The following is a 57,671-nucleotide window of genomic DNA, read 5'->3' on the forward strand; positions in this document are numbered from 1 at the left end:
GTATACGCTGTCTTCCCAATATGTCAATAGAACTTATCTCTTTCTCAATAAACCCGAGAAACAATCTCTTGCCCCTCTAAGCGGGTGCAAATATAACACCCTTTTTCATCTCTCACAATACTTGCGAGTTTTTTTTTGAATAAATTTTAAAAAAATACTTAATTGTTCTGATTGTCAATTAGTTAGATTTAAATATTTTTTAAAAGCAAGTATACTAAATCCTTTTTACCGCTATCACCCCACGCCCTAATCAACCTCAAAAAGTTTACAATCAGCCAAATGCAAATTTTGGGAAAGAAAAAAATAACAAAAAGGACTCACGAAAAGAAGTTCCATACCAAACCAAAACGTATCACGAAATCACGATATGGGTAGTTCGGAGCCGAGTAATAATTATATTCCTTGGAGAATATAGTATTAAAATGCTCCGCCTTAAGATAAACCCTTGTTTGCCTTATCTTGGCATTAATGAAAAAGTCCAGCAGAGGATAACCACCCAACTCATCCCTATTTTGAATATAGAATTCTCCTAAAACAGGGTTATATGCATCCATATTATAGGGAGTAAAGTACTTAAAAGTAACCCCCGTTTGCAAATACATTGCTTTTTTGAAAACATCATTAGAATAATACAATGTATTTCTTGTAACCAACTCCGGAACGTTGAGTACAGTGTTCGTCTGCGAAACATTTTGATACATCAAAGTATTATTCAGTGCAAACTTACCCAACCTAAATTCCTTCTTGTACTTTATTTTAATATAATCAATTGTACTATTCTCCTGAAAAGGTTTTATGAATGCTTTTTCTGAACCAGCATCAATCTCTTCGTCCGTTGCCAAGGAAGTAAAATATGTATAATTATCTATTTTAGAATATTTAGCAGCCAAATTTCCCCATAGACCAGATTCCAAGTTAAATTGCAAACTGTTTATTTTTTGTTTATTAAAACTTGAAGTATTCTGCCAATTATAGTTTAAATAGTCACTTTGATATAAAAGAAAATTATAATTGGGCATTTTTGAAGAAGAATGGATTGCTATTTTTATTTTATTCTTTTCATTGAACGTATAGCCCATGGAGGCGTTGATTATAGTTCCCGTTAAACTTCCCGTAACATTTTGCGTTATACTTCCATTCAAAGCAAATCCACCTATTTCCTTGGAATAATCCCCCCCAATAAGCATTTCTTCTCCTTTTAACTTATTTTCGATCTGAACACTGTCGGTTATTAAAATACTATTGAAAAAATAATTATAACTGTAATTCTCCAAACGACCTTTTAAGCTTCCCAATGTTTTATTTGAAAACAATATGTTCACTTGATTGTGCATCGTCTTTAAACTAGCCTTATCATTAATTGGGTTCAAAAAATACTCCCCATATATATGTAGCAACGATGTTTCTGGTTTATATTGGTATTGATAGTACTTGGTCTCATAATTAAATTGATGTCCAACTGCCAAAGAGGTTGAACCTGTACTAACGGAATCCTTTTTTTTCTTTAAAAAATTGTATTGATGATCCAGGAAATAGCGTTTTCCAAGAATTTTGTTCTGCCCATTTGAAAAAACAACATCTATTCTTGACCTATCCTTAAACTGCTCATCACCAGACTCAAATTGCAATTCCTTATCATTTAATCCTCCATTTTCTTGTCCTATTATATTCTGGGCAGCAATATGTGCCCTAAATTGATATTTTCCATTTTTAGTGACATAATTACTTGTAACAGTAAAATTTCCCGATTCCGCCTGCTCTCTTAAATATTTCCCCAAAGACCTAAACCCCTTATATCCCAATGAAAAATTAAGTCTTCTAGAAGTGTTAAAAGCAAGTAGGGCATCTAATGTTTGCCCTTGTTCAAAGGTTGTTTTGAAGAATAAATCAGACATGGGAGTGGGGACATTATAATACCTAATATCTTCTACCTCCCAATAATTTAAATTTTTGGCCCTTGCCCCAATCAACGGATAAAAAACCTTATTTTCAAAATTGACTCCTAATTTATTATAGGGTTGACCAACATTGGCAAAAGGCATCAATTCAAAATCGTCCTGTCTTAAATAATTGTATTTATATTCTTTATTGATAGTAAGTGAGGTATCCAGAAAAGTGGTATCCCTGGCAAAAGAGATTATTTTATAATCCTTAATAGTTATCCCTATCGTATCTTGAACTTTTTCTTTTGTTCTTCCTCTTTCGCTTTTCATTACAAAGGATGAGTCGAGCTTTTTTGTTGGGGGAATTGAATCTTCTTGGGAAAACAATGTTAGGCAACTAAAAGACAAAAATAATAAGAGGAAATACTTCATTCTAAAATGTTACAAAGGCAAAGTTACTTTTTTTGACCTTAATGAAATGTGAAAGTTTTCACAGAAATAAATACAAAACAAAGTATCACTTGAACAAAAAAAATTGATAATTCTTATAATATTCAGCATATTTACAAAAAAAACACAGAAATGATAAGAAAAGTACTACTAGTTTGCTTTTTTATTAGTTCTTTCTCCTATGCACAATTTAATGAGGGTGCTCCATGGATGAACGATCTTGAAAAAAATAAATCCACGGCATCTAAATCCAGTAAGCCATCCTATTCTATTTATGAAATATCAGAAGCTTTTCACAAATATTGGCTCGGAAAAGATTCTTCCAAAAAAGGAAGTGGCTACAAGCCCTATATGAGATGGGAAAATTACTGGATGAACTATGTTGACCAAGATGGGCACTTGCCTTCATCCGAACAGCTATGGAATGCCTGGAAGAGCAAAAGCAACAATATTGCTGGAAAAGCTGTCAACCCAACCAGTGATTGGTCAATCGTTGGTCCAGAATCCCATGGTTTTTTTCCTGGACAATTACCGGGACAAGGAAGGGTCAATGCAATCGCTGTAGACCCAAACGACGAAAATGTATGGTATGTAGGAGCTCCAGCGGGAGGAATATGGAAATCTACAGATGCAGGTAGTACATGGATCAGTTTGTTTGATAATTTTCTTCAAATAGGAGTTTCAGGGATTGCCATTGATCCAAATGATTCCAATATCATATATATCGCTACAGGAGATGATGATGCTTCTGATTCTTATAGCATTGGTGTATTTAAATCCATTGATGGTGGCGCAAGTTGGAATGAAACAGGGTTGAATCCATCCAACACAACAGTGAACACTTTAATGAACGAAATTGTTATTGACCCTTCCAATTCTGATATCTTATGGGTTGGAACTAATGGAGGGCTTCTAAAGTCTATTGATGGAGGAGATACTTGGGAAACAAAAAGAAATGGGAATATTAAAGATTTTAAATTGAAACCCGATAACAGTTCGGTAATCTATGCAGTATCTAACAGTAATTTTTATAGATCTGTAAATGGAGGTGATGATTTTACTGAAATTACGGATAACTTACCAAGTTCTTCTGGTCGTCTTGTTTTAGGGGTTTCCGCGGCCAACCCAGAAGTCGTATATATCCTAAGTGCTGATGTTTCATCAAATGATTTTGCTTATCAAGGCCTTTATAAATCTATAGATGGGGGAACCACATTTGTTGAAAGTCCAAACACCATTGATATTTTAGAATCTTCCCAAGCTTGGTTTGATCTAGCTTTGGAAGTATCTCCTACCAATGAAGATGAGTTGTATATAGGGTGCTTAAACATATGGAAAAGCACAAATGGGGGCAATTCCTTTTCTCAACTTAATGAATGGTTTTTAAATACGCCTTCTTATACCCATGCAGATATACATACCCTAAAAATATTCAATGGAAAACTTTATTGTGGAAGTGATGGGGGTATATATGTTTCAGAAGATAATGGTGCTACATTTACAGATTATACGGCTGGTATTGCCATAAGCCAATTATACCGCATTTCTGTCTCCCCCCAAGACTCCAACAAAATTATTGGTGGTTTTCAAGATAATGGAGGGCTTTTGTATAACAATGGCGAATGGAATTCGTACCATGGTGGAGATGGAATGGACAATGTCATAGATCCAGGAAATAATAAATTACTATACGGGTTTATGCAATTTGGTCAAAATCTGTTCATTTCCCTTAATTCAGGGCAATCTGTAACGTCAGTTTCGGCTCCCAATGATGCCAGTCAAGGAAACTGGATTACGCCATTGGCAATTGACAGTGAAGGCGATGTATTTGCCGGGTATGATGCTGTATACAAATTAGTAGGAAGTGGATGGGAAAAATGGTCCAATGGATTTAGCAATGGCAATATTGAAGATTTGGAAATAGACCCTAACAATCCCATGATTATGTATGCGGCAGATGATAATTTTATTTTCAGAAGTGATAATGGTGGAACTTCTTTCTCCTTTCTTCCTCAACTGGATTCCGAAATTTCGGATATCGCCATAAACAATAATGATAGTAATATTATTTACGTTGTTACCTCAAATAGAGTGGGAACACCCTTGGGGCAACAAACCACCCAACGAGGAGTGTTTAAGGTTACAGTTGATGGAAGTAATACAACTTTTGAAGACATTACCTTAAACCTTCCTACCGACCAGGCCTATTTTGCCATAGTTCATCAAGGCAGACATCCAGATAACCCCATTTACGTAGCTACTAGTTTAGGCGTTTATAGGCTGGACGATACCTTGACCGAATGGGAAGATTATTTTACGGGGTTACCCAATACTGCATATAGTGATTTAGAAATAAGCTTAGATGATGAACTTATTACCGCCTCTACATATGGTCGTGGAGTATGGCAGTCACCCATTCCCGTACAACTACCAGATGCTGATATTCGTTTACTTTCTGTTACTCCAACAGCAAATTCTGTTTTTTGTGGGCAAGTAAATTCAGAAATTTTGGTAGAAAACACGGGTCTTAATCCTGTCACAGAGATTGATATAACCTATAGTATCAATGAAGGAACAGATCAAGTTATGAATTGGACAGGGACTCTAAATGCCGAAGAAACAACTACTATTGATTTAGGTGTTTTAAATATTTCTGAGTTTGGAAAAATAGTTTTGAATGTTACTGCAAGTGCTCCCAACGATGCCTTTTCGGACAACAATACATTAAACACCTTATTTTTTAACAATGACTATGGATTGGGAGGCACCATAAATACTTTTGAAACTGCCAATGAAACCCTTATTGCTTATAATGAAGGAGATGAAGACAACAGTGTTTGGGAAAAGGGAATTCCTTCCGGTGCTATTTTAAATGAAGCTGGTTCCGGTACCAATGTATATGCCACTATATTGGATGGCAACCATCCAGATGCCACTAAAGGGATTTTAATGAGTAATTGTTATGAAATGGCCAACATTTTAGCACCTGTTCTTAAGTTCAATATGGCCTATGATTTAGAGGAAAATTGGGATATTGTTTATGTACAATATTCTATTGACGAAGGAAATACATGGAACGTTTTAGGCAATATAAACAGTCAACCTAATTGGTATACTAGTGATAGAACCAACATCAGTTCTGGTGATGATGATGATTGTCAAAATTGTCCAGGAGCACAATGGACAGGTACAAATGCAACAATAACAGAATACGCATATGATTTTACGGCCAATGCCAACAACGGCGAGGTGGATCTTACCAACGAACCCAATGTACTGTTTAGAATAGTATTTCATTCAGATGCCTTTGTAACTCAAGAAGGAGTCGTAATAGATGATTTTGTGATCGAAGGATTCCAAGACGATGATGACGATGACAATGATGGCGTTTTGGATGTGGACGATAATTGTCCATTGAGTAGCAATGCCAATCAATTGGATACTGATGGGGATGGAGATGGTGATGCCTGTGATACTGATGATGACGATGATGGTATTTTAGATGTTGAAGACATTTGTCCTTTAATTGCGAATCCCAATCAAGAAGATTTTGATGGAGATGGCATTGGCGATATTTGTGATGATGATATAGATAATGATGGGGTCCCAAATAATCTGGATTTGTGCCCAGACACACCTTCTAACTCAGTTGTGGATGTTAATGGCTGCATTGTATTTTCCTTACCTGTAACGAATTTCACAGTTCTCGCTATTGGAGAATCATGCATAAGCAGCAATAATGGAAGCATACAAATAGATGCTGTAGAAAACCTAAATTATACGGCAACTTTATCTGATGGCGTTTCTGATGTTGTGAATACATTTACAACAACAACTTTGTTCGAAAACTTAACAGCCGGAGCCTATACATTATGCTTAACCGTAGATGGCCAAACTGGCTATGAAAGTTGCAGGGATATCATTATCGGCCAACCAGATGCACTTTCAGTTTCATCTAAAGTGAGTTCATTAAAAAGCGAAGTAACCCTTAATTTAGAAGGTGGCAAGAGTTATACCATTAATTTGAACAATGAAATATACGCCACATCTGAAAGTGAAATTACTTTATCACTTTCCAAGGTAGAAAACACCCTTTCTGTAAAAACGGATCAGGACTGTCAAGGAATATACGAGGAAACCATTATTCTGGATTCAGGTGTATTTATCTATCCAAATCCTATTGAAAGTGGCAATATGACCATTTATTTAGGTGAGAGCAGTTGGAATGAAGTAGAATTGTCCTTATACACTGTACATGGCGCAACAATTTTTAGTAAAGCCCATAGTGTGATTGATAATAGAATAAAATTCAGTGTAGACGCCCTACCTCATGGAGTTTACCTGCTCAATTTGAAGACCGACAAAACATTAACAAACTATAAAATAATAAGAAAATGAAACATATATATAAAATAGGGTTTTTGGCAGTATTTTTCTTATTATCGTGTGGTGGAGGTGGTTCCGAAGGAGATGACACTCCACCTCCACCACCACCAGTACCGGACCCTTCCGCAGCAACTTTGGTATTTCCCCAAAATAATACGGAATGTAATGAAGGAACCATTCTTAATGATACTCAAAGTGAGGTGACTTTTGAATGGAATGCATCCCAAAACACAGATAGTTATGAAGTAAATATCACTAACCTTAACACCAGTAGTACGCAAAAGGTAACCGCAACTGGAACAGAAACAGCGGTGACAATTGCAAGAGGTACTCCCTATGAATGGTTTGTAGTTTCCAAAGCTAATGGTACAAATGTTACCGCCACTAGTTCTAATGCAAAATTCTATAATCAAGGGCCTGGCATAGAAAATTATGCGCCTTTTCCTGCCGATGTTGTAAATCCTGAAAGAGGAACAACATTGGCAACTACCACTAGTGTAGCATTGGAATGGATTGGTAGTGACGTGGATGATGATATTGAGGAATATGAAGTGCTTTTCGGAACAGATGAGACACCTACTGTATCCTTGGGAACAGTTACAGAAACAATTATTGATGCAAATGTTGCTTCAGGAGGAGTTTACTACTGGAGAGTCATTACCACAGATAGCCAAGGGAACACTTCTCAATCTGAGATTTTTGAGTTTAGAGTAAATTAATTCTTTAAAAATTACCATCTTGCTTACAATCTAATCAAGCACTTTGTGGGTTTAAAGAATTATTTGCATTTTTTTGATGAAGTCGGCACCGATGAGGCAGGTCGCGGTTGCTTGGCCGGACCTGTTACCGCAGCCGCGGTAATGTTACCTGAAAATTTTAAAAATGACATTCTAAACGATTCCAAACAATTGTCCGAAACAAAAAGAGATTTACTTAGGCCACTAATTGAATATGAATCTCTAAGTTTTGGAGTAGCGCACATTTTCCCTGAAAAGATTGATGAAATCAACATCCTGAATGCCTCCATTTTGGCCATGCACGGTGCCATTTCAAAAATTAATGGTCACCCTAAATTTATCATTGTGGACGGCAACAGGTTTAAACCTTTCAAAAATATTCCATTTGAATGCATTATAAAGGGAGATAGTAAATTCATGAGTATAGCCGCGGCGTCGGTTCTTGCAAAGACGTACAGGGACCAATATATGGAGAAAATTCATTTGGAATATCCCATGTACAATTGGAAAAAAAACAAAGGATACCCAACCAAAGAGCATAGACAGGCCATTCGGGAATATGGAATTACAAAATACCACCGAAAAAGTTTTAGACAATTGCCAGAACAATTAAAATTAGACATTTAAAATCCTAAATTTGTGGGAAAGCCATCCAAATGAAATTTAGAATACTGCTCATTTTTGTTATTGTCTTAGCCCTTGGCTGTAAAAAAGAAGAAAATAAGACCTCTTCTTTATTGCACTATATCCCTAAGGAAACAGCTGTTCTTATAAAAATAAATGACCATCAAGCTTTTAAAAGCGACCTTAAGAACAATGGCTTTCTCAAAGAATTGGAGGGAACTAAGGTTTATAGATCAATCCATGAGAAAATTAAAAATCTGGACAACATTTCTCCAAGTTCGGAAGGATTGTTAGGTTTTGTTGAAATAGGTAAAGAGAATTTTGAATACATCTATGTAACGGACTCCCATCCTAATTTCTTTCAGTTGGATAATGCACAAAATATATCTTCTGAAACGCTTACTTATGAAAACAGGAGTTATGACAAATATGTGTTGGATGACATCTCCTTTTTTAGTTTAGAGCAAGACAATAAAATAATCCTATGTTCCGCCCAGTTGGTATTGGAAAATTTAATCCGCACCCTAAAAGAAATAAAAACTCCCCAAACATTACAAAAATTATATGAGGTCTCAAGTGAAAATAAGCCAGCCACACTATTTATAAATTCTAAATATGGTGATGCTGTCATTACTTCAAAAGTTTTGGAAAAATCCAAAATAAAGATTTCCAATTTTTTTGATTGGATTTCTCTTGACCTTAATACAGGTCAAAATCACATGGGTTTTAATGGTATTAGCATAGCCAATGATTCATTAAACCAATTCATTAATTTATTTAAAAACACGAACCCTTTAACCCCAACAACTCCTCAACTAGCACCCTTAAATTCCACCGCTATACTATCCTATACTTTTGATGATTACAATGAGTTTGCCAAAAACCAACAAAAATACCTTGATCGTTCTTCACCGGTAGATACTATATTCAACACCGTTGAAGAAGTGGGCCATATTTTCTTGAACTCAAAAAAAGGGGTTGTTCTTAAAACATTTGGCTCAGAAAATTTGTATCAATTTTTGGATACTTATAAAAAAGAAAGTAAGGATTACCAGGGCAATCAAATAAACGGTTTAAGCTCTTCAGAGTTTTTAAATGAATTTTTTAATCCCTTGATCCAAGGGTTTTCTGCCAATTATTTTTCTATTATAGATAACACATTCCTATTTTCAGAAGATAGGGAAACCATGCAAACCATTATAAGTAACTATAAAAATGGAGCAACCTTTGAAAAAAGCCCAACATATCTAGCGGCCAAAACCGAATTGGCCGAGGAATCCACTATTCAGTTTATTTCTAGCTCCAAGGGTATAGAATATTTTCTTGAAGAAGATTTTTCAAAAGAATTTGTATTGGATATTAAAGAGTCCAATTTATCTAAATATGTGTTTGCGGGACAGCTGGTAACAGATAATTCCTTTTACCACACCTCTTTAATGGCGGAAAGGGTAGAGAAAGAAGTAGCGTCCAATACCACTTCTCCCCTTTTCACAGTCCAATTAGATGCAGATTTGGCAAATACCCCACAGTTTGTAACAAATCATAGGACCAACAAAAAAGAAATAGTGGTACAAGATGTGGACAACAATCTTTATTTAATTTCAACGGAGGGAAAAGTCCTTTGGAAAAAACAACTTGGGTCCAAAATTGTAGGTAGTATTAAACAGATTGATATTTATAAAAACGGAAGACTACAACTGGCATTTACAACAAATAATCAGTTTTTGGTTTTGGACAGAAATGGGAAAGAAGTGGAGCCTTTTAATAAAACCTACGAAGGAGGAAACCTAAACTCCTTGGCTGTCTTTGATTATGAAGACAAAAAGAACTATCGTTTTGTGGTAACCCAAGGCAGCAAGGTGTTTATGTACAACGGCAAGGGAGACATCGTGGATGGTTTTACCTATAAAAATAGCGGTTCTCAAATTACCAATTCGCCCAAGCATTTTAGAATTGGAAAAAAAGATTATTTGGCATTTATGCTAGAAAACAATTCCCTGAAAATATTAAGCAGAGTCGGTAAGGATAGAGTAACTGTTACAGATAAAATAGATTTTTCCAACAATGATATATATATCTATAAGAATAAATTTACGTTAACAGATAAGAAAGGTGTACTTCATCAAATTGATGAAAAGGGCGGTATTTCGAGGGCCAATTTTAACTTAAACCAAGACCATGGAATAGATGCAACAAGCAACACCCTGGTAATCATGAATGATAATATTCTGACCATAAAAGGAAAAAAAGTAGAATTAGAGCTTGGGGTCTATACAAAACCTAAAATATTCTATATCTATGACAAGATATATGTATCAGTGACTGATATCCAAAATCAAAAGATTTATCTTTTTGACAGTCAAGCGAAGCCAATACCAAATTTTCCAATCTATGGAAATTCAATTATTGATTTGGCCGATATTGACAATGATAGAAAGCTGGAATTGGTAGCAAAAGACCTGGAAAACTCAATCATTATCTACAAATTGAATTAATAGGGTCTTTTTTGTCAACAATACATTAAAGCCAACTACACATACATATTTTCCCACACGAACCTATCTATTTTTGTACTTTTCTGTTGAACTATTTTTTGTAATTTCAAAACCTTAGAGAACCTTATAATTACATGATTATGAAAACATTAAAGCAACCCTTTAAACTATTTTTGGGTTTTTTCTTTATGATATCTTTTTGCGGAAGTGTCAATGCGCAATTTCTAAAAAAACTTGGCAAAAAAGCACAAAAAGCAGCAGAAAGAACTATTGAGAGAAGGGTCGAAGAAGAGTCTTCAAAAACAACTGACAAAGCATTGGACAGTATTTTGGAACCTGGCTCTAAAGGGGAGCAAGGGCAGCAAGTCCCCAACCCAACGTCTGGCGGCTCCAATGAACCCTCATCCACATCAAGTCCTGGTAATGAAAATAATGAGTCGTCTTCACCCAACACATCAAAAGAACCCAAGTCCCTTACAGTTTATAGTAAGTTTGATTTTGTCCCAGGTGACAAGCCCATGTTTTTTGATGACTTTGGGAATGATTTTATTGGTGATTTCCCGTCTAAATGGAATACCAATGCAGGGGGAGAAGTTGTAACCTTAGGGGATTCTTCCCAAAAATGGTTCGAAATGAAATCAGGGTACAATATCTTTTTTATTCCCAACGTACCTCAACTTCCAGAAGAATATACTATTGAGTTTGATGTTGAAACGGTAGGTCTTAGCAAAAAGACTTCTTCAACAGCCCACCTAAGGGTAGACTTAAGTGATGATGACAAATTTAAAGAGGGTGCCAATTTTGTACAAGCACATATTCCTTTTTGTCAATATTCCCCTATTGGTATTACAGTTGAAAATAAAAAAAACAACAAAAGAGAAATATATAGTACAATTAAAGCGGACATTAGGGATGAAATATTGAACAAACCACACATTTCCATTGCCGTAAATAAAGAAAGGTATAGAGTATGGGTAAATGAGGTAAAGTATGCAGATGTTCCAAAAATGGTTCCTTCTGGAAGTATTCTACATACACTTAAGTTCCATATGAATAACTTTAAGGATGGTGAGGAACGAATTTTCATCAGTAATTTAAAAGTTGCCGAAGGTGGAGTAGACCTTAGAAGAAAGTTGATTGCTGAAGGAAAAATATCCACAAACGGAATTCTCTTTAATTCTGGATCTGCAAATCTTAAACCAGAATCCATGGGAATCATCCGCCAAATATACCAGGTGCTGCAACAAGATAGTGGTATAAATTTAAAAATAGTTGGACATACCGATTCTGATGGAGATGATGGTACCAACATGTCACTTTCCAAAAGCCGGGCAGAAGCTGTAAAAAAGGCACTGGTAGAGGTTTATGGTGTATCTGATAGCCGTTTACAAGCGGAAGGGAAAGGTGAATCCGAACCTGTGGCAGATAATGGCACGTCTGGTGGAAAAGCACAAAATAGAAGAGTAGAGTTTATAAAAATTTAAATACACCTTATGAAAATTAGAATAACACTATTAGTTTTTGGATTACTTTTTTCTTTTGGAGTTAAATCACAAGATAATTGTAGCACCTATTATCCCTTGGTCGAAGGTGCAACCTTCCAATACACCAATTACGGCAAAAAAGGAAAGGAAGAGGGCAAAATTAATTATGCAGTTACAAACGTAAGTTCCAATGGTTTTGAAACAAAAGCAACTATGAACATGAATCTTATGGATGAAAAAGGAAAAGAAATTTACACCACTGATTATGGGTTTACATGTTCCGATAACATAGTTAAGATTGATTACCACTCCCTAATTTCTGAACAGACCCTTACACAGTTCAAGGACATGGAAATGGAGGTAACAGGCACGGATATTGAGCTACCCAATAGTTTGGGTGTTGATCAAGAATTAGAAGATGCCAATGTAGCCATAAAGATAGATATGGGTGGCATTAATATGAACATGAATATTGACACGGTAAATAGAAAGGTGGAGAAAAAAGAATCGGTAACAACTCCTGCTGGCACCTTTGATTGTTATGTTATTTATAGCGAAAACAAGACGAAGATGACCATGATGAACAAAACTTTCCCTAATAGAGTTTGGCTGGCCGAAGGTGTGGGAATGGTAAAGCAAGAAAGCTACAATCAAAACGGAAAATTAATGAGTAGTTCTGTGCTAACTCAATTTAGTAAATAAAGAGAAGCAACATTAACTTAAAAGCCGAAGTCTAGACTTCGGCTTTTTCTTTTTTAATCTCAGCTTCAAACAAGTGTGAGAAGTGCTTCACTAATTTTTCTTTTACTTCATCCATGGAGATTGCTTTCACTCCCAATTCAACATTAAGAGATGTCACAGCCTTATCCTTAATTCCGCATGGAATCATTAAATCAAAATAACCTAAGTCCGTATTTATATTCAAAGCAAATCCATGCATGGTTACCCATCTACTTGCCCGTACGCCCATTGCGCAAATTTTCCGTGCAAACGGAGTTCCAATATCCAACCAAACTCCCGTTTCCCCAGATGAACGTTCAGCTTTTAAACCATACTCAGCTAGGGTAAGAATTACCATCTCTTCTAATAACCGGAGGTATTTATGAATATCGGTAAAAAAATTATCCAAATCCAAGATAGGGTATCCCACAATTTGTCCAGGACCGTGGTACGTAATATCCCCTCCTCTATTGATCTTGTAAAATGTAGCTCCCTTTTTGGCCAATTGATCCTCATTTGCCAAAAGATTGGTAATGTCACCACTTTTGCCCAAGGTATATACATGAGGGTGTTCCACAAACAAAAAATGGTTGGGAGTTGGAACATGGGCATCTTCCCTTCTATTTTTAATTTTTACATCAACCGTTTCCTTGAAAAGTTTTTCCTGATAGTCCCAACTCCTCTTGTAGTCCTTAAGACCTAAATCTTGTAAAACAACTTGCTTGTTCATAGGATACAAAGATACAAAGACCGCTTAAGTTTTAATACCTAAGCGGTCCGTGATGAATGTTATGGCCCTATTTAATCCTCTAACTCTACCTCTATGTTAAGAGCTTCAGGATTTTTCATATACTCCAAAAAACCAAGTTCATAAATAAGGGTTTTACCATCGGCACTAAAAGTGGCCTCTTCAACTGAAGAAGATTTTACACGTCTTGGAAAGTGATATTTTAATGTATAGGAAGAACTGGATAGAAACATTTCTGAACCTGCCAAACTATCCAAACTTTGTTGGTGCAGTTCTTCGTCTATTATCTTTGCTCTTCTAATAAAAACATTTTTCTTAAAAGAATAACTTACCTCTGTACTTTGGTTTTCATCTCCAAATGGACTTTGTTCACTAGGGCTTCCTGCGGCAGGATTTAATGAACTTGCATTTTGAAAGGTATTGAACATATCCCCAACCTCATCAATTTTCTTAAAATGGGAAAACATCTCGAACTTCATTTCTTTGGTTTCGGGATTCATTACCATATGCATATTAAAGGGCTCCAGTTTTTTAAGCTTATCTTGCTCTTCTTGGGGCAACGTAGCAATACTGTCCTTTTTCTCTTCCAAAAAGTCCTTAAAGGAAATAATGGAGTCTATTGCTTTTTCGCTGCTTTTTGAGAATTCATCTCCAGCCATTTCCATCAATTCGGATCCATCAAAATTTATAGATATTTTTCCGGAGCCATCTTCTTCAAAAAATATCTCCTCAGTAAAATTACAGGCAATAAAGAAGCACGCGAATATCATCACGGACAATAAATAAACTTTTTTCATCTTTGTTTTAGTTCGGGTTGTTCAGTATAACAAGCGCCCCAATAATTCCAGGCACCCATCCGCAAAAGGTTAAAAGTAGTACAATAAAAAATGACCCACAACCTTTTCCGATAACTGACAAGGGCGGAAACAAAATTGCCAATAATACTCTCCAGAAACTCATATTTTTGATTTTGATTGATGTACACAATATGTCGCCCATTAGTGCAATTTGTTACAAAAACCACTAAATTTATCTGTTCAATGCTTCCATTATTGTATATGAAAAGAATACTTCCCATATTTTTTCTTCTTGGTATAATCCAAACGTATGGGCAATATTCGTTTAGTGGTGAAATTGAAAGTTCTGAAAAAGATAAAACTGTATACCTCTCAATTATAGAGGACTATAGAAAACTTTCAAGGGTTTATATGGAGCAAATCATTAGAAAAACGTCAACGGATTCCTTGGGAAGATTTAATTTTCATGGGGAAAATCTTCTACAAGAAAATAGGATATACAGAATACATGTTGATGAGTGTACCGAGTTTGAGAAAAACAACAAGCATTTTCTGGGTCAGTGCAATAATAGTGAAAGCATTTTGTTTGTGGCCAATAACAATGATACCATTTTATTCCCTTCAACATCTGGTGGCCAAATACTATGTGATATTTCATCTACAAATCCAAAATCAGACGCTTTTCTTAAAATTGATGCTCTAAAAGAAGAAATGATTTATGATTTTATGGACTTTAGAAGTGAGGCAAGCAAAAAGTTAAACTCAAAAAAATGGTTTTCCACTTTTCAAGAGCATGCCAAAACACTGGACGAACCTTTAGCAGAATTATACATCTATGATTTTTTATCGGACAAAAGAAATGAAACCTACACTTATTATTTACAAGACTTTGCTAAGAACTCATATTATGATGGATTGTTAAACCGATTACAAGCCCAATACCCCAACACTGCTTTTACCCAATTGTATGAAACAGAAATTTCAACGGACAAACAATTACTGGCTTTTAAAAACCTTCCCAAATCCAGCATGGATTGGAAATGGCTCTTAGGTATTTTTTTAGGTATTTCCGTTTTATTAAATGTGTTTTTGTTAAGAAGAAGTAGTCTAGTGAAGACCAAAGAAAAGAACCAGACCTTAAAGAAATTGACTCAACAAGAACTAAAAGTAGTGGACCAAATTTTAGCGGATAAAACAAATAAAGAGATTGCCGCAGATATGTTTATTAGCCTTAGCACGGTAAAAACACATATCAATAATTTATATAAGAAATTAAATGTTTCCTCTAGAGAGGATATTAAACGAATTCTTTCCTAAAATTATATAAGAGAAAATCCACCTAGGGTCTAGTCTCTATTTCCACCCCGCGTAAGAGTGTTTTAAATCCATTATAGTTGAATTTTGAGACTATAACCTTAAAACTCTTTTATGAAATCAATTTATCTCTTCTTGTGTCTTTTATTATGCTCAACCCTTTCCATTTCTCAAAATATTAATCAAGAAATTGTGACCGATGGTGGCAAACAATTTTTGGTAGGCAAAATCAATGTAGAAGATGGACTAAAGTCTGGTCCCTACAAAACTTGGTATAATAAAAACCATGATTCTTATGACGTAAACAAAAAAATTGTTAGTGGATTTAAAACTAATCTCAGCAACTACAAAATTCTATTGTTTATGGGGACATGGTGTGGAGATAGCAAAAGAGAGGTGCCCAAGTTTATAAAAATTTTGGAAACGGCAAATTACCCCATGGAAAATTTAAAAATTGTTGCATTGGATGGAAGAAAAAGTCTTTATAAGACAAGTCCTACAGGTGAAGAATGGGGCTTGCAAATCAAAAGAATACCTACCTTTATTTTTATAAAGAATGGAAAAGAAGTTAACCGAATTGTTGAATCTCCCATAGAATCTTTAGAAAGGGATATACATACTATACTAACCAATAAGCCGTACACTCCAAACTATGCGAGTGCCATGAAATCAAAATAACAGCATCTTCTTCTTAAGGAAAACTGTTTCTCATTAGAGGAATTAAGCGCAAAAGTGTAATTTTGCGCTTTAATTTTTTTACTATGCAACTTTCCGAACAAGAGATTATAAGAAGGGAAAAACTAGATAAGCTAAGGGAATTGGGAATCAACCCATATCCAGCCGCCCTATACCCTGTGGATACTACATCCAAAAATATTAAGAAGCACTATGAAGAGGGAAAGAAAGTTGTAATTTCAGGAAGATTGATGTCCCGAAGAATACAGGGTAAGGCATCTTTTGCAGAGTTACAGGATAGTGATGGTCGTATCCAAGTATATTTTAATAGGGATGAAATCTGCCCTGGGGAAGATAAGACCCAATACAATGATGTGTATAAAAAACTTCTGGATATTGGTGATATCATTGGAATAGAAGGAGAATTATTTACTACCCAAGTAGGTGAAAAAACCGTAATGGTAAAGAAATTCTCTTTGTTGAGCAAGGCACTTAAGCCACTACCTCTTCCAAAAGTGGATGCAGATGGGAATGTTTTTGATGAATTTAACGACCCTGAACAACGCTATAGACAACGCTATGTTGATTTAGTGGTAAACCCATCCGTAAAAGAAACTTTTATCAAAAGAACTAAAATTACGAATAGCATTCGGCAATTTTTTAATGATAGAGATTACTTAGAAGTGGAAACACCTATCTTACAGCCCATTCCTGGTGGCGCCGCTGCAAGACCATTTATGACACATCATAACGCGCTAAATATCCCTCTCTATCTGCGTATTGCCAATGAATTATACCTAAAACGACTTATTGTAGGTGGTTTTGATGGGGTATATGAATTTGCCAAAGATTTTAGAAATGAAGGCATGGATCGAACCCACAATCCAGAATTCACGGTTATGGAGCTTTATGTGGCCTACAAGGATTATAACTGGATGATGGATACCACGGAACAATTGCTGGAAAAAGTGGCTATTGATGCAAATGGGACTTCAAAAGTCACTGTGGGCACTAATGAGATTGAATTTAAAGCCCCTTATCCAAGAGTCCCTATTTTGGAAGCCATAAAAACACATACAGGGGTTGATGTTGCCGGAATGCCGGAAGATGAATTGAGGGAAGTGGCCAAAAAACTTGGTCTGGAAGTTGATGAAACCATGGGTGTAGGTAAATTAATTGATGAAATTTTTGGAGAAAAATGTGAGCATTTTTATGTTCAACCCACATTCATCACAGATTATCCAAAGGAAATGAGTCCTTTGTGCAAAGAACATAGAAGTAACCCTGCCTTAACAGAACGTTTTGAATTGATGGTAAACGGCAAGGAATTAGCAAATGCCTATTCTGAGTTAAATGACCCCATTGACCAAAGAGAACGTTTTGAAGATCAATTAAAACTTTCGGAAAAAGGAGATGATGAGGCCATGTTTATTGACCAAGACTTCCTAAGAGCTTTAGAATATGGCATGCCCCCAACAAGTGGCATTGGTATTGGGATAGACCGTTTGGTGATGCTTATGACAAACAATGCCTCTATACAAGAAGTGTTGTTCTTTCCCCAAATGCGCCCAGAGAAAAAAACCATGGAACTCAGTGAAAATGAAAAATTAATTTTTGATATTCTCAAAAAACAAAAAAGCATGCCCTTGGGAGAATTAAAGGATGCTTCTGGACTTAGTAATAAAGGTTGGGACAAAGGAATAAAGGGATTGACAAAATTAGGCATTGCCAAAGTAATTAAAAATGGTGATTCCTTACTTTGTGAGCTTCAGGGCTAGGAGATTTATTTATCTTCAATATTAACACAAACAGTTGATTATGTGTGTTTTTACTACAATATAATACGGGTAAAAACGTTTACTAATAGTAGAACCCCAAATCTGCTATGTATGAAAAAAATCTACGCTGTATGCCTCGGCATATTTTTGTTGTATTCCTGTTCTAAAGGCGACACTATCCCAGAGACAGGAGATCCGGACACAGAATCCGAAACGGACCCAAAAACAGACCCTAAAATAGCATTGAAAGCCTGTTTTACTGTAAACCAAACCAATTTTGAGGTTGGAGAATCGCTAATTATTACCAGTTGTTCAGAAGGGACTATTAAAAGTTATCATTATGACATGGGCAATGGTAATGTGAGCCTAAAAGAAAATCCAGAATTTGTGTTGGAAGAGGAAGGTGATTTTAGCATCTTACTTACCATTACAGATGAAGAAGAGAAAACAGATACCTTTTCTAAATCTATTTCTGTATCCCAACCTGTTGAAGCAAATTATATATTCCCGGACATTGCAATGGGATTTAAAGGTTTTCCCTTAGAAACTGGTTTAACTCCAGATAATAAAATCTATTATATGGAACTAACTGAGGACCTTCTTGGAGTAGGTGGTTCCAAATTTAATTATAGGGAACTGGATGAAAGCTATAACATATCAACATCCCAATATATTTTGGACAAGCAATTTAACACACAAAGTGCGTTTGTAAATTTTCTGGCCAATGGCAACGTAAATATTCATTTATCCAGAACACTTCCAGATTTTTATGGAACCCATGAAATCACATTTGACAATGCGTGGAGTTTCATAAATGGATTAAACTCCTCATCAAAACATAGTTACGGATATGTGCCAGATGGTGCAGACTTCCTTTATTTTGGAACCCAAGTGGAGGACGGTATATATAAGACAGCTGTGGAAAGAAGAAATGGAAATGGAGATGCCTATGAAATTCATTTAAATAATTTTGGGAGCGCAGATGCCTTTATTGGTGATATGATCAAGACTAGTACTGGCTTTGCTGCTTTTGGAGGTGTATTTACCAAGAATGCTACCGCTCCACAAGTTACAGGATATAGACCACTACTGGTGTTTTTTGATACCGTGTTTAATGTTACATCCCATGTTGTTTTTGAAAATTCTGTCTTGGATACCAAAATAACATCCATTAATGATTTAAATGGCAATTACCACTTGGTTGAAATGAGTAATGGAAATATAGCCATGTATGGAAATGGTGAACTCACTATAACAAACTCTTCTGGAACAATGATTAGTTCTTCTTATTTCGAAGAAACAACAAATAATCAGGCGATGATTTCCTTAGGGGCTTCATTTATTATCTCTACAAATAATTTCCTAAGAAAGTTCGATGCGGATGGAAATCAGACGAAAGAGTTAAAATACAACGGAAACTACCTGCCCGAATTTGTTCAAAAAGACGGACAACTTTTCTTCATTGCTGGATTTGATGTCACTGAAAATAATATTGATTTAGTGAAATTATTTTATGCAAGCATGGGCAACGATTTAAATCTTGTTAACTTAAATGATTAAAAGTTGAAAACTATAATAAAAAGGGAGGCCATGGCCTCCCTTTTTATTTTTAAAACTTAAGTAAATAGTATAGTTTAGAGGCAACATAAACAAATTATGGACTTAAGTAAAAAAATAGGTCTTATTTTAGGACCGGTACTATTCTTCATTTTAATTAATCTTCCATTTTATTTAATTTCAGAAAAGGGAGATGTAGTGATAGCTGTTGCTTCATGGATGGTTATTTGGTGGATTACAGAAGCTGTTTCAATTTCGGTGGCCGCGCTTTTGCCACTTATTTTGTTTCCCTTGTTAAAAATAATGCCCATAGCAGACGTAGGCGCCAATTATGGAAGTCCAATCGTTTTCCTATTTTTTGGTGGTTTTGTTATGGCCTTAGCGTTGGAAAAAGTAAATCTCCATAAACGTATTGCACTTAATATTATTAAACTTACTGGCACAACTCCCAACAAAGTGGTTCTGGGTTTCATGATCGCAACAGGTGCTCTTAGCATGTGGATAAGCAATACCGCCAGTACCGTGGTAATGCTTCCGATTGCCATGTCCGTAATTGGACTTTTGATAAACGATGAGGACGGATTTACAAAAAGTGATCAAAATTTTGCCCTGAGCGTTATGCTGGGCATTGCTTTTTCCGCCAACGCTGGTGGCATTGCAACCGTTATTGGTACCCCACCAAATTCGGTTTTAATAGGGCTTTTGGAAAACGAGTACAATATTGAGATATCTTTTCTAAAATGGATGGTCATGGGGCTACCCTTTTCAATAATCATGATTGCCATAAGCTATTTGGTATTGGTAAAATGGATGTTTCCAAACAAACAATTAAAGTTTACTGCCTCCAAACAAGTCATAAATGACGAGCTAAAAAAGCTGGGACCAACTTCAGGGAAAGAAAAAATGGTTCTGGTCATTTTTGGCATTACCGTTTTTCTGTGGATATTTAGAACACTCATAAATAACCTATTCCCATCTTTAGGCTTAACGGATACTATTATCAGTATTATTGCGGCAGTTTCATTGTTTGCTATTCCTTTTAATATTAAAAAGGGGGACTTTATTATTCATTGGAAAGACACAGAAAAGTTGGCCTGGGGTATTTTAATCCTTTTTGGTGGTGGTTTGGCACTCGCAAAAGGAATGTCCGTTAGTGGTATAGTGGACCTAGTGGCAAATACTATTGCTACAAGTGAAATAAGTATCCTAATTACCGCCTCCCTACTTATTTTGTTAATGTTGTTTATGACAGAACTTATGAGTAATGTTGCCTTGGTAGCCGTTTTGGCCCCAGTTGTAGCCGGTATTGCCATTGGATTGAATATTCCCATCCTATATTTATTGATTCCCGTTACCATTGCCAGTAGTTGTGCCTTTATGCTCCCTATGGCAACTCCACCCAATGCCATTGTTTTTGCAAGTGGCTATATTAAAGTGCATCAAATGGCAAAAGTGGGAATAATTTTAAATCTTATAGCGGTAGCAATATTAATACTGGTATTCCAGTTTGTTGTTCCTTTTCTTTTTTAAAAGCTACATTTTATAAATTATAAAACCCCCATATCAATGGGGGTTTTAAAGCTAACTAACTCAAAAATTCATAAAATGAAAAATACATCTTATAACTTGGCCCTTGAGTATGGCCAATATTTTTATACAATCCCTTTGTATATCTATAAGACTATATAAAAACTAAAATGTTACAGCATTTTTGATTTGTTTAACAAAGTAATTCACTTAAAAACGTGTCTTTTATCGAAATTATCGACAAAAAGTGTAAAAAATAGGACGAAATGATTACTTTGCCTACATAATGGTAAGGGATACATTACAAACCACATTTTAATGAGGTTTAACAACATAAAATATTCCTTACGCATCATATAATTTTTTATTAAATAACTATGTAATTAATTTACTTTATTAAAACCCCCAAATCATGTCAAACAAAATCAAAAGCCTACTTTACTTTACCTGCTTTGTGGCAACTTGCATATTCTATTACCAAATGGAGCAAAAGAATGAAATAGAAAATCAAATAGTAAAAAAAGAGGTAAACGCCAGCAATTCTAAAGACATCGCAAAAGTAGCATCAGAAGATATGGCGGGCTTCAATTAAAAAATTAAATTAGAACTTATACCTATAAAAAAAGGGTGCAGACATATCTGCGCCCTTTTTTTATACCTGTTAAAAACCTCATAAAGTTTAGGCAGCATTTAAACCAAAGAAAAAAACTATGGTCAAATAACTAAATATTTAAAATTTTATAATATGAAAAAAGTATTGGTTACGCTATTAGTATTAGTGAGTGCCTCAACAATGGCTCAACATAGAGGACAAAGAGAAGGAAAAAAAATGGCCATGATGGATATGAATCCAGAACAAGTTGCAACATTGCAGACCAAAAGAATGATATTGACCTTAGAACTTACCAAGGAGCAGCAAGAGAAGGTACATTCCCTTAATCTCGAGAATGCCCAATTGTTAAAAGGAAAAATGGCGGAATGGAAAGCAAAAAAGGAAAATGGCGAAATAAAAAAGCCTACACTTGAAGAACGTTTTGCAATGCAAAACGAAAGACTGGACCGTCAAATTGCTCATCAAGAAAAAATGAAGCAAATTTTAGATGAAGACCAGTATTCCAAATGGAAACAAATGAGGCATAAAAAAGGCATGCATATTAAAAAGAAAATGCACAACAAAAGAAAAGCAAAATAAGTTTTAGTTAATTTTAAATTTAGGTGGCCACGTTTACAGCGTGGCCTTCTTATTTCTATCTACCCAAATTAAAAAACATTTTTCACAGCTTCAATGGTCTTATCCAGATCAGCATAGCTTATGGCATCATTTAAAAAATAACTTTCAAATGCACTAGGCGGCAAATACACTCCTTGACTTAACATACCGTGAAAATACTTTTTGAAGGTATCGTTATTCCCTCTAGCTGAAGAAGTAAAATCTATTACTGGCCCATCTGCAAAGTGTACAGAAATCATACTTCCAAATCTATTGATTTGATGTACAACACTTTTTCTAACCAAAACTTCAGAAATACCTTGATGTAGATATTCTGTTTTTTTTGCCAAACTTTCAAAAATTCCTGGATTGTTGTTCAATTCGGTTAACATGGCCAGTCCAGCACTCATGGCCAAAGGGTTGCCACTTAAGGTCCCTGCCTGATACACAGGTCCATCAGGAGCCAAATGATTCATTATTTCTTCTCTAGCGGCAAAGGCTCCCACTGGTAACCCGCCACCAATGACTTTTCCAAAGCATACAATATCGGCGCCAATGCCCAACGCTTCCTGTGCACCTCCCTTACCCAATCTAAAACCTGTCATAACTTCATCAAAAATGAGTAAGATCCCTTCAGAAGTACATAAATCCCTTAATCCTTGAATAAATTCATCTGTTGGAATAATGCAGCCCATATTACCGGCCACAGGTTCAATAATTATAGCGGCAATTTCATTCTTATTGCCATTTGTCAATTCTTTTACACTTTTCAAATCATTATAATTGGCCAACAAGGTGTCCTTTGCAGTTCCCTGAGTCACTCCTGGACTATTAGGGCTTCCAAATGTTACCGCACCACTCCCAGCCTGAATTAAAAAAGAATCCGAATGACCATGATAACAACCCGCAAACTTTATAATTTTGTCTTTTCCTGTATATCCGCGTGCCAAACGCACTGCACTCATACAAGCCTCGGTACCACTATTTACAAAACGAATTTTATCAATGTTTGGCACCATGGAAACGGCCAATTTTGCCAATTGGGTCTCAATTTCGGTGGGCATTCCAAAAGAAGTCCCTTTTTTGGCCTTCTCTATTACTGCATTGATAACAGGTTCATGGGCATGACCCAAAATAAGTGGCCCCCAAGAGGCTATATAATCTATATATTCGTTGCCGTCCTCATCATATAAATAAGCACCTCTAGCTTCTTTTACAAAAATTGGATCCCCGCCAACAGCTTTAAAAGCTCTAACAGGAGAGTTTACACCTCCTGGAATATATTGTTTGGCTTCAGAAAAAAGGGCACTGCTCCGCTTATAATTCATTCTACTTCTTGGCTTTTTCCGTTTTAACCCTTAGCTCCTGTCCAATGGACAAAAGACTGCTTGTCATTTTATTAAGCTTCATGATTTCTGGAACTGATATATAATACTTTCGAGAAATTGAATAAAGTGTATCTCCTTTCTCTACAACATGGGTAGTATAGTCATAGGTTTTAGGTGCTATCTGTACAATATCACCACTATCTATAGTTTTATTATCATACTTATATAACTGATACCTTTCGATTAAGGCAATTAATTTTTGCGGGTACCTTTTATCTGTAGCATATCCCGCCTCTCTTAAGCCCTTTGCCCATCTTTTATAATCGTCATTTTTAAATTCAAATAAAAAAGCATATCTGGACCTGGAAGATAAAAACTCCGAATGATCCCTAAAAGACAACATGGGATGGACATATTTTCTAAAACACTCTCCTGCCTCGTCATCGTCATGTAGTTCATATTCCCCGACCCAACCTTTGTGGCACTTTATTCCAAAATGATTGTTGGTCTTACGAGCCAATTCGCCCTTACCAGAACCACTTTCCAAAATCCCTTGTGCCAAAGTAATACTTGCCGGGATTCCATAGGCCCTCATCTCCGATTGAGCTAAGTCTGCAAATGTATTAATGTATTCTTCAACAGAAGAAATATTGAATTTTATAAACTTATCCCCAAAATCTGGCAATGGATTTTCTTCGTTGCTCTCTACTGAAACGGTTGTATTTTCATGTGTTTTGTGGTTGGTACGCAAATCATCACCATAAACAGATTTCTTTTTTGCCCCGCAGCTTGTTAGCAAAGCACCAAAAATTATAAAAGCAATTATTCTTTTTATCATACGTGTATCATTGGAAGGCCTTTACTTCCTAGAGTTAGATTTATTCCAGCTATTCCCTGCAAACCACCAGTATGGATGGCAAGAATTCGAGTGTTTTCTTTAAAATGTCCTTTTTGGACCCTATCTAAAATACCAAATAACATTTTTCCGGTATAAATTGGGTCCAAGGGTATTTGGGATTTTTCTTTAAACTCATTTATGAAGTGGACTAGCTCCTTATTTACTCTAGCATAACCCCCAAAATGATATCCATTTACTAACTCCCAGTTTTCTTTTGCCACAAATTTACAAATATCTTCTCTTATAAAGTCCCCCTTTAGGGCAGAGAACCCCAAAACCTGTTGTTCGGCCCTTGATGAGTTTATAATTCCTGACAAAGTTCCTCCCGTTCCCACACTGCAACAGACAACATCAAATTCTTTATCAGCATCTGTTAAAATTTCTTCACATCCTTTTATGGCCAGCTCGTTTGTCCCCCCTTCTGGTAGGAGATAAAATACTCCAAAATCATGTTGCAAACTTTTCAAAAAAGATGGGCATTCTTTCTCTCTATATTTTTCCCTTGACACAAAGAGAAATTCCATTCCATGTTTATGTGCCAATTTCAACGTAGGATTGTTTCTCCATTTATCTCTAAGTTCCTCTCCCCTTATTACGCCAATTGTTTTAAAACCATATTCCTTCCCTGCACATGCAGTTGCAGCAATATGATTAGAATAAGCCCCTCCAAATGTCAAAATACACTTTGAGCCATTGGCCTTTGCGGCAATAAGATTGTATTTAAGCTTTCGGTATTTGTTTCCAGAAATTAATGGGTGCAACTTATCTTCTCTTTTAATAAAAAGGGAGATGTTTTTCTGTTTTAAGATTGGTAGAAAGACCTGTTGATTTACAACTTTCACGATTGGGTATTATGAACGCCAAAGGTATTTAATAAAACTCAATGGTCTACGGGACTTAATATAGTCCAAATTGTGTTCATGTATATAGGCCTCCCTTTCAAAACTAATATTTTGATAAGCCTTATAAGTATCCAAATACCATATAATCCTAATAAGATATTCAGTGAAATAAAAAAAGTAAAAAGGTAAGATCAATAGTTCTGCTTGCTGAACCAAATGAATTTTTTCATGATTAATAAGCACCTCATCCTCTCTAAGTGATGGGTTCTTTAAAATAATGAAAGGCCATAGAGATAAACCCACATAATTCTTATAAAAAAAATGTTTGAAAACTAAAATCATAGAATAACTTCAGAACTTAATTATAAAGATACTAATGATAGTAGCTAAGAATATGCCAAACTAGTTTTCTTACCAACAAATCGGACAAAAGACTAATATTAGCGAAAAACGTTACAGATAAAGGCCAAAAGACTACTTACTGTTAAGTTATTAACTAAGAATGAGTTAATTTTATAATCATGAAAGAATTTATTCCCTTAGAGGAGGGCGATTTTTATTTATCCCCTGAAGGCTATAAAGTATTTACTGCTCAATATCATTTAAAAAGAGGATATTGCTGCGAAAGCAATTGCCGTCATTGCCCCTATGGATATTCTATTAAAACAAATTCCAGGTAAGTCTTTCACCTTTTGTTCGGCATGATTTTTGAGATTTATTAAATGGAAAATACATCCATGTTAACTAAAAATAAAATTGTTATGAAAAAATTTAAAGCACTGGTGTTGCCCATGATGGCAATACTTTTTTTAGGCTCTTGTGTAAGTGTGCGAGTAGCATCCGATTATGATAGGGAAGCAGATTTCAACTCATACAAAACTTATGCTTTTTACAAAACAGGAATTGACAAGGCCCAAATATCCGATTTGGACAAGAAAAGAATTTTAAAGGCCATTGATGCCGAAATGAGTTCTAGGGGATTTATAAAATCTGAAAATCCCGATATATTGGTAAGCATTTTTACCAAAGAGAAGGAACGTGTAGACATTTACAACAACTTTTGGGGCGGCAGATATGGATGGGGGTGGAACCCCTATTATTGGGGACCAAATTATTATGGAAATAATGTGAGTACCAGAACGGAAGGTTCTCTTTATATTGACCTAATCGACACTAAAAACAAAGAATTGGTCTGGCAAGGAAAAGGAGTTGGTACCTTGAGCAACAGCCGTAATATTGAAAAGAAAGAAGAGCGAATTAGAGAGTTTGTTTCTCAAATTTTACAGAAATACCCGCCAGAACTGGCCTCTAACTAACAAATGAATACCGCCTTTTACGGCGGTTTTTTTTATCCTAATTTTTAATTTCTATAAAATCGGATGCTTCCAAAATAGGATTATCATTATACACTAAAGTCCATTCCATAGAATTGGTCAACACATATAATTTGGAAAGCTCACTAAGCAGCCTGTTTTTCGCATTGGATTTTAGGCTAGAGGCCTCAACTTTTTTAAGTAAAGAAACGTTTACATTGTTCTTTATTTTATTATAATCAGAAGCTTCAAAAGGGTTTAAATAGTCAGCTGAAACATCATAGTATTCAAAATCTGGACTAATGTTAATTTCGGGTTCGGGAATATTTTTTATGATAAGTTTCTTGGACAATTCATCAATTTCATATTCAATTTTGGTTAAATCATAGGCAATGGTCACATCTGCATTGACAACAACCAATGCCTTTTTGTCCGCAGTGACCAAAGCACCAAACAATTCCTTAGAATCCCTGTAATTATATACCTCGGCAAAATGTCCTTCGTTTACAATCAATTTGGAAACATTTTCCATTTGCTGCTGAATGAGCATGGTATTCTCTTCCAGAATTGTTTTCTTGCTCCTATAATCAGAACATGATTTATAAATCAAAACCGCTACCAATGCCAAAACAATCCCTATTAATACTCTTTTCATACCTACAAATGAATTACCGGCCAATTAAAATTCCATAAATGGGTGGCTTTCTTTAAGATACGCAATTTTCCTTTGAATCGATTTTAAAAACTTTTGGTGCTCCTCTGATTCTGGATTAAAAGGCCTGTGCCGTAATCCTTTTTGAATTGTATCTACCTCATCCATTGTGGGATATAGCTTATCTAAAATCCAAACGTGTTTAAATTTTTCCCATATATAATCTATTGCCAATTCGTTGGGATGCACCATATCTTTGGCATAAAAACGATAATCACGGAGTTCATCCATCATAAGTTCGTAACTCTCAAAATAGTTAAGATTCCTATAATTTTCTGGAGGTAAATTTGATATCTCGTTCGTTATTTCGGCCACAGGAAGAAATCTCAAGGTATCCTTGGATTTCTCATTCATTTTACTTCTTCGAAATGATATTAGTTGATGCATTGCAGCAATTAAATGTGCTTTACTAAGCTGATTTTCAACAAAACCATCTTTTAAATGACGAACTGGGGAGATGGTAAAAATTAGTTGAGCTTGTGTATTACAAGTACTTATCAACTGAATCACTTGCTCCAAACTTTTAACAATCTCATTAATGGACAACAGTTCTTTTGAAAATTCTTTCTGAGGCACTTTATGGCAATTAGCAACTATTTTGCCAGAATCCCTTCTGCGATAGATCCAAGCTGTGCCCAATGTAATGACTATATGCGTGGCCTTGGTTATTTGTTCTTTTGTTTGCTTAAGTGCCCCATTTAAATTTAGGATTAGCTGTTCTTTCGAAGTTGCTGTCAAATTTGAATGCGCATCAAAACATAACCATTGACCCTTGTTTTTAAAAACTTCTTCTTTGGTATATTTCTTATTTTCAATAGCTCTTACAATAAGATTCTCAATCCCCATGGGGTGAAACAAAATTCCAAAAGGATTTTGAACCGACTGAAACTTAAAATAATCAAGTTTTTTTTCAATATTTTCTACAAAACAAGACCCCAAAAGAAGTAACTTACTATTATAATCTATTTGATTACTAGCTTTTTCTAACGGGATTGTGGTTTGGAGTTTCATTAGGAAATATAATCCTTCGCTTTTTCCAAGGCTTCAGCTATACCTGCAGGGTTTTTACCTCCAGCGGTTGCAAAAAAGGGTTGTCCACCTCCACCTCCTTGAATATACTTACCCAATTCCCGAACAATAGTCCCAGCATTCAGGTTTTTAGAAGCTACCAGCTCTTTGGAAATATAACAAGATAGTAATGCCTTTCCTCCTTGATCAGTAGCAAACAATAAAAAGAGATTGTCCTTATTACTGCCCATTTCAAATGATAGATCTTTTATCCCTGCTGCATCCAAATCCACTTTCTTTGCCAAAAATTGTATTCCATTGACTTCAGATACCTCATTCATTAAGTCACCTTTAAGGTTTTTTGTCTTATCCCTTAAAAGTACTTCTACCTGCTTTTTAAGCTTTATATTTTCTTCTTGTAAGGACTCTACTGCCTTCACTGGGTCTTGGGTATTGTTGAGCAAATCTTTAATTTCAAATAGGGCCCTATTATTTTTAAAGTAAAATTCTTTTACAGCATCAGAAGTTATGGCCTCTATTCTTCGAATCCCTGAAGCAACAGCTCCCTCTGAGGTAATTTTAAAATGCCAGATGTCCCCTGTATTTTTTACATGTGTTCCACCACATAGCTCAATAGATTGACCAAAACGAACGGTGCGTACCGCATCTCCATACTTTTCACCAAACAATGCCATGGCGCCTTGGGCCAATGCCTCCTTCACCGGAACATTTCTATTTTCTTCCAAGGGCAATTGACCTTCAATACGAGCGTTTACAAAACTTTCTACATCCCTAAGTTCTTCAGTCGTTAATTTAGAAAAATGGGAGAAGTCAAAACGTAAATATTTTGAGTGTACGGCAGACCCTTTTTGTTCTACATGGGTTCCCAATATTTCACGTAAGGCTTGGTGCAGTAAATGGGTAGCTGTATGGTTGCTTTCTGTTCGTTGCCTTTGTCTTTTATCAACCACCGCCCTTAGAACCATACTAAAATCTTTTGGCAAATTTTGAGTAAAATGGACAATCTCATTATTCTCCCTTTTGGTATCAATAATATACACCACATCTCCATTAGACGCCTCTAGATATCCTTTGTCACCCACTTGTCCTCCACCTTCAGGGTAAAAAGGAGTGATATTGAAAACCATTTGATATTGTTCCCCATCCTTTTTACTGGTCACCTTTCTATACTTCACCAATTTTACGCTTGCCTCTAACGTGTCATAACCAATAAATTCTTCTACTGGGTCATTGACCAAAATAGTCCAATCATCCTTGGAAATTTCCGAAGCAGTTCTAGACCTCTTCTTTTGCGCTTCCAAAGCATCATTAAAACCATTTTCATCTAATTGATATCCTTTTTCTTCAAGAATTAAAGCTGTTAAATCAATGGGGAAACCATATGTATCATAAAGTTCAAAGGCTTTTTGCCCATCTACCACATTTCCATTTGTAGATTTTATAACACTATCCAACAACACTAGTCCTTGTTCCAAAGTGTTTAAAAAAGAATGTTCTTCTTCTTTTATTACATTTTCTATTAATTGATATTGCTCTTTTATCTCTGGGAAAGCTTCACCCATATTTCTACTCAATACCTTTACCAGGCGATGAATGAACGGTTTTTTTGCACCCAAGAAAGTGAACCCATAACGAACAGCACGTCTTAAAATTCTCCTAATCACATATCCAGCACCCGTATTACTTGGCAACTGGCCATCTGCTATGGAAAAAGCAACAGCACGTACATGGTCTGCAATGACTCTTATGGAAATGTCTATCTCCTCATTTTTACCATATCTCTGATTTGTAATTGTTTCTATTTCCCTTATTAAAGGCATAAAAACATCCGTATCATAGTTAGATTTAACCCCTTGCAAGGCCATGCACAAACGTTCAAAACCCATACCGGTATCAACATGCTTTTCTGGTAAATTTTCCAATTCACCATTGGCTTTTCTATTGTATTGCATAAAGACCAAATTCCAAATTTCAACTACCTGTGGATGGTCTTGATTAACTAACGACGCCCCTGAAACTTTGGCTTTTTCTTCTTTAGAACGAATATCTATATGAATTTCGGAACAAGGACCACAAGGTCCTTGGTCTCCCATTTCCCAAAAATTATCCTTCTTGTTCCCCATTATAATCTTATCCTCTGGAACAATTGCTTTCCATAAATCATAAGCTTCCTTGTCCATTTCCAATTTATCGGCATCCTTGCTGCCCTCAAAAACAGATACGTACAACGAACCCTTGTCCAACCCATAAACTTCCGTCAACAGCTCCCAAGCCCATTGAATGGCTTCCTTCTTAAAATAATCCCCAAAACTCCAATTCCCCAACATCTCGAACATAGTATGGTGATAGGTATCTCTACCTACTTCCTCTAAATCGTTATGCTTTCCACTTACCCTAAGACATTTTTGGGTATCTGCAACTCTTTTGTTCTTTGAAATTGTATTTCCTAAGAAAAATTCCTTAAATTGATTCATACCCGCATTGGTGAACATTAGGGTTGGGTCATCTTTAATTACCATTGGGGCAGAAGCAACTATCTTGTGGCCCTTGGTTTTATAAAAATCTAAAAATTTTGATCGTACTTCTTGGGATTTCACGCCTTGGGGTTTTTCAATTATTTTTTAAGACAAAATATTAAATTAAGTCCTTTGTTTTGCTCTAAAAAGACAAGGTTTTGCTAAATTTTACGTTCTATACAAAACAATTTTTATATTTGTTTGTCCCGATAAAATGCAAGCACAAAAATAGAATAAAATACATTTATGTCTAAAGTAAAATATTATTACGACCCAGATACCCTCTCTTACAGAAAGATTGTACCCAAAAAGACCAAAAAATATAGAAACATTTTTTTGTTTTTAGTGGGCTCTTTTCTTTTTGGGCTTCTAGGTCTTACCCTTTTACTAAATACAAATCTTGTAAATACGCCAAGAGAGCTTTCGTTGCAAAGGGAAGCTAAAAATTATGAACTTCAGTTTGAGTTGCTCAATAAAAAAATGCAACAAATGGAACAGGTTTTGGCCAATGTTGAAGAACGGGACAACAACATTTATAGACTTTATTTTGAAGCCAATCCCATTCCTGAGGAACAACGCCGAGCTGGTTTTGGAGGTATAAACCGATATAAATCCTTGGAAGGTTTTAATAATTCTGACATGATTATTTCTACCACCAAGAGACTGGACATTATTCAAAAACAATTAGTGATACAATCCAAATCCTTGGATGAGATTACGGTTTTGGCAGAAGAAAAAGAAAAACTTTTGGCGGCAATTCCGGCAATACAACCTGTACGGAATGAAGACTTAAAAAGAATGGCATCTGGATATGGATGGCGTTCCGACCCTTTTACAAAGGCGCGAAAAATGCACTGGGGAATGGATTTTACGGCTCCTAGGGGAGTTCCGATCTATGCTACAGGTGACGGTAAAATTACACGCGCGGACAATAACTCATCTGGTTATGGCAAGCACATTAGGATAGACCATGGATATGGGTATATTAGTCTTTATGCACATATGAGCAAATACAATGTAAGAAAAGGGCAAAAAGTAAAACGCGGAGATCTTATTGGTTTTGTTGGAAGTACAGGACGATCAGAAGCCCCACATGTACACTATGAAATCTTTAAGGATGGTGAGCGCATAAACCCTATAAATTTCTATTACGGAAGTTTGTCCCCTCAAGAATTTGAGAATTTGTTGAAATATGCTTCACAAGAAAATCAATCATTGGATTAAATGTATATAGAACTTCCTGAAAAAAGATATTACGGTATTGGCGAAGTTGCCAAAGCCTTTGGCGTAAATACTTCTTTAATACGTTTTTGGGAAAAGGAATTTGATGTACTACAACCAAAAAAGAATGCCAAGGGCAATAGAAAGTTTACTCCACAAGATATAAAAAACCTACAATTGATATACCATCTTGTAAAGGAACGAGGATTTACATTGGAAGGTGCCAAAACACATTTAAAAGAGGAGAGAAAAAAAACCCTATCCAATTTCGAGGTCATTCAAAAGTTGGAAATGGTAAAAACAGAACTTCTTAAGATTAAGAATCAACTATAAATAAACACTAAATATACTAAAAATGAAAAAATGGCTAATTCCCTTAATTATTATTGCTGTCATTGCGTTTGGTCTTTACCAATGGGCAGTAGGATTTAACAATACTGCGGTTGAATATGAAGCCGATGCAAAAACAGCTTGGTCCAATGTAGAAAGTTCTTACCAACGTAGAAATGACCTTATTGGAAACTTGGTGAAAACGGTACAAGGTGCCGCAGATTTTGAGCGGGGTACATTGACCGATGTTATTGAAGCAAGAGCGAAAGCTACTTCTACAAATATAGATGCCAACAATTTAACTCCAGAAAATATGGCCGCCTTCCAACAGGCACAAAGTGGATTAACAGGAGCATTAAGCAAATTAATGGTGGTTGTAGAACGCTATCCAGATTTAAAGGCCAACCAAAACTTCTTGGAACTACAATCACAATTGGAAGGAACAGAAAACAGAATCAATGTCGCCCGAGATCGCTTTAATGAAAAAGTGAATATCTATGATATACATACAACCAAATTCCCAGGTAAACTTTTAGCGGGTTGGTTTGGGTTTGAAGAAATGGCACGTTACGAAGCTGCTCCTGGTTCGGAGAACGCACCCGATGTAAATTTTGATTTTGACTAGACCATGTCCAACAAGGTAGAAGATTTTTTAACTGCTGAAGAAGAGCAAGAGATTGTTAATGCCATTCTCAAAGCAGAAAGAAATACTTCCGGAGAGATACGGGTTCATATAGAAGCATCTTCCAAGATCGATCCATACATTAGGGCCCAAGAAGTGTTTCACAACCTTAAAATGGACAATACCAAAGAAGACAATGGCGTCCTGTTATATGTTGCCGTAAATGATAAAAAATTTGTTATTTACGGTGACAAGGGCATTGATAAAGTTGTACCCAAAAACTTTTGGGATGACACTAGAGACCTTATCCAATCCCAATTTGCTTTAGGGAATTTTAAACAGGGAATCGTTGAGGGTGTACTGGCAGTTGGAAATGAGCTAGAGGCACATTTTCCCTGGAATCACAATGACACAAACGAACTTAGCAATGAGGTATCTAAAGGCTAGTCTTCTTCTTTTTCTATGTTGTGTCTCTATGCAAGCACAATTTAAGATTCCTGAAAAGCCAACATTGCAGACTAGTGTCTATGACTATATTGGTCTTTTGTCGGCTTCACAAAAAAACTCTTTAGAACAAAAACTAATACGCTATTCTGACAGTACCTCAACCCAGATTGTAGTTGCAATAATTAATTCTACGGAGGGCGAAAACATCAATTACCTAGGCGCCCAATGGGGAGAGAAATGGGGTATTGGACAAGCAGATAAGGACAACGGTATTTTAGTCCTATTGGCAAAAGGTGATAGAAGGATTGCCATTAACACGGGTTATGGTGTAGAAGGCTCTTTAACCGATGCCATGTCCAAGAGAATCATTGAGAATGTTATTATTCCAGAATTTAAAAAAGGAGATTATTACAATGGCCTCAACAAAGGTTCGGATGCTATTTTCAACACCTTAAATGGGGAATTTAAAGAGGAACGGGATTTTAGCAAGGATACAGGTTTTCCATTGGAATCCCTTTTACCCATTATCATATTTTTTGTCATTCTAATTATCCTTTCTCGCCGAAACAGAAGAAAAGGTGGAGGCAAAAATGGAGGCAAACGTACCTCTGGTCTAGACTTAATGGACATCATAATTCTGAGCAATATGGGCCGTAGTGGTCGTTCCAGCGGTGGTGGCTTTGGAAGCGGAAGCTTTGGGGGCGGTGGATTTGGTGGTGGCTTCGGAGGCGGTGGCTTCGGAGGCGGTGGTTCTTCTGGGGGATGGTAGCTTTTAGTTTTAACCACCTACCTATCCATAAGCAACCTTTTTCTCTTTTGGAGTCTTATTAATATGATAAAAAAAGCAATAATACTTCTATATGTTTTATGTGCAGGTTTTTGTTGCAAAGAACCGAATGATGATGATTGCTCAACAGTACTTTGTGTTGCAAACCTTCAAACGGTATCATTTATAATTGTCAATGCAGATACAAAGGAAAATGTATTCTCTTCAGAAAAATATTCTATAGAAGATGTAACCGTTACAGGCGGACACAATTCTATAACTGTAGAGCTTTTTGACAATTCTGAAACTATTTTTCTACAATTAAGTGAAAATTTTGATGTCGGCACTTATACCTATGCCATTTCCATAGGCGAGGCAAATGAGTTTGACCTAAATTTTGTAACTGAAAGAAGTCCTCCAGGTGGATGCTGTGGCAATACATTGACCATAAAAACAATGGAGGTCCAAGGAATAGTACACAATTTTGATTATTCCTACCAAATTCCTACAATCTTGGTTGAATAGACAAATACACAATCTCTATTTCTTTCTCATAAATATAGAAACAGGAACTCCACTAAAATCAAAATGTTCACGAAGTTTGTTCTCCAAAAATCGTTTATAGGGATCCCGAACATATTGTGGTAAATTACAGAAAAATGCAAATTGTGGATATGGAGTTGGCAACTGCGTACAGAACTTAATTTTCACAAACTTACCTTTGTAAGCTGGTGGCGGGTAATTCTCAATTAGGGGAAGCATTATATCATTTAACTTACGGGTAGGTACTTTTTTTGATCGATTCTTATACACTTCCACAGCTGTTTCTATAGCTTTAAAAATACGTTGTTTGGCAAGTACAGATATAAAAATAATTGGAACATCTGTAAAAGGTTCCATTGCCTCTTTTATTTTTTTGGTGTACTGTTTAATACTATTGGTTTCTTTGTTCTCCACCAAGTCCCATTTGTTCACCAAGATTACTATACCCTTATTGTTCCTTTGTGCCAGCCAAAAGATATTCTGTACCTGTCCATCAAAGCCTCGTGTGGCATCCAAAACCAATAAACACACATCGCAGTACTCAATTGCCCTAACAGAACGCATTACCGAATAAAATTCCAGATCCTCCTTTACTTTGGCTTTTCTTCTGATTCCTGCAGTGTCTACCAAATTAAATTCAAACCCAAACCGATTGTATTTGGTGTCTATACTATCCCTAGTGGTACCGGCAACGTCGGTAACTATATATCTATCCTCACCAATCAATGCATTAATAAAGGATGATTTCCCTGCATTGGGCCTCCCTACCACTGCAAAACGTGGCAACTCACTTTCTTCTGCTTTTTCTTTTTCTGGAAGCACTTCTACCAAGGCATCCAACAATTCACCTGTTCCGCTACCATTGATACTTGCTATGGTATAATAATCTCCCAGTCCCAAAGAATAAAACTCCACAGCATCCTCGGCTCTTTTAGCATTATCCACTTTATTTACTGCCAATAGTACTGGCTTATTCACTCGCCTCAATAATTTGGCAACATCCTCGTCCATTCCAGTAACACCCGTTTCCACATCAACCATAAAAATAATGGCATCCGCCTCATCAATGGCCAATTCTACTTGTTTGTCTATTTCTTTTTCAAAAACATCGTCACTTCCTAAAACATATCCCCCAGTATCAATAATTGAAAAATCTCTGCCGTTCCAATCACTCTTTCCATAGTGGCGGTCACGGGTAACACCACTTACAGCATCCACAATGGCTTCCCTGCGCTGTATTAATCTATTAAAAAAAGTGGATTTACCCACATTAGGTCTTCCTACAATGGCAACAATGGCACTCATGCTTCCTTATTTTGCTGCAAAAGTACTATTTATATCTGAAGAAAAATGGTATCTTTTTAGGGTCTACAATCACATTTCATGAAAACACTCCCCAATGATATAGTATTAAGGCCCAGGTTTGAGCTTGAATTAAAATTGCCAAAAGGCAATGTGCTCCAATTTTTTGAAAAGTCTAAGAAAAAAGATTTTTTGGTAAAATGTATTGACGAGCACGTCTTCATCAAATTCAAAAAAGAACATTCCCATTTCTGGTCTCCCCAACTTCATTTGGAAATTACAGAAATAAATGAAAACATTAGTGAGGTTTTCGGTCGGTTTGGTCCCAATCCAGCCTTATGGACGTTCTTTATGTTCCTACATTTTGGGATAGCCACCCTTTTTATCGTATGCTGTATTTGGGGATATTCTAACTGGTCCTTAGGAAAATCTTACGGACTACAATTGGGCATTCTAATTTTTATGATTGTTGTTTGGTTTTCTTTATATGCCTTTGGCAGAGTTGGAAAAGCAAAAGGCAAACCACAAATGAAAGAACTATACAGTTTTATGAAGGAAACCCTTGGCCTCTAATTTTACTTATTGTAACCAAACCGTTTTAATTGTCGCTCATTGCTTCGCCAGTTTTTATTTACCTTTACATAAAGTTCTAAATACACCTGCTTATCAAAGAATTTTTCCAAATCCTTTCTAGCTTCCACCCCTACTCTTTTTAGCGCACTGCCTTTATGCCCTATAATAATTCCCTTTTGGGAATCCCGTTCTACCATGACCACGGAACGAATGCGAATAATTTCATCATCCTCCAAAAACTCTTCTGTTTCAATTTCTACAGAATAGGGAATCTCTTTCTTATAATGCATCAGTATTTTTTCCCGTATGGTCTCGTTTACAAAAAAGCGCTCTGGTTTATCTGTTAATTGGTCTTTGGGGTAATAAGGTGGAGCTTCTGGCAGCAACTCCACAATTCTTTCAAAAACCTCTTTCACATTAAAATTTTGAAGGGCAGAAATAGGATGAATTTCTGCTTTTGGTAATTGCGCCTGCCAATACTGTACTTGTTCCTCTAAAATCTCCTGTTCGGTTGTGTCAATTTTATTCAATAACAACAATACCGGGATTTTGCTATTTTCAATTTTTCTGAAGAAGGATTCGTCCTTAAGAGCCTTTTCCCCAATTTCAACCATATAAAGTAGTACATCTGCATCTTCAAAAGCAGACTTTACAAAATCCATCATTGAATTCTGTAGTTCATAAGCGGGTTTTATTATACCCGGGGTATCAGATAAAATCACTTGAAAATCATCCCCATTGACAATTCCTAAAATACGATGGCGTGTTGTCTGGGCCTTTGATGTAATAATGGACAACTTCTCCCCCACAAAGGCATTCATTAAAGTTGATTTGCCCACGTTGGGGTTCCCAATAATATTTACAAAGCCTGCTTTATGCTGTTTCATTCTTTTTTTTTGAAAAATACTTTTTTGATGCCTCATTCACTTTAGGTGCTAAATATAACACTGCAATCATATTGGGTATTACCATTAACGAATACGCCAAATCAATTAAATTGATAACCAAATCTACCGATGCCACCGCTGCAAAAACAATCGTGGCCACAAAATACCAATTATAATACCTTCCTATTTTAGCGTTCGTCAAAAATGAAAGTGATTTAACACCATAATATGAGTAGGTAAATAGTGTAGACAGAGCAAAAGCCGCCACAATAACCATTAGCAATATATCACCATATCCAAAAAGAGATTTTTTAAAGGCAATTAAGGTCATTACAATTCCGTTGCTCTCCGCTTCCAAATAGGCTCCACTTAATATAATGACTATAGCGGTAAGTGTACAAACGATTATGGTATCTATAAAGGGTCCCAACATAGCCACCAATCCTTCTTTTATAGGCTCGTCTGTTTTGGATTGTCCATGGTACATAGGAGCACTTCCCAAACCCGCTTCATTGGAAAACATGGCTCTACGCACGCCTAATATTATCAACCCCATTAAACCTCCGGCAACCGCTGTTTTAAAGTTGAAGGCTTCAGTAAATATCAATTTTAAAGATGGCCAAATATCAGATGCATTCATGAACATAACCACGGCCACGGCGACAAAATAAACCAATACCATAAAAGGAACTATGGTCGTAGCGACTTTGGCTATTTTTTTTAATCCTCCAAAAATTACAAAAGACGTAATAACGGCCAATAGAATTCCAATAATAAGTTTCCAATTAAAATCACCCAATTCGTATAGAGTTTCATTGGGATTTACAACATTCATAAAAGTTTGTGTAAACTGGTTTGCAGTAAAAACCCCCAAAAACCCAAACAGTCCTGCAATGCAAAAAAATGTTGCCAAAGGTTTCCACTTCTTTCCCATTCCCAATGTAATATAAAACATAGGACCACCCTGCAAATTACCTTCAGAATCTGTACCACGATACATAATGGCCAAGCTACAGGAATAGAATTTAATACACATCCCTATCAATGCTGTCATCCAAATCCAAAAAACAACTCCTGGACCACCCATATAAATTGCAATGGCCACTCCTGAGATATTCCCTAAACCAACTGTAGCTGCAACGGCCGATGATAAAGCCTGTAAGTGACTTACTTCTCCCTTAGCATTTGGGTCATCATGTTTTCCATTTGTTATAGCAATTGCATGGCCAAAATAACGATAGGGTAAAAACCTTGAGTAGAAGGCCAAAAAAATTCCCCCTCCAATGAGCAAAAGGAACATTATCTTCTCTGCATAAGGAATTATGCTTGATATAAAATCGTTTATTACTTCCATAAACTATGTAAAGCCCGAAGATATGGATTTTCAGCTTTTATTGGTTCGGGGATGAAAGAAATATACCATTAAGTTTTGATAAGATTAAAAAAGCGTTGTATCTTTGCCGTCCACATCGTGGGATAGAGCAGCATCCTTCGACAACGCTCAGGATAGGGAACCTACTCTACTGAGTGTAAACAAAGAAATATATAGTACTTCTTTTAAGTACTTAAACATACATCGCGGGATAGAGCAGTAGGTAGCTCGTCGGGCTCATAACCCGAAGGTCACTGGTTCGAGTCCAGTTCCCGCTACTAAGGCCAAGGCCAGTAAAACCAACGGATCGCGTTCTCGCCATCCGTTTTTTTATGTCCAACATTTCGCTACTTTTACAAACAGTACACGATTCCGTACACGTTTTTAGCATGAAACAGTCCTTTTCCGAACCCAAAATATACACTGGGGGCATCGATGCCTCCCAATGGTCAAGGCTCAAAAAACCCGAGCAAAAGACAGCCTTGGAAAAAGATTGGTACGTTTATTACTCTTTTAGAAGTCCAGAGACCGGAAAACTGGAAAGGCAGCCGAACATCAAGGCAGGGGCCAACCGGTTCAGGACCAAACGGGAGCGTTATGGGCATTTACAGGTCCTACAGCGCAATCTGTTGCGGTTGTTGGAAATGGGTTTTGATCCCTATGGGGACAATTCCCAGCTCATAAAAAACCATTTTGAAGAGGGAACCTCAAAAAAACCAAAGAAAAAAAAGAAGGTAAAGAGAACCGCCCCAAAGAAAGTTGTTGGGGAAGGAACCATAACGGACACGGAAACCCTTTCTGAAGCACTCGATTTTGGGTTGGCGTACAAAAAGAACACCCTCAATGAAAATTCCTATCCCAAGTTCAGAAGTCGCATCAACCGCTTTAGAAAATGGCTTGTTGAACAGGACCTCATCGACACCCCTGTGGAGAAGATCAACAAGAAAACAGTCAACGATTATTTAAACCATGTACTCAAGAACAGTAGTGGCAGAAACCGCAACAACACGCGGACCGACCTTGGCTCCCTCTTCCAGCTCTGGGAGGACAATGAAAAGATACCCCTCAATTTCATAAAAAGTATATCAAAATTGAAAACCACTCCAATACGCAACAAGACCTACACCCCTGAACTATTGGAAAAAATTGAAGAACATTTAAAAAATAACGACCCCATACTCTTGCTCTTTACCAAGTTCATCTCCTATAGTTTTCTAAGGCCCATTGAAGTATGTAGGTTAAGGATAAAGGATATTGACATAAAAGACAAGAAGCTCTATGTGCGCACCAAAAACAAGCCCGAAAAAATAAAGATCATACCTGAAATACTCATATCCGAGCTGCCAGATCTGTCCAATATCAACCCCAATTATTCATTGTTTACCCCCCAAGGAATTGGTGGAGAATGGAACACCTCAGAGGACAATAAAAGGGTCTATTTTACCAACAGGTTCAAAAAAGTTAAGGACTTCCTCCAACTTGACAAAAACCATGCCCTCTACAGTTATAGACATACCTATATAACAAAACTCTATAGAAAGCTTAGGGAAGACAATGCTCCGAATGTTGCCAAGGGCATTCTTATGAACATAACGGGCCATACCACCATTACTGCCTTGGACAAATATTTAAGGGATATAGATGCTGAACTTCCAGAAGATTACTCCCATCTATATCAACAATAGCAACAAAAAATGTTGCGGGTTTGTTGCGGGTTTGTTGCGGGTTTGTTGCGGATTTGTTGCCGAGCACAACAATAAACTGTTGAGGAGTCGTTGCCTTAAACACTTAAAAAACAACACTTTTTCACTATTTTGGTGCTCTATGGCCGAACTGTTGGATTATTTTGGGTGTCTAAAGGGACATGACCTTTCTTCCTTTTCCAGAGAAAAGGTTGAAAAATTGCTGCTTGCCAAAGGTATATTGGAGCCCAAACATGTAGTGAGGTTGTCCCAAATAGAAAAGCAGGTATTCCCTCCCAGCTCCGTACCAATATTAAAACCCGGCAACAATTTTGCCAACAATTTTTATGTTTTTTTGTTGCAACATTATGAAAACGGCGTTCTAGACCCATTTTATGCTTTTTTTTACCAATTTAATGATGAAATCTATGGAATGGACATGCAGCAACAAAAAACTGTTGCCTTGGAGCATTTTAAAACTATTTCTGGGGAAATACTCACCAAGGCCATAAGTTTCATTTGGACCGAAAAGAACCCTTTGGGCATAGATACGGTTTCCAATATGGGCAAGCTACAAATGCTACACGGGCAACAATTGGCGCTAAAATCCAATTTGGCAGATTCAACCCTAAAATACCCCTACCTCCAAGGAGATGACAGTTACTTTAACCAAGAACTTCTATTTGAAAATGACCTAATTAAGCAGATAATCCATTTTGAAACCCACCTTAAGATTTTGTTGGCCCTAAATGAAAAATATCATTTTGAAGTGGATACGTGCTTTTCAACAAATTTGGAAGAGAAAGATAACCCTATCCGTGATGTTGTAGAAGCCGCCCCTAAAGACGTTGCTCCCACCAATCCTTTTAAACTTCCCAAAAAATCGACTAAAATAACTGATAAGGAAGCCATGGACTATTTACTTAAAACTATTTTTGACAAGAAAAAAAAATGATCTAATTCTTCTTAATGGACATATACTCTTGCCAAGTTATTAGGACATATTTGTTTTTTCCATTTTCATTTCGCTTTAGAAAACCATATTCATAAACAAAGAGATAGACATCGCCCTTTTGATTTTTCCAATAATGTGTGAAAAAATTAGGGTTAAAACCTAAATTAGACAATACCTCTGCCCTTACTGTTACCTTGCCCCCTTTATTGTATTCTTTCAATATTTTACGGTTTAGTTTCAATTGGTTATCCACTTTGTTGTAAAACCGCTTTGGTTGTTCTTTTTCTTTTTGATATTGATACGCACTTTTGCAGTGCAAGTTGCAATATTTTTTATCCGTTCGACCAATAAGCACCTTTTTACAGTACAGGCATTCTTTTTGTAATCTCATATTGGTTTCCAATTAATCGTACTATTATGCGAACATTATTCGATTAAGATACAATTAAATCATTTTATATATTGATATTGCAAAAAAAACATGTTCAAGGGCAGAAGCATAACATTGAAACATTTGCTTATTAACGGCAAGAGGCATATTGGACTTCAGTATAAATCAGACAAGGTAATCCAGGCCCTGGTTGATACATTGCCCCAAATTGTTTGGAACGGGGAATATAGCATGTACCATATTGAAAACAGTAGAGCAAACCTTGGTATTCTCTTTGACACATTTAGGGGAGAGGTCTGGATTAATGGTAATTATTTCTTTGACTCCAAAGATCATCTTAACACTGAAGTGCCCAAAAACGTTTCGTGGTACAGAAACAGGAGTTTGGATAAAAAACACAAAAGATGTCCTAGTTCATACCTGGACAAGCTAGAGCTTAAAAAATATGCTGAGAACACTGTAAAAAGCTATGTGCATCATTTTGAAAATTTTATCAACCATTATTCTGATATACCTGTGAATGGCATTACCGAAAATGAGATAAGGCAATATCTTCAAAAACTTTTGAGAGATGGGCGTTCACACTCCTATTTGAACCAATCGGTAAATAGCATCAAATTCTACTACGAAGTGGTTATGGGAATGCCCAATAGGTTCTATGCCATTGAAAGACCACGAAAACAAAAACAGTTGCCAAAAGTACTATCTAAAAAGGAGATTCTTGCTTTGATTGAAAACACCAATAATCTAAAACACCGCTGTATTGTTGCACTTTTATATTCTGCTGGTCTTAGAAGAAGTGAACTACTTAACCTAAAACTTGAGCATATTGATAGTGAAAGGATGCTCATCTGTGTAAAAGGTGCCAAAGGCAATAAAGATAGAATGACTGTCCTTAGCCCTACCCTATTAAGAGATTTACGTAATTATTACAAGGAATACAGACCAAATAACTTTCTTTTTGAAGGGCCTAAAAACAAACCTTATACTGCATCTAGTGTCTTAAAGGTCATTGCCAATACGGCAAAAAGGGCAGATATCCACAAAAAAGTAACACCTCATATGCTAAGACATAGTTTTGCTACCCATCTATTGGAAGATGGCACCGATATTAGGCACATTCAGTTGTTATTGGGGCACAGTTCTACCAAGACAACAGAAATTTACACCCATGTGGCAGAATCTTCTTTTACTGGCATTAAAGATCTCTTATCTTAGTTCCTCATATAAGAGATATATAGATCATATGATCTATATTCACTTGTTGTACACAAGCTCAGAAAAGCCCACCGCACATTCAAGCACATTTCATTTTGCTCGTGCCTCACAAAATAAAAAGAGCTTTCACTTCCCCACCGCCACCCAAGAATATTTACAGACTTGATACAAAATTCGCAAATTAGTATTACATTTGCTAAAAATAGGTCAAATCCTAAATTGATAAAATCAGAAAAATGGCAAGTTTTGGGCATTTCATAAAAACCGAAAGGGAAAAAAGAGAATGGACTCAAACTGAATTTGGAGCGAAAATCGGAATAAATTCTAGTGCAATCAGTCGAATTGAAAACGGAACTCAAAAATTTAGTAAGTCAAAACTCAAATCATTATCGAAATTATTAAATCTCGATTTACAAAGAGTAACTGACTTGTTTTTCGCTGACAAATTTGCACGAGAAGCTTTTAAATACAAGTGCTCAGAATCTATTTTTAGTGTCGCAGAAGACACAGCTAACTACCTAAGAAACACTAATACCAAACAAGGAAAATTGAATTTTGAAAATGAGTAAAAGAAATACTGTAATAGACCTTTTTTGTGGTTGTGGCGGATTGTCACAAGGCTTCATTGATGCAGGATATAAAATATCTTTAGGTATTGATAAATGGAAAGATGCAATAGAAACATTTAATTTTAATCATAAAGACTCTAAAGGAATTGTAGCTGATTTACTCGAATTAAACCCAGTTACTGTTTCGGAAAATGAAAAGATTGATGAAGTGGACGTAATAATTGGTGGTCCACCTTGTCAAGGTTTTTCTATTGCAGGAAAAAGAATAATTGAGGATGAAAGAAATCAACTTTACAAGACATTTGTGAATTTTGTAGAACATTTCAAGCCCAAAGCTTTTCTAATGGAAAATGTACCTAACATTATGTCAATGGGAAAAGGAGCTATTAGAAATCAAATAATAAAGGATTTTGAAAATCTTGGGTATAAAGTTTCACATCAAATATTATTGGCTTCAGATTATGGTGTACCTCAAAATAGAAAAAGAGCTTTTTTCGTTGGTTTAAAAAACGGTTCAGAATTTAAGTTCCCAATTCCAACAACAACAAATAATAAAGTAACTTCTGAAGAAGCAATTTCAGATTTAACTGAACATACAGTTAATGATGGAACACCTTATATGCATAAGTATAAAAGTTCATTTCAAAAACAAATGCGAAATGGCAATAAGTTTATATTCAATCATCAAATTACAGAGCATAAAGAGAAAACAATTGAAATAATAGCAATGGTTCCAGATGGCGGTAATTATAAAAATTTGCCAAAAGAATTACACGAAACAAGAAAGGTTAATATAGCTTGGACAAGACTTAACAGTCAGAAACCTAGTTTTACAATCGATACAGGACACAGACATCATTTCCATTACGAGTTTAATAGAGTTCCAACAGTAAGAGAAAGTGCAAGAATACAGTCATTTCCAGATGATTTTATCTTTCAATGCAGTAAGACAAGTCAATATAAACAAGTTGGAAATGCGGTGCCACCAGTTTTGGCAAAGGTTTTAGCTGAAACTATCAAAAATTATTTATGAGTTTAGTTAAGACATATCAAATTCCAGATGAATATTTTTTTAGACTTCATCACGTAAGACCTCGTTTTAAAAATGATGTTGAAGAGGTATTATTGTATGTGTCAACTTCTATTTCAGAAATGGAAGTATTACCCAAACAAGAGTTTAAAGAAAACCTAAATCAAGTTCTATTTGGTTTTAAAAACAACGCTTCTTCTACCCAAAAAACAATAGACAATTGGAGGACAGAAATATCTGCATTATTTGCTTTCATTCAAGAAAAAGATGACTTAACAAAACCTAGTTTGAGTGCAATAAGATTATCTAATAATCAATATCTAGATGAATTTTTTAACTACTTTTTATTTTCATTTCAATATCCAGGAGGTCATATAAAATCTCAAAATGTAATTAAACAAATTGATGCAGGTGTAAACTTCAAACCTTGCAATTTTATTTTAGGGCTATTAATTGAGGGCGAAAAATTAATTGGAAAACCATTTAGTTTTACCGCAGAAGAGTTAACTCAATGTGCGTATTTTGACTTAAGGGTAACAAGAGATGGAAAGCATCCAAGAGAGGTCGCAGAAATGATACTAAAGCATAGAGCAGAAAAAGTATCATATAATCATAAATATGAACAGCTAAAGAATCATAAAACAGGCAAATATCCTTCAAAAGGAGATTTACACAGATATGCAGGAGATATTCTAGATTATATGGTTTTAGCCAATCTATTAAATGATAAAGGAACAGGTTATTATTATTACTTGAATGATGAAAACAAAGATGCTATTAATTATCATTTAAAAAATTCAAAATGGTATTCAGGTTATGATAAATTCTATGAAAAAGAGGAAATCACTAACCCAGAAATAGCAAAATTAGAACAGGATTGGTTTTCTTATGTAAATAGCTTTGATAATATTGAAGCTTTTGCACCTTCATTAAGTGCATCAGAATCTGAAAGTATTTCTAGTATTATTCAAGAATATTATTCTCGAATTAAGGGAGATAAAGCAGTTCCAACAAAAATAATTGGAGATTATGGAGAAAGCTTAATACTTGCTCACGAATATTTAAGAACAAAGAAAACAAAAAGACAACATTTAATAAATAAAATTCCAACACCATTAGGAGTAGGATATGATATTCAAAGTGTTGAAATCGAAAAAAGGAAAAGATATATTGAAGTCAAGACAACTAAATCTAGAAAGGCATTAAAAAATAATAGATTTAAACTTACACCAAATGAGTGGGACACAGCAGACACCATAGGTAATAATTATTTCATTTATTATCTAGTTGCAAATGATAGTGGGAAAAATGTTTTTATTATTCAAAATCCAGTCGAACAATATAAACAGGGTAATATTAAAGTAGACAAGAATTTAGTTGTTGAATTTTCACAAAACGCAGGACAATGGCAAACATTATTAGAAATACAAAACTAAAAGCAATATCGTTATTCAGCGGTTGTGGTGGAATGGACTTAGGTATTAAGGGGAACTTTAAGTTTCTTAATAAAACTTATAAATCTTTGCCGTTTGAGGTTGTTTATGCAGTAGATAATGACCCTTATACAACTAAAATATACAACAGTAATTTTAAGCATCAATGCGAAACTAAAGATGTTAGAGATTTGGAAATTGACAAGCTTCCAGAGCACGACATTCTTTTGGGTGGTTTTCCTTGTCAATCTTTTTCCATAAGTGCCCAGAATCCACCAAGACTTGGGTATAAAGATGACCGTGGAAAACTATTTTTTGAAATGGTTAATATTCTTAAAGAAAAACAACCAAGGTTTTTTATCGCAGAAAATGTCAAAGGATTACTTTCTGCCAATAAGAAAAAAGCTTTCCCAATGATTGTCAAGGAATTTGAGAAAGCAGGATACTACGTAAAACATCAATTATTTAACGCTTCGGAATACGGAATACCTCAAAAGAGAGAACGTGTTTTTATTATTGGATTTAAAAATTATGAAGACTACGATTATTTCGAATTTCCCAAACCAACAACGCTGAATGACTCAAAAGTTAAATTAAAAGAGGTAATAGACTTACAAGCAAATAAAGACGAAAAGTGGTTTTTTAGCGAAAGAGCTGTGCAAGGAATGATGCGAGTAAGAGAAAAAATGAACAAAGGACGTGACCAAGACCCTGAACAACCTTGTAATACAATCAGTTCACATTTAGCAAAAGTTAGTTTAAATAGTACAGACCCGGTTTTAAAAATAGACGGTAGATACAGACGATTTACACCACGGGAAGCCTCAAACATTCAATCTTTTCCAGAAGAGTTTATTTTAGATTGTGTTTCAGATAATAGACAGTATCGAGCAATTGGAAACGCAGTACCACCAGTATTAATGTGGCATATTTCTAATTCGTTAAGTAATCTACTAAAAAAGGAAAAGACTACTGAAAAAGCCACCGCTAAAAGCCATACACATTTGCAATTAGCACCAGCCACCGCACCATCAAAAATTGCAAAAGAGTATGTCTTTCCCAACGCTGAAAACCAACTTGATGAAAAAAAGCCAGTGTACAACAATGTATAAAAATAATAGCGGCTTAATCGCTAAAACGAAAGTAATGAAATATAAAAAAAGTCTGTGTTTAACCGAAAAGTTAGTGCGTGAAAGTCCGCTACTATTCTTATACTAGACCGTTGGGCACAATATGAAAATGACCGATAAGACAAGTAACATTCTATATTACAGCGGACTGATTTTACTCGCAATAGGAGCATTTGGATTGACTTTCGCTGCGTTCTTTGCAATAATCGGACTGCCAGTTTTTGTAATCGGAGTTATTATGGTTTTCTTCTCTTTAAAAAAGACTTGGAAACAAAGACTAATTCCAATCGGAATTTTTATTATTGGAATAATAGCCTTTTGGCCAATATGGAGAGGAATAAATACTGTTGGACCAGAAGTTTTTTTAATCCCAGAAAATTATCGTGGACGAGTAAATATCATTTATAAAAAAGATTGCGGAATAGAATTGGAAAAAACCGAAGAAGGATTAGTTTATAAAATACCGAATGACGGAATACTAATTCTTGACAATGAACAGAAATATGGTTTTATCGACCATAAATACTATTTGGTTGACCAAAATGGCAAACGAACTGAATTGCCAAAAATGGATGTTCGAGACTTTAATGAGGAATGGACTTTGGAGAAAAACCCTAACGAACCACCAAGAGACAAACTTGGAGTTTTTCATTGGGGAAGAACAGGAAGTATGGGAAAAATGATAGACGAAAATGGAGAGGTTTCTAACGAAGACGACCTTTACACTTTTAACGAATTTTACGTTTCGACTTATAGTGATTTAACAGAAAGATTTAATTTTAAGTACGAGCGAAAATTTGACTCAATAAGAGATAATAAAATAGAAAAATGTAAAATAAATACTGTGCCCAACAATGGCTATAAGTAATTGCTTGTTCTCGCCTACTTCTGAAAATCCTCGCGGATTTTCAGTTTGGTGTGTACTTGCAAAGTTAAGTGCTAAGCCACGCAACTACTCATAGCCTAGACCGTTAGCTGCAACCTCCAACAAACTTTCTGCAAAATTTAAGAATCTGAATTTCAGTATTTTATAAAATTTTTACCACAGAAAATAAAAATAATTATCAATATTATTAACTGTCTGTTATATTTTATATATATTTGCATTAATAAATAGTTCTTTGAAAAGATGTTTTGAAGTCGAATTGCTAAATGGAGTTCACTTGACAGCCTGAAAAGGCAACCCAATTGGGTATTTTAACGGCACACATACCTCGCCCTATATATCAACTGATACATTAGGAGAGAATTATAAATGCAGTTATCTATTGCTTCTTATTTTATGAGGAGCAGGGAATTTTAAGTGAGTGTAAGAGAACATTGTTTACACATTTAGTAACAGGCAAATTTAGGCGAAGGAGCAGGGGCCAACAATAATGTTGTCCTGTAACTAAATATTTTTTTATTATGTCTAGATTAAAACAAAATCGAAACATTGATAGTTTGATACAAAGTATCGAGACTATTAGAAAGAGCCAGTGTTCTCTTTCGGAGGAAGACGTAAAAGTCTTAAATGAAGCATTAGAAATTCTAGTGGTGCTTAAAAGAAAAAAGGGTAGAACGAACGAGCAAGTCCTAACGGAAATTGTGAAAGTCGTTGAATTATTATCTAAATTTTTCCTTTAAAAACAAAAGCTATGAACGTACAATGTAAATTAACAATCCGAACACTCCTTAATTTTTTACAATAAAAAAATGGATTTAGGTATAACTATAAAAAATATTAGAAAGCAAAAAAAGCAAACTCAATCCGAGTTTGCTGCTTCTTGCGGTATAACTCAAACTTACCTCTCTCAAATAGAGAGTAATCAGAGAGAACCCAATCTTTCAACTTTGAAATTAATAAGTAATGGACTTAATGTGCCATTACCAATTTTATTTTTCTTGTCGCTAGACAAAGAAGATGTTCAACAAAACAAGAGAGAAGCTTTTGAAATTATTGGTCCTTCAGTAAAATCTCTTGTCAATGAATTCTTTGCAGTTTAAAAAAAATGAATTCAAAAAACTATGTGCTATTATTGGTTATAAGCCTTCGATAGTTTCAGAAGTAATTGCGAATATCGATAAGTACTACTACGAAAAGGTTGAAGTCAAAAAGGATAAAAAAACTGGAGAAGTTAAAAAGTATAAGGATGGAACGGTCAAAAAAAGAACAATCCATCCTTCTACTAAAGAACTAAAAGCAATTCAAAAATCCATTAAAAAGAATATTCTTGCACCGATTCAACTCCCAAATGAAATACACGGTGGAGTAAAAAAGAGAAGCAACATTACAAACGCTAAACCGCATAAAGGCAATAAGTATATATTTACAACAGACCTACAGGATTTTTATCCAAATATTAGTCATAGCTATGTACACAAAACTTATTTAAGTCTCGGTTTTTCAAATCACTTCTCAAACTCATTAACAAAACTTACAACTTGGAAATTTGCTCTTCCACAAGGAACTCCAACGAGTACACATATTTCTAATTTAGTTTTTCTTCAAACAGACCGTGAATTAATACAATTATGTAATGCGAATAACATTACATATACACGATACGTGGACGATTTGACATTTTCATCTCCTATTGATTTTAAACATCTCCTCAACGATATTCTAGACATTGTTAGAAATAATAATTTCAATTTGAGCTATCGTAAAACTAAATATAAAGGAAATCAAACAGTAACAGGAATTAATATATTCCTTAACAAAATAGAAGCTCCGGAGCATATAAAAGAAAAGTCGAAAATTGAGTTAGAAACTAATGCTGAACAGAAACCATATTCAATCTATTTGAATAACATTTCGAAAGAAAATAAGAAAAAAGGCAGCAGCTAACAATGTATAAAAAAAATAGGGGGAATAGTGCTTAATCAAAGGGTTCGTGCGTGTTTACCAAGTCGCCAAATTTTTAAATTTGGCTTAATAAAAAAAGAGTAAAATAATTAACAAAATTTAAAAATTCGGCTTGTACATAATCCGAAAAGTAAGCGTCTACAACTGCCCTACTTTTCTTATACGAGACCGTTACCAATCAGTACGCTTCGGTTTGTTTTTGTTCAAAAAAATAGGTTAAGCTGACAAAAATAGTTTATCCGATTAGTGGTGCTTGAGAGTTCCTTATAGATTAGATCTATCATCTACCGTTCCTATTTTCAGGTGTAAGCCGTCATCATTTTTTACTTGGTGGGAAGGTGCTTGTCTGTTTTAGGCTTATTTGTGGTCGTCTGGCTTGTCCGGAAGGGTAGGGAAGCGCTCCGTTTGGTAACACCGCATATAATTTAGAGCTCACTTCGTTGATCAAGGAAAAACATTATCTTTAACGAAAGGGCTTACTCGGAAAGATATACACGAGTGAAATCGCTCCAAATCATATACAATACCGTTAGCGGTCATTGTAAAATAACACCCAACAAACTTCAAACCAACATCAGACCTTAACAAAATTATCTCTTGACTTTTCAATAGCAGACATATTCGATTTCGCCCATTGTTCCAAATTATCAATAAGTGGAACAAGTGATTTGCCTAAATTTGTAATTGTATATTCTACTCTGGGTGGTACTTCGGGATAAATAGTACGTATTAAAAACCCGTCAGCTTCCAAAGTTCTTAGGGTAACAGTTAGCATTTTTTGCGATATATCAGAACCAATCGCTTTATTGATTTCATTGAAACGTAAAGTTTCTTTTTTACCTAATATAAGTAAAACCAGCAATGACCATTTGTCGCCAAAACGGTCTAACACTTTCCTTACAGGACAATTTTTAAAGTCGAAATCTGATTCTAAAGCATTTATTTTTTTCATAACATATTGATTATCAATAAAAATAACTTTAAAGTAATAAAGTTACTGTAAAGTGCCTTCTTGCATATTTTAACAAACTAAATTATATTTACACTCTTTTAATAAAGCAACTAACTTTTAGTAATTAAAGGTAATTAAATATTTTTAATATGAAAAAAATAACATTTCTTATCGCTGTTTATTTGTTTGTAATGTTTTCCAAACAAATAAATTATGCTTATGCACAAACAAATTTAGAGGCTATGAAAGAACGCTTTTTGAAGGCTGAAAACGAAAATATTAACAAACCTTTTCAAGGAATTATAACGTCAAACGGTGTTGAAAAATGGCTGTTTCCAATTCAAGTTACAGGTATATCAACCAAGCCCATAAAAAAAGCGGCAGAATCCTTTTTGAAATCGTTGAGCAAAGAACAATTGACAAAAACGCAGTTTGAAATTCAAAATAACGAATGGCAAAAGTGGGCGAATATAGACAATGGTTTATACAATCGTCAAGGAATTAGTATTAAAGAAATGAGCCAATCTCAACGGAAATTAGCGTTTAGCTTGATGAAAAAAGCTTTGAGTGCCAAAGGCTTACAACTGAGCAAAGACATAATGAAGACCGACCAAACCCTTAGAGAGCTTAATTATAATGACCCACGCTTTGATGAAGAACTTTATTATTTTACAATAATGGGCAAGCCATCAAAAACTGAACCTTGGGGCTGGCAGATTGACGGTCATCATCTAGTTATCAATTATTTTATTTTGGGAGACCAAGTAGTAATGACACCTACTTTTATGGGTGGCGAGCCAATAATAACAACATCGGGCAAATATATTGGAAATACACTTTTTCAAGATGAGCAAAATCTTGGTTTGACTTTTATGCAATCCCTGACTGCCGAACAACAACAAAAAGCAACATTATCACCAGACAAAAAAAGGAATGATATACAAGCCGAAGCATTTTCTGACAATAAAACGTTGGATTATCAAGGCTTAATAGTTTCAGAAATGACAGAAGAACAAAAAACCAAATTATTGGAATTGACAAATCAATACATTTCTAATATAGAAGACGGGCACGCCAAAGTCAAAATGGAGGACATTAAAAAACATTTGAAAAATACATACTTTGCTTGGGTTGGAAAAATGGACAAAGATGCAGTATTTTATTATCGGATTCATAGCCCTGTTGTTTTAATAGAATTTGACCATCAAGGTGCAGTAGGAATAAGAACTCAAAGTAGAGAAGCAACTCGAAATCACATACATACTATGGTGCGAACACCCAATGGAAATGATTACGGAAAAGATTTATTGCAACAACATTTGAGGGAACAACATAAACATTAAATCTTAAATAATAATTTAACTGCAGACAAAACAACGAACCGCTAACAATGGCTATAGCCAATAGGGCGGCAAGTACCGAATTTAAAGGCTTGGGCGTGTTTGCCAAGTCCGCCAAATCTTTTGGATTTGGCTTTTAGAATAAAAAAGATAAAAACAAAACACAAAAGCTTTGGCTACGGGCTAAACGGAAAGGAAAGTGCCTATTATCTGCCCTACTTGCCATAGCCGCAACGTTATGCCCAATTAAAAAACCAACCGCACATTTTAGCACTTTCGGTTTTTCCCGACACAAAAATCCAACGCTATAAAAACCAAAAAAGCTAAAATTTTTCCAACGCTTTGGATTTGCTTTATTTATGTATTTGCTTAAATAAGAAATAAACGTAACTTTGTTTTATGGAAAATAATTCTTGCATTAGACAACAAGCCGATATTGAACAAATAAATCGTTGCAAAGACACAGTTTCAGAATTAAATGAATCGTTCGACTATTTGGCAAACGGACTTTCATTAGTCGGAAATAGCGTTCGGCTGAAAATTCTTTACCTACTCTTTGAAGAAAAAAGACTTTGTGTTTGTGATTTGAGCGATATTCTTGGAATGAACATTTCTGCTATTTCCCAACACTTAAGGAAAATGAAAGACCGAAATCTATTAGAAACCGATAGAGAAGCCCAAACAATTTTTTACTCACTAACTGCTGAATACGAAAAAATGTTAAATCCATTCTTTGAAATAATCGATAAAAACAAAATTTTAGAGTCGATATGAAAAGTGAAAACAAATTAATCGGTGCAGGTTTGTTAACTGCAATTACAGCTTCTTTATGTTGTATTACACCAGTTTTGGCTCTTATCGCAGGAACAAGCGGAATTGCTTCAACATTTTCTTGGATAGAACCTTTTAGACCTTATTTAATCGGACTGACAATTTTAGTTCTTGGTTTTGCTTGGTTTCAAAAATTAAAACCTCAAAAAGAAATTGACTGTGAATGTGAGACGGACGAAAAACCAAAATTTATACAATCAAAAAAGTTTTTAGGAATTGTAACCGTATTTGCAGTTGTAATGTTGGCTTTCCCATACTATTCAGGAATTTTTTACCCAAATACAGAAAAGCAAATAATCGTAGTTGACAAATCGGACATTAAAACAACTGAATTTAAAATTAGCGGAATGACTTGTGCGAGTTGCGAAGAACACGTCAATCACGAAGTAAATAAACTCAACGGAATTGTAAACTCAAAAGCGTCCTACAAAAATGGAAACGCAATCATTGAATTTGACAAGACAAAAACCAATGAAACGGAAATTGAGAAAGCAATTAACTCAACAGGTTATAAAGTAACCGACAAAAAAGAAAATTAATGGAAACTATATTAAAATCTGAAATAACTTGTCCAAACTGCGGACATAAAAAAGTGGAAGATATGCCAACAAACGCTTGTCAATTCTTTTACGAGTGTGAGAATTGCAAAACGGTGTTGAAACCAAACGAGGGAGATTGCTGTGTTTATTGTTCATACGGAACAGTACCTTGCCCACCAATTCAAGAAAATAAAAGTTGTTGTTAGGAAATATGCAAAAGACAATCTTTGAAATAACCAAAATGGACTGTCCTTCAGAGGAAAATTTAATCCGAATGAAATTGGATGCAATTTCAAGTATTGTGAATTTGGACTTTGATATTCCGAATCGAAAATTGACCGTTTTTCACAGCGGAGAAACCGACCAAATCGAAAAGTCCGTTATCGAACTAAATTTAGGCGGAAAGAAAATTTCGACCGAACAGACCAACCAAACGGAATTTAAAGAAAATGCAAACCAAAAAAAGCTACTTTGGTCTGTTCTTGTAATCAATTTTGCCTTTTTCGTTATCGAAATGACAACTGGAATAATCTCAAAATCAATGGGACTTATTGCCGACAGTTTGGATATGCTTGCGGACAGTTTCGTTTACGGAATTAGCCTGTTTGCAGTTGGCGGAACGTTGATTAAGAAAAAACGGATTGCAAAACTTGCTGGATATTTTCAAATAACACTTGCGATTATTGGATTTGTAGAAGTTTTAAGAAGATTTTTCGGAGGCGAGAAACTTCCCGACTTTTCGACAATGATTATTGTTTCGATTTTTGCACTTATCGCAAACGGAATTTGCCTTTACATTTTGCAAAAGTCAAAGAGCAAAGAAGAAGCGCATATGAAAGCGAGTATGATTTTTACCTCAAATGATGTTATCATAAATTTGGGAGTTATAATCGCTGGATTTTTGGTAAATTGGTTGAACTCAAGCAAACCTGACTTAATTATTGGAACAATTGTTTTTGGTTTGGTAATTCAAGGAGCGTTTAGAATTTTAAAATTGAGCAAGTAACTGAATAGCCAACGCTTAAGCCATACACATTTACAATTCGCACAAGCCGACACGCAATCCGAAAATTGCAAAAGAGTATGTCTTTGCCAACGCTAAAAACAGAACGTGAAAAATAAAATGGGCATAACAATATGTATAGTGCATAGCACCCTGCGGGATGCTACGACACCATACACGGAACGTTACCATATATATTGAAAACTGCATCACATATTATTATCGTTTTGATTCTACAAATAGGGACTTGGTCTGTTTGCGGACAAAAGTCATTCCATGAAAATATTCTTGGTACTTGGGTACATGAAAAACCAGATAAAAACCCTGAATTTTTATTGGATTCGGAGGATTCACCAAAGTCGACTAAAAAAAGTATAAGTCTATACTATTTTCAAAAAGACAGGATATTGGATATCAAAAAGACTTATGGACAATTCAAGACGGACTATTCTATTTCTGACTCAACATTAAACTTAGGTGTACGGAAATATAAAATAATTGAATTTACCCAAAACAAACTATTAGTAGAGGAGTTTGGAGATTTGGTCATTTTTAAAAAAAAACTAGAATTCAAAAGAACTGACAAAAGAATTGAACCAATTCCTGCAAGAGAAAAAATAATCGAATCCTATAAAAACGGCAATCCAAAGATTTCTGGAGAAAAACAAAATGGATTTGAAAATGGAATATGGACAGAGTGGTATGAAAATGGGCATGTTAAATCAGTAATCTACTATAATATGGGAGCTCCTTTAATGACGGCCAAGTTTAATAATAAAGGAAAACTGATTTCAGAAAACTGGTTTGATTTATATTCAAACTCTGTACGGACAAATTAAAATACATATGGTAACAAGACCTATAATCAATTGCGACGGATTTCCTAAACGGAAATCAGCGCAATTAGCTAACTTTGGTTCTAGACGGAAAAGTCCTGCGGACGTTTTCCGCAACAGATTATAGCCAGTCCGTTACCACACATTTTAACAAAGTTTCAAATGGCATTATTTTTGAGGCATTTCATTAAACAAAGTCAAACGAACTTGAAAAGAATAATAATTTTACTTCTATTAATTTTTACTTATCAAACGAATCTTTTAGGTCAAAACAAAATCGTGGGTAAAATTGAATTTTATAAATCTTCTAATAGCGAATGGGCAGAATTGGAATCTTCATCCGACCGCCAAATAGAATTATTGAACTCAAGGAGGCATAAGATTAAAATAGCTCAAGGAGAATCATCAACAGAAATGCGAACTGACTCTACTGGGTTTTTCCTTTTTATGCTTAATTCACCAGACAGTTTAAAAATTGCAGTTAATGAAAAATCAAAAGTTCTAAATGGACTTTTCAAAATTTCTGTACCTCCTAAAAACGACACAATTCTATTTAAAATTTCAGATAAGAAACTATCCCTTTACAAAGATTCTATCCAGTCACCTGTATTTTTTAAAAAGTATAATGAAAAACAGGCTGAATTGGACTTTAAAAATGATAACGCTCAATTTTTAGGTTCAGGACAATTCATTCCGCAAAAGGTAATTAAAAAAAGAAAGAGACTTTCGGAACAGCATAATTTTGAGTATAAATACGTTTTTGGCTGCATACAATCACGGGCTGAACGCAGAATTGCCTATAGATATAATGAGGTCATGAAGAAGTTGGTTGGAATAAAAAACGTGTGGTAACAAAACCTATAAACAATACGGGTTTCGTGCTTAAACAAAAGGTTTGTCTATTTTTATGAAGTCCGCAAAATCTTTTGGATTTTGCTTTTTAGCGGGACAAAGAAAAAAAGAAAACAAAAAGATTTCGCTATGTGCGTGACGGAAAGCAAACGCTAGTTTGCTCCCGTACTGTTCATAGCTCAACCGTTACCAAACATTTGAAGAAACATTGCGAATGAGAGTAAAACACAAGAACGCTGAAAAAAATAATTCAAATACATCAATGGCTTTGTCTCATTGGTTTAAGCATTACTATCCGAACAAAAAGTATCTGAATTATGAATTTTATGATGTTCCTGAAATTTACGACTTGTACGAGATAGATGAACTGAATGGAAATCTGACTTACATTCGGAGTGACTTCGCTTCACAGATTTTTCCAAAGGTTCGTGAAAATCCGAAAAAATTTGTCTATAAAGAACACGACCCAAAATATCTGGATGAATACCTAATGCCGAAAAGAATGGATATGGAAAATAATATGGATACAGATTTAATAATTAAAGGATTAATCGAGAAAGCAGAGAAATACCGAAAAATAAGTGATGAAGGAGATATTATGACTGGTGAAGTTAATTCATCCCAAAATATAGCACTGTATACAGATTGGTTTCTTGAGTCAAGAGAATTATTTAGCGAACATTTTAACGAAACAGAATTAGCTTATCAAAATTTTTGCGAATTTGATACAAGTGGAAATGGATTTACTCTTTCTTCAAAATTTTCAGAAACCTATGCCTTATTTAAAATTCTAATAAAAAAAATAAGAAATGGAAAAATTAAAGGCACTATTGTAAATGTAAAAAAGATTATGAAGAATAAAATATTTATAGTTCACGGACATAATAATGAACTGAAATTGGAGGTTGCTAGGTTTGTAGAATCTGACTTTAAAAAGGAAGCTATCATTCTACATGAACAACCAAATAAAGGCAGA

General features: G+C 35.3%; 55 protein-coding genes and 1 tRNA gene (1 of these 56 running past the window's edge). 41 read left to right on the forward strand and 15 right to left on the reverse strand.

The window, feature by feature from the left end; all coding sequences use genetic code 11:
• Nucleotides 1–317 precede the first annotated feature (317 nt).
• On the reverse strand, nucleotides 318–2,315 hold the full coding sequence (locus GGR42_RS16415) for a putative porin (RefSeq protein ID WP_167966444.1): 1,998 nt from the start codon (nucleotides 2,313–2,315) through the stop codon (nucleotides 318–320).
• A 150-nt stretch (nucleotides 2,316–2,465) separates the two neighbouring features.
• Here GGR42_RS16415 and GGR42_RS16420 point away from each other — a divergent pair, with 150 nt between their 5' ends.
• The 6 genes from GGR42_RS16420 (at nucleotide 2,466) to GGR42_RS16445 (ending at nucleotide 12,761) form a co-directional block, all read left to right on the forward strand.
• Nucleotides 2,466–6,731 carry a thrombospondin type 3 repeat-containing protein gene (locus tag GGR42_RS16420; RefSeq protein WP_167966446.1) on the forward strand — a complete coding sequence of 1,422 codons (4,266 nt, stop codon included), beginning with the start codon at nucleotides 2,466–2,468 and terminating at the stop codon, nucleotides 6,729–6,731.
• Nucleotides 6,728–7,438: a hypothetical protein gene (locus GGR42_RS16425; protein ID WP_167966448.1), complete on the forward strand. Its 711-nt coding sequence runs from the start codon at nucleotides 6,728–6,730 to the stop codon at nucleotides 7,436–7,438. Before GGR42_RS16420 ends, GGR42_RS16425 begins: the two co-directional genes overlap by 4 nt.
• 45 nt (nucleotides 7,439–7,483) lie before the next feature.
• Nucleotides 7,484–8,083: a ribonuclease HII gene (locus tag GGR42_RS16430; protein ID WP_167966450.1), complete on the forward strand. Its 600-nt coding sequence runs from the start codon at nucleotides 7,484–7,486 to the stop codon at nucleotides 8,081–8,083.
• Between the two features lie 29 nt (nucleotides 8,084–8,112).
• On the forward strand, nucleotides 8,113–10,575 hold the full coding sequence (locus GGR42_RS16435; RefSeq protein ID WP_167966452.1) for a ribonuclease HII: 2,463 nt from the start codon (nucleotides 8,113–8,115) through the stop codon (nucleotides 10,573–10,575).
• A gap of 140 nt (nucleotides 10,576–10,715) precedes the next feature.
• Nucleotides 10,716–12,059, forward strand: a complete 1,344-nt coding sequence (locus tag GGR42_RS16440; protein WP_167966454.1) for an OmpA family protein — start codon at nucleotides 10,716–10,718, stop codon at nucleotides 12,057–12,059.
• A 9-nt stretch (nucleotides 12,060–12,068) separates the two neighbouring features.
• Nucleotides 12,069–12,761 carry a TapB family protein gene (locus GGR42_RS16445; RefSeq protein WP_167966456.1) on the forward strand — a complete coding sequence of 231 codons (693 nt, stop codon included), beginning with the start codon at nucleotides 12,069–12,071 and terminating at the stop codon, nucleotides 12,759–12,761.
• Nucleotides 12,762–12,792: 31 nt separating this feature from the next.
• Here the strand turns inward: GGR42_RS16445 and lipB are convergent, their stop codons facing one another.
• From lipB to GGR42_RS16460, 3 genes are all read right to left on the reverse strand, one after another.
• On the reverse strand, nucleotides 12,793–13,509 hold the full coding sequence (gene lipB / locus GGR42_RS16450; protein ID WP_167966458.1) for a lipoyl(octanoyl) transferase LipB: 717 nt from the start codon (nucleotides 13,507–13,509) through the stop codon (nucleotides 12,793–12,795).
• Nucleotides 13,510–13,580: 71 nt separating this feature from the next.
• Complete coding sequence (locus tag GGR42_RS16455) at nucleotides 13,581–14,324, reverse strand: hypothetical protein (RefSeq protein ID WP_167966460.1); 744 nt, start codon at nucleotides 14,322–14,324, stop codon at nucleotides 13,581–13,583.
• Nucleotides 14,325–14,331: 7 nt separating this feature from the next.
• Complete coding sequence (locus GGR42_RS16460) at nucleotides 14,332–14,487, reverse strand: YqaE/Pmp3 family membrane protein (protein WP_167966462.1); 156 nt, start codon at nucleotides 14,485–14,487, stop codon at nucleotides 14,332–14,334.
• Nucleotides 14,488–14,585: 98 nt separating this feature from the next.
• Between GGR42_RS16460 and GGR42_RS16465 the strand changes: the two genes are divergently transcribed.
• The 7 genes from GGR42_RS16465 to GGR42_RS16495 all read left to right on the forward strand — a co-directional run bounded on the left by GGR42_RS16465 (nucleotide 14,586) and on the right by GGR42_RS16495 (nucleotide 22,367).
• A complete protein-coding gene (locus tag GGR42_RS16465; protein WP_209024016.1) occupies nucleotides 14,586–15,641 on the forward strand; it encodes a response regulator transcription factor in 1,056 nt (351 codons plus the stop codon).
• 111 nt (nucleotides 15,642–15,752) lie between these two features.
• Nucleotides 15,753–16,316, forward strand: coding sequence for a thioredoxin family protein (locus GGR42_RS16470; RefSeq protein WP_167966466.1), 564 nt, complete (start codon nucleotides 15,753–15,755; stop codon nucleotides 16,314–16,316).
• Nucleotides 16,317–16,399: 83 nt separating this feature from the next.
• Nucleotides 16,400–18,091 carry a lysine--tRNA ligase gene (gene lysS, locus GGR42_RS16475; protein WP_167966468.1) on the forward strand — a complete coding sequence of 564 codons (1,692 nt, stop codon included), beginning with the start codon at nucleotides 16,400–16,402 and terminating at the stop codon, nucleotides 18,089–18,091.
• 111 nt (nucleotides 18,092–18,202) lie between these two features.
• Nucleotides 18,203–19,651 carry a PKD domain-containing protein gene (locus tag GGR42_RS16480; RefSeq protein ID WP_167966470.1) on the forward strand — a complete coding sequence of 483 codons (1,449 nt, stop codon included), beginning with the start codon at nucleotides 18,203–18,205 and terminating at the stop codon, nucleotides 19,649–19,651.
• A gap of 96 nt (nucleotides 19,652–19,747) precedes the next feature.
• Nucleotides 19,748–21,178, forward strand: a complete 1,431-nt coding sequence (locus GGR42_RS16485; protein WP_167966480.1) for an SLC13 family permease — start codon at nucleotides 19,748–19,750, stop codon at nucleotides 21,176–21,178.
• Between the two features lie 409 nt (nucleotides 21,179–21,587).
• On the forward strand, nucleotides 21,588–21,767 hold the full coding sequence (locus GGR42_RS16490; protein ID WP_167966482.1) for a hypothetical protein: 180 nt from the start codon (nucleotides 21,588–21,590) through the stop codon (nucleotides 21,765–21,767).
• Nucleotides 21,768–21,920: 153 nt separating this feature from the next.
• Nucleotides 21,921–22,367 carry a hypothetical protein gene (locus GGR42_RS16495; protein WP_167966484.1) on the forward strand — a complete coding sequence of 149 codons (447 nt, stop codon included), beginning with the start codon at nucleotides 21,921–21,923 and terminating at the stop codon, nucleotides 22,365–22,367.
• A gap of 68 nt (nucleotides 22,368–22,435) precedes the next feature.
• On the opposite strand, the gene hemL is transcribed toward GGR42_RS16495, so the two are convergent.
• From hemL to GGR42_RS16510, 3 genes are read right to left on the reverse strand one after another with little or no spacing between them, the layout of a single operon-like run.
• The gene (gene hemL, locus GGR42_RS16500; RefSeq protein ID WP_167966486.1) at nucleotides 22,436–23,713 is read right to left on the reverse strand and encodes a glutamate-1-semialdehyde 2,1-aminomutase; all 1,278 of its coding nucleotides are present in this window, start codon (nucleotides 23,711–23,713) and stop codon (nucleotides 22,436–22,438) included.
• A gap of 1 nt (nucleotide 23,714) precedes the next feature.
• On the reverse strand, nucleotides 23,715–24,551 hold the full coding sequence (locus GGR42_RS16505; protein WP_167966488.1) for a glucosaminidase domain-containing protein: 837 nt from the start codon (nucleotides 24,549–24,551) through the stop codon (nucleotides 23,715–23,717).
• Nucleotides 24,548–25,453, reverse strand: a complete 906-nt coding sequence (locus tag GGR42_RS16510; RefSeq protein ID WP_167966490.1) for a 1-aminocyclopropane-1-carboxylate deaminase/D-cysteine desulfhydrase — start codon at nucleotides 25,451–25,453, stop codon at nucleotides 24,548–24,550. The genes GGR42_RS16505 and GGR42_RS16510 overlap by 4 nt, the downstream gene beginning before the upstream one ends.
• A gap of 521 nt (nucleotides 25,454–25,974) precedes the next feature.
• Here GGR42_RS16510 and GGR42_RS16515 point away from each other — a divergent pair.
• Both GGR42_RS16515 and GGR42_RS16520 read left to right on the forward strand, forming a co-directional pair.
• Nucleotides 25,975–26,133 carry a DUF5522 domain-containing protein gene (locus GGR42_RS16515; protein WP_167966492.1) on the forward strand — a complete coding sequence of 53 codons (159 nt, stop codon included), beginning with the start codon at nucleotides 25,975–25,977 and terminating at the stop codon, nucleotides 26,131–26,133.
• Between the two features lie 81 nt (nucleotides 26,134–26,214).
• Nucleotides 26,215–26,769, forward strand: coding sequence for a DUF4136 domain-containing protein (locus tag GGR42_RS16520; protein WP_167966494.1), 555 nt, complete (start codon nucleotides 26,215–26,217; stop codon nucleotides 26,767–26,769).
• Between the two features lie 37 nt (nucleotides 26,770–26,806).
• On the opposite strand, the gene GGR42_RS16525 is transcribed toward GGR42_RS16520, so the two are convergent.
• From GGR42_RS16525 to alaS, 3 genes are read right to left on the reverse strand one after another with little or no spacing between them, the layout of a single operon-like run.
• Nucleotides 26,807–27,421 (reverse strand): DUF4230 domain-containing protein, encoded by a 615-nt coding sequence (locus tag GGR42_RS16525; protein WP_167966496.1) that lies wholly within the window; start codon nucleotides 27,419–27,421, stop codon nucleotides 26,807–26,809.
• 24 nt (nucleotides 27,422–27,445) lie between these two features.
• On the reverse strand, nucleotides 27,446–28,489 hold the full coding sequence (locus GGR42_RS16530; protein ID WP_167966498.1) for a GSCFA domain-containing protein: 1,044 nt from the start codon (nucleotides 28,487–28,489) through the stop codon (nucleotides 27,446–27,448).
• Nucleotides 28,489–31,104, reverse strand: coding sequence for an alanine--tRNA ligase (gene alaS, locus GGR42_RS16535; RefSeq protein ID WP_167966500.1), 2,616 nt, complete (start codon nucleotides 31,102–31,104; stop codon nucleotides 28,489–28,491). Before alaS ends, GGR42_RS16530 begins: the two co-directional genes overlap by 1 nt.
• 165 nt (nucleotides 31,105–31,269) lie before the next feature.
• Here alaS and GGR42_RS16540 point away from each other — a divergent pair, with 165 nt between their 5' ends.
• The 6 genes from GGR42_RS16540 to GGR42_RS16565 all read left to right on the forward strand — a co-directional run bounded on the left by GGR42_RS16540 (nucleotide 31,270) and on the right by GGR42_RS16565 (nucleotide 34,934).
• Nucleotides 31,270–32,247, forward strand: a complete 978-nt coding sequence (locus tag GGR42_RS16540; protein WP_167966502.1) for a M23 family metallopeptidase — start codon at nucleotides 31,270–31,272, stop codon at nucleotides 32,245–32,247.
• Nucleotides 32,248–32,577, forward strand: a complete 330-nt coding sequence (locus GGR42_RS16545; protein ID WP_167966504.1) for a MerR family transcriptional regulator — start codon at nucleotides 32,248–32,250, stop codon at nucleotides 32,575–32,577.
• Between the two features lie 22 nt (nucleotides 32,578–32,599).
• A complete protein-coding gene (locus GGR42_RS16550) occupies nucleotides 32,600–33,199 on the forward strand; it encodes a LemA family protein (protein ID WP_167966506.1) in 600 nt (199 codons plus the stop codon).
• A 3-nt stretch (nucleotides 33,200–33,202) separates the two neighbouring features.
• Nucleotides 33,203–33,643 (forward strand): TPM domain-containing protein, encoded by a 441-nt coding sequence (locus tag GGR42_RS16555; RefSeq protein ID WP_167966508.1) that lies wholly within the window; start codon nucleotides 33,203–33,205, stop codon nucleotides 33,641–33,643.
• On the forward strand, nucleotides 33,624–34,412 hold the full coding sequence (locus GGR42_RS16560; protein ID WP_167966510.1) for a TPM domain-containing protein: 789 nt from the start codon (nucleotides 33,624–33,626) through the stop codon (nucleotides 34,410–34,412). Before GGR42_RS16555 ends, GGR42_RS16560 begins: the two co-directional genes overlap by 20 nt.
• Nucleotides 34,413–34,475: 63 nt before the next feature.
• On the forward strand, nucleotides 34,476–34,934 hold the full coding sequence (locus GGR42_RS16565; RefSeq protein ID WP_167966512.1) for a hypothetical protein: 459 nt from the start codon (nucleotides 34,476–34,478) through the stop codon (nucleotides 34,932–34,934).
• 15 nt (nucleotides 34,935–34,949) lie between these two features.
• Here the strand turns inward: GGR42_RS16565 and der are convergent, their stop codons facing one another.
• Nucleotides 34,950–36,257, reverse strand: a complete 1,308-nt coding sequence (der, locus tag GGR42_RS16570; RefSeq protein WP_167966514.1) for a ribosome biogenesis GTPase Der — start codon at nucleotides 36,255–36,257, stop codon at nucleotides 34,950–34,952.
• Nucleotides 36,258–36,335: 78 nt separating this feature from the next.
• Here der and GGR42_RS16575 point away from each other — a divergent pair, with 78 nt between their 5' ends.
• Entirely contained in the window at nucleotides 36,336–36,827 is a 492-nt protein-coding gene (locus GGR42_RS16575; protein ID WP_167966516.1) for a GTP-binding protein, read from the forward strand.
• A gap of 2 nt (nucleotides 36,828–36,829) precedes the next feature.
• Here the strand turns inward: GGR42_RS16575 and era are convergent, their stop codons facing one another.
• Nucleotides 36,830–37,714: a GTPase Era gene (era, locus tag GGR42_RS16580; protein WP_167966518.1), complete on the reverse strand. Its 885-nt coding sequence runs from the start codon at nucleotides 37,712–37,714 to the stop codon at nucleotides 36,830–36,832.
• On the reverse strand, nucleotides 37,701–39,068 hold the full coding sequence (locus GGR42_RS16585; RefSeq protein ID WP_167966520.1) for an alanine/glycine:cation symporter family protein: 1,368 nt from the start codon (nucleotides 39,066–39,068) through the stop codon (nucleotides 37,701–37,703). Before GGR42_RS16585 ends, era begins: the two co-directional genes overlap by 14 nt.
• Before the next feature lie 223 nt (nucleotides 39,069–39,291).
• Here GGR42_RS16585 and GGR42_RS16590 point away from each other — a divergent pair.
• The 3 genes from GGR42_RS16590 to GGR42_RS16600 all read left to right on the forward strand — a co-directional run bounded on the left by GGR42_RS16590 (nucleotide 39,292) and on the right by GGR42_RS16600 (nucleotide 41,723).
• Nucleotides 39,292–39,364, forward strand: a tRNA-Met gene (locus GGR42_RS16590).
• Between the two features lie 111 nt (nucleotides 39,365–39,475).
• Nucleotides 39,476–40,771, forward strand: a complete 1,296-nt coding sequence (locus GGR42_RS16595) for a tyrosine-type recombinase/integrase (RefSeq protein ID WP_245201499.1) — start codon at nucleotides 39,476–39,478, stop codon at nucleotides 40,769–40,771.
• 139 nt (nucleotides 40,772–40,910) lie between these two features.
• On the forward strand, nucleotides 40,911–41,723 hold the full coding sequence (locus GGR42_RS16600; protein WP_167966524.1) for a hypothetical protein: 813 nt from the start codon (nucleotides 40,911–40,913) through the stop codon (nucleotides 41,721–41,723).
• Between the two features lies 1 nt (nucleotide 41,724).
• Here the strand turns inward: GGR42_RS16600 and GGR42_RS16605 are convergent, their stop codons facing one another.
• The gene (locus GGR42_RS16605) at nucleotides 41,725–42,114 is read right to left on the reverse strand and encodes a hypothetical protein (protein ID WP_167966526.1); all 390 of its coding nucleotides are present in this window, start codon (nucleotides 42,112–42,114) and stop codon (nucleotides 41,725–41,727) included.
• Between the two features lie 90 nt (nucleotides 42,115–42,204).
• Between GGR42_RS16605 and xerA the strand changes: the two genes are divergently transcribed.
• From xerA to GGR42_RS16645, 8 genes are all read left to right on the forward strand, one after another.
• Nucleotides 42,205–43,332 (forward strand): site-specific tyrosine recombinase/integron integrase, encoded by a 1,128-nt coding sequence (gene xerA, locus GGR42_RS16610; RefSeq protein ID WP_167966528.1) that lies wholly within the window; start codon nucleotides 42,205–42,207, stop codon nucleotides 43,330–43,332.
• A gap of 236 nt (nucleotides 43,333–43,568) precedes the next feature.
• Nucleotides 43,569–43,901, forward strand: a complete 333-nt coding sequence (locus GGR42_RS16615) for a helix-turn-helix domain-containing protein (protein ID WP_167966530.1) — start codon at nucleotides 43,569–43,571, stop codon at nucleotides 43,899–43,901.
• A complete protein-coding gene (locus GGR42_RS16620) occupies nucleotides 43,894–44,934 on the forward strand; it encodes a DNA cytosine methyltransferase (RefSeq protein ID WP_167966532.1) in 1,041 nt (346 codons plus the stop codon). The genes GGR42_RS16615 and GGR42_RS16620 overlap by 8 nt, the downstream gene beginning before the upstream one ends.
• Nucleotides 44,931–46,367: a protein NO VEIN domain-containing protein gene (locus GGR42_RS16625; RefSeq protein WP_167966534.1), complete on the forward strand. Its 1,437-nt coding sequence runs from the start codon at nucleotides 44,931–44,933 to the stop codon at nucleotides 46,365–46,367. The genes GGR42_RS16620 and GGR42_RS16625 overlap by 4 nt, the downstream gene beginning before the upstream one ends.
• On the forward strand, nucleotides 46,337–47,476 hold the full coding sequence (gene dcm, locus GGR42_RS16630; RefSeq protein ID WP_167966537.1) for a DNA cytosine methyltransferase: 1,140 nt from the start codon (nucleotides 46,337–46,339) through the stop codon (nucleotides 47,474–47,476). The genes GGR42_RS16625 and dcm overlap by 31 nt, the downstream gene beginning before the upstream one ends.
• 127 nt (nucleotides 47,477–47,603) lie before the next feature.
• Nucleotides 47,604–48,362, forward strand: coding sequence for a DUF6843 domain-containing protein (locus tag GGR42_RS16635; protein ID WP_167966539.1), 759 nt, complete (start codon nucleotides 47,604–47,606; stop codon nucleotides 48,360–48,362).
• 827 nt (nucleotides 48,363–49,189) lie between these two features.
• Nucleotides 49,190–49,480: a helix-turn-helix domain-containing protein gene (locus GGR42_RS16640; protein WP_167966541.1), complete on the forward strand. Its 291-nt coding sequence runs from the start codon at nucleotides 49,190–49,192 to the stop codon at nucleotides 49,478–49,480.
• The gene (locus GGR42_RS16645) at nucleotides 49,461–50,324 is read left to right on the forward strand and encodes a reverse transcriptase family protein (protein ID WP_167966543.1); all 864 of its coding nucleotides are present in this window, start codon (nucleotides 49,461–49,463) and stop codon (nucleotides 50,322–50,324) included. Before GGR42_RS16640 ends, GGR42_RS16645 begins: the two co-directional genes overlap by 20 nt.
• A 592-nt stretch (nucleotides 50,325–50,916) precedes the next feature.
• Here the strand turns inward: GGR42_RS16645 and GGR42_RS16650 are convergent.
• Complete coding sequence (locus GGR42_RS16650) at nucleotides 50,917–51,294, reverse strand: winged helix-turn-helix transcriptional regulator (protein WP_167966545.1); 378 nt, start codon at nucleotides 51,292–51,294, stop codon at nucleotides 50,917–50,919.
• 149 nt (nucleotides 51,295–51,443) lie between these two features.
• Here GGR42_RS16650 and GGR42_RS16655 point away from each other — a divergent pair, with 149 nt between their 5' ends.
• From GGR42_RS16655 to GGR42_RS16865, 8 genes are all read left to right on the forward strand, one after another.
• Nucleotides 51,444–52,637: a DUF3500 domain-containing protein gene (locus GGR42_RS16655; RefSeq protein WP_167966547.1), complete on the forward strand. Its 1,194-nt coding sequence runs from the start codon at nucleotides 51,444–51,446 to the stop codon at nucleotides 52,635–52,637.
• A gap of 396 nt (nucleotides 52,638–53,033) precedes the next feature.
• Nucleotides 53,034–53,408: an ArsR/SmtB family transcription factor gene (locus tag GGR42_RS16660; protein WP_167966550.1), complete on the forward strand. Its 375-nt coding sequence runs from the start codon at nucleotides 53,034–53,036 to the stop codon at nucleotides 53,406–53,408.
• Nucleotides 53,405–54,004, forward strand: coding sequence for a mercuric transport protein MerTP (gene merTP, locus GGR42_RS16665; RefSeq protein WP_167966552.1), 600 nt, complete (start codon nucleotides 53,405–53,407; stop codon nucleotides 54,002–54,004). Before GGR42_RS16660 ends, merTP begins: the two co-directional genes overlap by 4 nt.
• Nucleotides 54,004–54,210, forward strand: coding sequence for a GDCCVxC domain-containing (seleno)protein (locus tag GGR42_RS16940; RefSeq protein WP_167966554.1), 207 nt, complete (start codon nucleotides 54,004–54,006; stop codon nucleotides 54,208–54,210). The genes merTP and GGR42_RS16940 overlap by 1 nt, the downstream gene beginning before the upstream one ends.
• A gap of 5 nt (nucleotides 54,211–54,215) precedes the next feature.
• The gene (locus GGR42_RS16675; protein WP_167966556.1) at nucleotides 54,216–55,010 is read left to right on the forward strand and encodes a cation transporter; all 795 of its coding nucleotides are present in this window, start codon (nucleotides 54,216–54,218) and stop codon (nucleotides 55,008–55,010) included.
• Nucleotides 55,011–55,204: 194 nt separating this feature from the next.
• Nucleotides 55,205–55,846, forward strand: a complete 642-nt coding sequence (locus GGR42_RS16680; protein WP_167966558.1) for a toxin-antitoxin system YwqK family antitoxin — start codon at nucleotides 55,205–55,207, stop codon at nucleotides 55,844–55,846.
• A gap of 159 nt (nucleotides 55,847–56,005) precedes the next feature.
• The gene (locus tag GGR42_RS16685) at nucleotides 56,006–56,695 is read left to right on the forward strand and encodes a hypothetical protein (protein WP_167966560.1); all 690 of its coding nucleotides are present in this window, start codon (nucleotides 56,006–56,008) and stop codon (nucleotides 56,693–56,695) included.
• 214 nt (nucleotides 56,696–56,909) lie between these two features.
• Nucleotides 56,910–57,671, forward strand: partial view of a TIR domain-containing protein gene (locus GGR42_RS16865; RefSeq protein WP_209024017.1) — the 5' portion only. 291 nt of this gene lie beyond the right edge of the window; only the first 762 of its 1,053 coding nucleotides appear in the window; it begins with the start codon at nucleotides 56,910–56,912; its stop codon lies off the right edge, out of view.

Origin of the sequence: Saonia flava, assembly GCF_011927795.1 — a bacterium.
Classification (GTDB): Bacteria; Bacteroidota; Bacteroidia; order Flavobacteriales; family Flavobacteriaceae; genus Saonia; species Saonia flava.

Excerpts from the sequence above, each read along its gene's own strand:
- GGR42_RS16660 (WP_167966550.1), top strand. The coding sequence starts at position 53,034 with ATGGAAAATAATTCTTGCATTAGACAACAAGCCGATATTGAACAAATA.
- GGR42_RS16940 (WP_167966554.1), top strand. The coding sequence starts at position 54,004 with ATGGAAACTATATTAAAATCTGAAATAACTTGTCCAAACTGCGGACAT.
- GGR42_RS16460 (WP_167966462.1), bottom strand. The coding sequence starts at position 14,487 with ATGAGTTTCTGGAGAGTATTATTGGCAATTTTGTTTCCGCCCTTGTCA.
- GGR42_RS16420 (WP_167966446.1), top strand. The coding sequence starts at position 2,466 with ATGATAAGAAAAGTACTACTAGTTTGCTTTTTTATTAGTTCTTTCTCC.
- GGR42_RS16595 (WP_245201499.1), top strand. The coding sequence starts at position 39,476 with ATGAAACAGTCCTTTTCCGAACCCAAAATATACACTGGGGGCATCGAT.
- GGR42_RS16600 (WP_167966524.1), top strand. The coding sequence starts at position 40,911 with ATGGCCGAACTGTTGGATTATTTTGGGTGTCTAAAGGGACATGACCTT.
- GGR42_RS16645 (WP_167966543.1), top strand. The coding sequence starts at position 49,461 with ATGAATTCTTTGCAGTTTAAAAAAAATGAATTCAAAAAACTATGTGCT.
- GGR42_RS16675 (WP_167966556.1), top strand. The coding sequence starts at position 54,216 with ATGCAAAAGACAATCTTTGAAATAACCAAAATGGACTGTCCTTCAGAG.
- GGR42_RS16585 (WP_167966520.1), bottom strand. The coding sequence starts at position 39,068 with ATGGAAGTAATAAACGATTTTATATCAAGCATAATTCCTTATGCAGAG.
- GGR42_RS16620 (WP_167966532.1), top strand. The coding sequence starts at position 43,894 with ATGAGTAAAAGAAATACTGTAATAGACCTTTTTTGTGGTTGTGGCGGA.
- GGR42_RS16540 (WP_167966502.1), top strand. The coding sequence starts at position 31,270 with ATGTCTAAAGTAAAATATTATTACGACCCAGATACCCTCTCTTACAGA.
- GGR42_RS16550 (WP_167966506.1), top strand. The coding sequence starts at position 32,600 with ATGAAAAAATGGCTAATTCCCTTAATTATTATTGCTGTCATTGCGTTT.
- GGR42_RS16445 (WP_167966456.1), top strand. The coding sequence starts at position 12,069 with ATGAAAATTAGAATAACACTATTAGTTTTTGGATTACTTTTTTCTTTT.
- GGR42_RS16560 (WP_167966510.1), top strand. The coding sequence starts at position 33,624 with ATGAGGTATCTAAAGGCTAGTCTTCTTCTTTTTCTATGTTGTGTCTCT.
- hemL (WP_167966486.1), bottom strand. The coding sequence starts at position 23,713 with ATGAATTATAAGCGGAGCAGTGCCCTTTTTTCTGAAGCCAAACAATAT.
- GGR42_RS16635 (WP_167966539.1), top strand. The coding sequence starts at position 47,604 with ATGACCGATAAGACAAGTAACATTCTATATTACAGCGGACTGATTTTA.
- GGR42_RS16615 (WP_167966530.1), top strand. The coding sequence starts at position 43,569 with ATGGCAAGTTTTGGGCATTTCATAAAAACCGAAAGGGAAAAAAGAGAA.
- GGR42_RS16640 (WP_167966541.1), top strand. The coding sequence starts at position 49,190 with ATGGATTTAGGTATAACTATAAAAAATATTAGAAAGCAAAAAAAGCAA.
- merTP (WP_167966552.1), top strand. The coding sequence starts at position 53,405 with ATGAAAAGTGAAAACAAATTAATCGGTGCAGGTTTGTTAACTGCAATT.
- GGR42_RS16425 (WP_167966448.1), top strand. The coding sequence starts at position 6,728 with ATGAAACATATATATAAAATAGGGTTTTTGGCAGTATTTTTCTTATTA.
- GGR42_RS16485 (WP_167966480.1), top strand. The coding sequence starts at position 19,748 with ATGGACTTAAGTAAAAAAATAGGTCTTATTTTAGGACCGGTACTATTC.
- dcm (WP_167966537.1), top strand. The coding sequence starts at position 46,337 with ATGGCAAACATTATTAGAAATACAAAACTAAAAGCAATATCGTTATTC.
- GGR42_RS16525 (WP_167966496.1), bottom strand. The coding sequence starts at position 27,421 with ATGAAAAGAGTATTAATAGGGATTGTTTTGGCATTGGTAGCGGTTTTG.
- GGR42_RS16515 (WP_167966492.1), top strand. The coding sequence starts at position 25,975 with ATGAAAGAATTTATTCCCTTAGAGGAGGGCGATTTTTATTTATCCCCT.
- GGR42_RS16490 (WP_167966482.1), top strand. The coding sequence starts at position 21,588 with ATGTCAAACAAAATCAAAAGCCTACTTTACTTTACCTGCTTTGTGGCA.
- lipB (WP_167966458.1), bottom strand. The coding sequence starts at position 13,509 with ATGAACAAGCAAGTTGTTTTACAAGATTTAGGTCTTAAGGACTACAAG.
- GGR42_RS16435 (WP_167966452.1), top strand. The coding sequence starts at position 8,113 with ATGAAATTTAGAATACTGCTCATTTTTGTTATTGTCTTAGCCCTTGGC.
- GGR42_RS16480 (WP_167966470.1), top strand. The coding sequence starts at position 18,203 with ATGAAAAAAATCTACGCTGTATGCCTCGGCATATTTTTGTTGTATTCC.
- GGR42_RS16650 (WP_167966545.1), bottom strand. The coding sequence starts at position 51,294 with ATGAAAAAAATAAATGCTTTAGAATCAGATTTCGACTTTAAAAATTGT.
- GGR42_RS16605 (WP_167966526.1), bottom strand. The coding sequence starts at position 42,114 with ATGAGATTACAAAAAGAATGCCTGTACTGTAAAAAGGTGCTTATTGGT.
- GGR42_RS16685 (WP_167966560.1), top strand. The coding sequence starts at position 56,006 with ATGGCATTATTTTTGAGGCATTTCATTAAACAAAGTCAAACGAACTTG.
- GGR42_RS16415 (WP_167966444.1), bottom strand. The coding sequence starts at position 2,315 with ATGAAGTATTTCCTCTTATTATTTTTGTCTTTTAGTTGCCTAACATTG.
- GGR42_RS16565 (WP_167966512.1), top strand. The coding sequence starts at position 34,476 with ATGATAAAAAAAGCAATAATACTTCTATATGTTTTATGTGCAGGTTTT.
- GGR42_RS16555 (WP_167966508.1), top strand. The coding sequence starts at position 33,203 with ATGTCCAACAAGGTAGAAGATTTTTTAACTGCTGAAGAAGAGCAAGAG.
- xerA (WP_167966528.1), top strand. The coding sequence starts at position 42,205 with ATGTTCAAGGGCAGAAGCATAACATTGAAACATTTGCTTATTAACGGC.
- GGR42_RS16470 (WP_167966466.1), top strand. The coding sequence starts at position 15,753 with ATGAAATCAATTTATCTCTTCTTGTGTCTTTTATTATGCTCAACCCTT.
- GGR42_RS16520 (WP_167966494.1), top strand. The coding sequence starts at position 26,215 with ATGAAAAAATTTAAAGCACTGGTGTTGCCCATGATGGCAATACTTTTT.
- GGR42_RS16505 (WP_167966488.1), bottom strand. The coding sequence starts at position 24,551 with ATGATAAAAAGAATAATTGCTTTTATAATTTTTGGTGCTTTGCTAACA.
- GGR42_RS16495 (WP_167966484.1), top strand. The coding sequence starts at position 21,921 with ATGAAAAAAGTATTGGTTACGCTATTAGTATTAGTGAGTGCCTCAACA.
- der (WP_167966514.1), bottom strand. The coding sequence starts at position 36,257 with ATGAGTGCCATTGTTGCCATTGTAGGAAGACCTAATGTGGGTAAATCC.
- GGR42_RS16625 (WP_167966534.1), top strand. The coding sequence starts at position 44,931 with ATGAGTTTAGTTAAGACATATCAAATTCCAGATGAATATTTTTTTAGA.
- GGR42_RS16530 (WP_167966498.1), bottom strand. The coding sequence starts at position 28,489 with ATGAAACTCCAAACCACAATCCCGTTAGAAAAAGCTAGTAATCAAATA.
- era (WP_167966518.1), bottom strand. The coding sequence starts at position 37,714 with ATGAAACAGCATAAAGCAGGCTTTGTAAATATTATTGGGAACCCCAAC.
- GGR42_RS16655 (WP_167966547.1), top strand. The coding sequence starts at position 51,444 with ATGAAAAAAATAACATTTCTTATCGCTGTTTATTTGTTTGTAATGTTT.
- GGR42_RS16545 (WP_167966504.1), top strand. The coding sequence starts at position 32,248 with ATGTATATAGAACTTCCTGAAAAAAGATATTACGGTATTGGCGAAGTT.
- GGR42_RS16465 (WP_209024016.1), top strand. The coding sequence starts at position 14,586 with ATGAAAAGAATACTTCCCATATTTTTTCTTCTTGGTATAATCCAAACG.
- lysS (WP_167966468.1), top strand. The coding sequence starts at position 16,400 with ATGCAACTTTCCGAACAAGAGATTATAAGAAGGGAAAAACTAGATAAG.
- GGR42_RS16575 (WP_167966516.1), top strand. The coding sequence starts at position 36,336 with ATGAAAACACTCCCCAATGATATAGTATTAAGGCCCAGGTTTGAGCTT.
- GGR42_RS16455 (WP_167966460.1), bottom strand. The coding sequence starts at position 14,324 with ATGAAAAAAGTTTATTTATTGTCCGTGATGATATTCGCGTGCTTCTTT.
- GGR42_RS16440 (WP_167966454.1), top strand. The coding sequence starts at position 10,716 with ATGAAAACATTAAAGCAACCCTTTAAACTATTTTTGGGTTTTTTCTTT.